Source organism: Marinobacter shunpengi (assembly GCF_045449695.1).
Lineage (GTDB): Bacteria > Pseudomonadota > Gammaproteobacteria > Pseudomonadales > Oleiphilaceae > Marinobacter.
This window is the reverse complement of the sequence record NZ_JBJJKZ010000017.1, coordinates 225,040-281,043: the sequence shown is the minus strand read 5'-3', so window position 1 is coordinate 281,043 and position 56,004 is coordinate 225,040. Positions and strand designations below refer to the sequence as shown.

The window sequence follows — 56,004 nt, the reverse complement described above, 5'->3', positions numbered from 1 at the left end:
CCACACGGCAGACTAATGAATCATACGGGCAATTCCACCCTCCGGCCCAGTGTCCCGCCCATTTTGCCTTGATAAAACAGGACTTCGGTCAACTTGGCCGTCATTTTCCGGTAGGCAGAGGCGAGTTGCACCCGTTAGTATGGGCCCTGGGAGTCTGCGCGGTAGAAATCGCGCAGACTCCCAGCAACACCACTATCCGGAGACTTATGCATGCCCGTAGAGCACCCGGAAATGATCCGCCAGATCCTGACCGATGTTCGCACCATTGCCCTGGTGGGTGCCAGCGAGAAACTCCACCGGCCCAGCCATGAAGTGATGGCCTACCTGCAGGGCCGGGGGTATCGGGTGATTCCGGTCAATCCCAGGCTGGCAGGCCGGACCCTTCTGGGCGAGACCGTCTATCCCGATCTGGCCGCCATTCCAGAGCCAGTGGACATGGCCGACCTGTTTCTGGCCCCGGAGCGGACCGACCAGGTGATCGATGCGGCCATCAGCTGCCGCATCCCGGTTGTCTGGATGCAGATCGGCGTGATCAACCATACCGGCGCCGGGCGGGCGGAAGCCGCCGGCCTCAAGGTGGTTATGGACCGGTGCCCGAAACAGGAAATACCGCGCCTGGGTATTCCCCCGGTCGCTGCCTGACCGTATAGTCTGGGGGCACAACCTGACGCACCTGGCGAAACAGTGACAGGGTGCCGCACATTTTTATTAAAAATGTGACATATTATTCAGGCGGCGTGTCATTTTGGACGCCAGTGCCCCGTCAGGGTTCTGGCAGCCGCTATAAGAAGAACAACAACGACGTGACCTTAACGCCCTGCTTCCGGAGACCCGTGTGCGTCTGAAACGCCCGCTATCAGTCGTCCTCGTTCGTCATTTAATGAGACCGATGTTTCCGGTCATCATCCTGTTGACCTTCCTGGGAATCGCAACCGCTCTCAAGCTGGGGCTGGATTCCGAGGAAGACGCCCAGATCCGCCAGACCCTGGCGTCCGAAACAGAGTCCCTGGCCCGCCGGCTGGAACATGACTTCCTCAATCACGTCATTGCCCTGCGCCGGATGGCCAGCCGCCTGGAACAACAACCCGATATGTCCAGGAAGTCCTGGAGCCAGGATGCCCGCAACTACCTCGAGGACTTCCAGACCTTCCAGGCCATCGAATGGATCGACCGCAATTTCGTGATCCGATGGATAGAGCCATTGGAGGGAAACACCGAAGCGCAGGGCTTCAACGTTGCCTTTTCCGAAGAACGGCTTGAGGAACTGACCCGGGCACGGCAGCAGGGCAGCCTGGATATTTCCGGCGTCATCAGCCTGACCCAGGGTGGCACGGGGCTGGTGGTCTATGCCCCGGTGGGCGCCGGGGCGGACAACAACGGCTTTATCGCCGGTGTTTTTCGCATGGAACGACTTGCCGATACTCTGATCATTCCCCATATCCGTGGCAACTTCAGTCTGGAGTTGCTGGAGGAAGGCGAAGTGACCTTCAGCCTTCCCGCCCAGACCGCCACCCAGAATCGTTTCTCCCATACCACCGCAACCAACCTGCCATCGGTGCAATGGGCCGTGCGGATCAGCCCCACCCAGGGGTGGGTGGAACGCTATCGTAGCAAATGGCCCTGGGCCACCTTCCTGAGCATGCTGGCACTGGGGCTGCTGGTTTCGCTCACCACCCTGCTGGTCCAGCTGGTACTGAAGCGCAACCAGGACCTGCTGCGAACCCGACGGGACCTGGAGGAAGAGATTGACCAGCGTATTGCCATCCAGCACGACCTGGAACGTCTGGCATCCACCGATACCCTCACGGGCCTGGCCAACCGCCGGTTCTTTATGGAGGACCTGGAGCACACCCTGTTGCAGGCCGACCGGCATATGCGACAGGTGGGGCTGATCATGATGGACCTGGACCGTTTCCAGATGCTGAACGACTCCCTGGGGCACCATTTCGGCGACGAGCTGCTGGCGATGGTCTCCAGGCGGCTCGACCAGCTCAGCGATGAACGAATCATGGTGGGATACTCCGGAGGCGACGAATTCATGGTCTGCCAGCAGCATGTGGATGACATCGACGACGTGATCCACCTGCTCGGCCAGATCAAGGGGTGTTTCGCCGAGCCGTTCGAGATCCACAATGAGAAGCACCACGTCACCGCCACCATGGGGGTTGCCGTCTATCCCCAGAGCGGCGTGGATGCAGACATCCTGCTACGCAACGCCGATATTGCCCTCTACCGCGCCAAGGAACAGGGGCGCAATACCTACCAGTTCTACACCGAGGGCATGCAGGAGCGGGAAGTGCGCCGCCTTGAGCTGGACAACGACCTGAGCGAGGCCCTGGCCCGGAACCAGTTCGAGCTCTATTTCCAGCCACAACTGGACCTGGCCACCTCCCAGTCGTCCAGCGTGGAAGCACTGATTCGCTGGAATCACCCGGAACGGGGTCTGGTCCCCCCCGTGGAATTCATACCGCTGGCCGAGGAAAGCGGTCGCATCACGGAAATCGGGCGCTGGGTGATCCGCGCGGCCTGCCAACAGATCCGCCAATGGCAGGGCACGGCCCTGGAGAACCTTCGTGTTGCAGTCAATATCTCCGGTCGCGAACTGGGTGAAGCCGACCTGCCGGAGTACCTGGCCCAGTGCTTTGATGAATACCAGGTCAGGCCCCAACAGTTGGAAATCGAACTGACCGAGGAATCGTTCATCGAGAACGTGAAACACAACCACGAGCAGATGAGGCGGATCAGCCAGCTCGGTGTTCACCTGGCGATTGACGATTTCGGGGTAGGCTATTCCTCCCTGGGTTACCTGCGGGACTTTACCGTGGACCTGCTCAAGATCGACCGCTCGTTCATCACCGATGTCACCCGGCGGCACGACGATGCGATCATCACCCGTGCCGTGATCAACCTGGCCCACAACCTGGGCATCCGGGTAGTGGCCGAGGGCGTGGAGACGGAGGAGCAGTTGGACTTCCTGAAGCAGCATCGCTGCGATATGGCCCAGGGTTACCTCATGAGCCGCCCGGTGCCGGCTGGCGACCTGCCGGACGTGATCGCCGGGGGCCTGTTGGCCGTATCCCAGCAGCAGGATCATTAAGAACCCCGCAAAGCACGTGGTAAAATAGCGTCAGTGCAACCAACTTCGAGCCAACCCGACGGGATATCCATGGCCAGCTACCTGACCCCGGAACAAGACCAGCGCCTGCGCCGCTGGGAGACTGTCAACAAGTCCTACTTTATTTTCGCGTTCCTGGCCATGATCTGTCTGCTGGTCTTCAGCAGCCAGTTGGGCCTGTCCAGCGGCGATAGCTGGGGGCCTCTTGGTGTTTTGCTGGCCCTGCTGATCATTCCCATCATCGTCCTCCAACTCCGCCTGAAGTGCCCTGCCTGTGAGCACCCTATCGGCTGGCAGGCCAAACTGATGGCGCCGGATCAGTGTCGGCATTGCGGGGTGTTTCTTCGAGCCCGCCGTTAGCCTGTCCTATCCTTTTGTAAGCCTGATAGGTAGGTGCCTGGGCTCTGGGGTGTTTCGTAGCAGCGCCATGGATGGCGCGGAGCAAGGCCGGTCCAGGGATGGACCGTGAATTGCGGCGAAGAAACACCCCAGAGCCCTACCAACCCCCGGGCCCGCCCCAAAGCCCAGCCCCATTCATCCCATCAACACCCAACCCTTGACCTAGGAGCAACTCACAGGTTTTAGTCTGCGGTTATTGATCAACCAAGTTGAGATAGCCCATGAAAGTCAGCGAACTGGCAAAAGCGGCCGAGGTAAACCCGGACACCGTCCGGTTCTACACCCGGGAAGGCCTGCTCAACCCCACCCGTAACCCGGACAACAACTACCAGCAGTACGACGCCGAAGACCTGCGCCGGCTCCGGTTTGCCCGCAAGGCCCGGCAACTGGGATTCTCGCTGCCGGAAATCCGCGCCATCCTGGAACAGGCGGACGAGCACCACTCCCCCTGCCCCATGGTCCGTGACGTATTCGAAGACCGGCTGGCCAGCGTGGAACGGGAAATCGCCGAACTCCAGCAACTGCGCGAACGCATGAGGAGCGCCCTCACCGCCTGGCAGGCCATGCCCGACGGCACCCCGGACGGCCATACCATCTGCCGGCTGATCGAACACTGGGACGATGAGCAACCCCACTATAACGGAGACTGCCACCATGGCTGATGTCGAAACCGTAACGCCCGCACTCTCCATATCCGGGGCCAGTTGCCAGGGTTGCATCGACAAGATCAGGGCCGCGCTGGCTCCCCTGGTGGATAGCACAGACGATATTGAGGTCGACCTGGAACGACAGACCGTGGCGCTCCCCGACAATGTGAACCTGGACGACGCCGCCGCAAGGGTTACCGACGCCGGCTATCCGGCCCAGGCCCTGACAGAAGAACCGGCCTCGTGCTGTCGGGGAGGCGGTGCTTCCGAAGAGCAGCCGGAAGCGCCAGCGCAAACGACAGAGACCACCAGCGGGGAAGACCAGATACAACTCGCCGTTACCGGTGCCACCTGCTCCTCCTGCGTCGCCACCATTGAGAAGGCCCTGACCTCCGTATCGGGAATTACCGGTGCGTACATGAACCTGGCCGACAACACCGCCACCGCATACGGTAACGCCAGCGCCGAGACCCTGGTGCAGGCCGTGAAAAGTGCCGGCTATGATGCCTCGGTGATTGAGGACGCAGAGGCCGCGGATCGCGAGAAGCAGGCACAGGACCGCAGGGACTACCGGGACATGCTGATCAAGATGGCCGTCAGCCTGGGGCTGGGGATCGGCCTGATGGTCTACGGCATGGGCTTCGGCTCCATGATGGTCGGCGACACCAACCAGCTCACCTGGATCAACCTGGGCATCCTGACCCTTGCGGTCATGGTGGCGACCGGGCGTCATTTCTTTATCGGGGCCGCCAAGGCTTTCCGCCATCACAATGCCAATATGGATACCCTGATTGCCCTGGGCACCGGCACCGCCTGGGTCTATTCGATGGTGGTGTCCATCTTCCCGGGTGTGTTTCCCGAGATGGCCCGCCATGTGTACTTTGAAGCCTCTGCCATGATCATCGGCCTGATCAACCTGGGGCATGCCCTGGAACTCCGGGCCAAGGGCAAGACCTCCGAAGCGGTCCGCCGACTGCTCGACCTGCGTGCAAAAACCGCCCGGGTGATCCGCGATGGCCAGGAGCAGGATCTGCCGGTGGAACAGGTTCGCAAGGGCGATCATATCCGCGTACGCCCCGGCGAGAAGCTACCCGTGGACGGCGTGGTGGTCGACGGCGACACCCGCATTGACGAGAGCATGCTCACCGGTGAGCCCATGCCGGTCACCAAAACCGCGGGCGATGAGGTCTCCGCCGGCACTCTCAATACCCAGGGTGCCATTGTCTATGAAGCCACCCGCGTGGGCAGCGAAACCGCCCTGGCCCAGATCATCAGGCTGGTGAAGAAGGCCCAGGGCTCTAAACCCGCCATTGGCCGGCTGGCCGATAAAATCTCCGCCGTGTTTGTGCCCAGTGTGATGCTGGTTGCCGTGGTCACGGCCCTGGTCTGGTTCAACCTGGGGCCGGACCCCCGGGTGGTCCACATGATGGTGGCGGCCACCACGGTACTGATCATCGCCTGCCCCTGTGCCCTGGGTCTGGCCACCCCCATGTCGGTTATTGTCGGCGTGGGCAAGGCCGCCGAATACGGCGTGCTGATCCGCCAGGGCGAAGCCCTGCAGACCGCCGGTAAGCTGGACCTGGTGATCCTCGACAAGACCGGCACCATCACCGAAGGACGCCCCAGAGTCACCCATGTCCATTCGGCAGATAACGACAGCGAAAGGCTTCTATCACTGGCCGCCGCCCTGGAACGGCACTCCGAACACCCGCTGGCAGAGGCCATCGTGAATCATGCGGAAGAACAGGCAGTGACACAGGCCACCGTGACCGGCTTCGAGGCCCTCAACGGCAAGGGGGTACAGGCAAACCTGGATGGCCAGACCCTGCGCCTGGGCAACCGCCGCTGGCTGGAAGAAGAGGGTATCGACCTTTCCTCCCTGGTAGACGCCGCCCGGTCGATCACCGACGACGCCGGTACGCCCCTGTTCCTGACCAGGGGAACCGAGGCCCTGGGGGTGATTGGCGTGGCCGACGCCATCAAGGAAGACTCCGGCGCCGCCATCCGCCGCCTTCACGATGCCGGCATCCGGGTGATGATGGTGACAGGCGACGTGCAGGCCACCGCAGACGCCATTGCACGCAAGGCCGATATCGACGATGTCCGCGCCGAGGTGTTGCCTGAAGACAAGGCCAGTATCGTGGAAGAGATGCGTGGCAAGGGCTACACCGTGGCCATGGTGGGCGACGGTATCAACGATGCCCCGGCCCTGGCCGCCGCCGACGTGGGATTCGCCATCGGCACCGGCACCGACGTGGCCATCGAAAGCGCGTCTGTCACCCTGATGCGTGGTTCCCTGCACGGGGTGGCGGATGCCATTGAGGTGTCCCGGGCTACGGTACGCAACATCCACCAGAACCTGTTCGGGGCCTTTGTCTACAACACCCTGGGCATTCCCATCGCCGCCGGGGTGCTCTACCCGGTCTGGGGTGTGTTAATGAGCCCGATCCTGGCGGGTGCGGCCATGTCCCTGTCGTCGGTCACGGTGGTCAGCAACGCCAACCGTCTACGGCTTTTCAGGCCCCGTCACACAACCGCTTCACAGGAGAGGAACCCATGACAACGTTACTGGTCAACCTGGCAGGACTGGTACTGATGGGCGCCATTGTCTGGTGGTTCTGGCTGTCCGGCACCGACGCTCCCGATACACAACACGATCATCACTGAGGAATACACCATGAAACAACGGATTCTGGCCGCTGGCCTTATCGCAGCACTGGCCACCAGCTACAGCGCCCTCGCCGAGGAAAGCGCCCTCTCCATAGAGGTCTACAAGTCGCCGTCCTGCGGCTGCTGCGGTGACTGGGTGGATCACCTGGAAGAGAATGGCTTTCAGGTGGATGTTACCGACACCGCCAACCTGAACCAGGTCAAGATGGACGCGGGACTGCCCCCCCAGCTATCCAGTTGCCATACCGCCTTTATCGGCGATTACGTGATTGAGGGCCATGTGCCTGCAGCGGACATCAAACGTCTGGTGGACTCGGCCCCGCAGGCCCATGGTCTGACCGTGCCGGGCATGCCCGTTGGTTCCCCCGGTATGGAAATGGATGACCGCAAAGACCCCTACCAGGTGCTGCTGTTCAACGAAGCCGGCCAGACACGGGTGTTTGCGGAATACCACTGATACGATCACAAGGGGCCACACTGGCTACGCATTGACCAGCAAGTGGTTTATGATTAGGGCCATTGTCCCGGCCCGTGAATTCACTGACTCATGACAAGGCGCCCAGACCTTCGTCAGGGAGAGAGGACCCGCCCGGACACGGTATCCAATCCGTAAGGAAAACGCCTTGAGCCTCAAGACACGCATTCTGGGCCTGGCCACGGCCCTAATCCTGGTGGCCTCGTTCGCCACCTGGGTGGCCTACCGCGCGCTGTCCGAGGACATCATCGAGCGCTGGGGCCAGCAGGTGGCGGAGATTCAGGTACGTTACGACAGCGCCCGACTGCTGCAATCCCTGGAACGGGAAATCGGCCTGGCCTGCCAGATGGCTGACTCCTCCACCCTGATCCAATGGGCCGAGTCTCCGGATGATCCGGCCCTGGAGGTCGCCGCCATCCGCCAGATGGAGAGCTTCCGCGCCAATTTCCACGACAACAGCTATTTCGTGGCCCTGCGGGCCAACGGCCATTACTACTTCAACAACGCCGACAACGACTTCGCCGGCGATCAGTTCCGCTACGTACTGGACCGCCAGGACCCGGATGACGCCTGGTTCTTCCAGTTGATCGAGGAAGGCCGCGACTTCCACCTCAACGTTAATCCGGACACCGAACTCGGCGTCACCAAGCTTTGGATCGACGTGCTGATGCGGGGCTCTGACGGCGGGATCCTGGGCATGGTGGGTACCGGTCTGGAGCTGGATTCCTTCCTGCAGGACATTGTCGATATCGGCCAGGATGGCATCACCACCCTGTTCGTGGACTACAACGGCGCCATCCAGCTCTACCGCGACCGTAACTACATCGACTTCGCCAGCATCATCAAGCCCGAAGGCCAGAAGAACACCGTTGACCTGCTGTTCGATGACCCGGACGACCAGAAAAAGGTGCTGGGCATGCTGCAGATGCTCAAGAACAGCGGCGGCGAACAGGGCAAGGTGACCAGCAGCTTTGTCACCGTGGATGGCCGCAAGCACCTGGCCGGCGTGGCCTACCTGCCGGCCATTGGCTGGTTCGAGATTACCCTGCTGGACCTGGAAACCCTGCTGCCGGTGAGTTATCTGTGGCCGCTGGTGGCGGTGTTCCTGGCCACCCTGCTGGTGACCCTGTTGCTGTTCCACCTGCTGATCAGCCGGCGGGTACTGAACCCGGTGATGGCGCTGGAAGAGGCCGTCAAACAGGTCCGGCAGGGCAATTTCAGACTGCCATCTCTGCCCAAACCCGACAATGAGATCGGTCGGTTAAGCAGTCACTTCGAGCAGATGACCGCCTCCCTCAAGGACTCCACCGAAGACCTCCAGGGCCAGGTGGACGAACGCACCCGTGACCTGCACCGGCTGGCGCGCCGGGATCCTCTGACGGAACTGGGCAACCGCCGCGCCCTGGACGAACTGTTCGCCGGCGAAATCGAACGGGCCCACCGGGAAGGTAACGGCTTTGGCGTGCTGTGGCTGGACATCGACCACTTCAAGACCATCAACGACGAGCAGGGGCACCAGAGTGGCGACGCCATCCTCTGCGATGTGGCCCACTGGCTGCGGGCCAGCCTGCGACCCTACGACCAGGCCGGGCGCTGGGGTGGCGACGAGTTCGTGGTCGTCCTCTCCCCCTGCGACAGCCATACCCTGTCCCACATCGGCCAGCGTGTCCGTAGCCATGTGGAAACCCAGAGCCAGGCCATGGGTATGCCGGTCACCATCAGCGTCGGCGGCCACCTGGCCAGACCCGGGGAAACCCTCGACGAGATTCTCAGACAGGCCGATCAGGCCCTTTACCGGGCCAAACAGGCCGGACGCAACCGCCTGGTGACCAGTGACCAGGAAGTGCCGGACACCGAGACCAGCGAATAACGGCTAACCCGGCAGCAGTTCGATCGGATAACGGATGGTGGAGCGACCAGCGCCGTCCTTCTCACCGAAGTTCACCAGTTGCAGGCGGGCGCAGATCTTCGCTTCCAGGGTCGGCTGATCCAGGGATGACTCCACCACCTTGCAACTTGAAACGGCGCCACTCTCCTCAATCACCAGTTCCGGCGTCACCGTGCCCCGCAGGGAGGGATTACGCCGCAACGCGCGGTTGTAGATACTGAACACCGCCGCCTTGTTGGCGTCCATGGTGCGGCGCAGTTCCTCACGACTGCGGCTGACCTGCCGGGTCGGCGCGGGGGTGGGCTCGGCCTGTGGCGTGGGCTCCGGTGAGGCGGTTTCCCGGGGCGCCTGCACCTGGGTTTCCTGGCGCTGTTGCAGGGCCACCTGCCGGGCCTGTTCCTCTGGCTGATGGTCGGATACACCCCGGGAACGTTCGCTGGTGGCCTGCTCGGCCAGGCGGTCGGTATCCGCTGCCGCCGTTGAATCGCTGCGGGCCCTGGGGCCCTGGAGCGAGGTGTCGCCGGAACGCTCCCGCAGGGCGGACAGTTCACTGCTCATGGCCATGATGCCGGTATTCCGGGCGGTTTCCCGGGCCTGCTCCTCTTCCGAGGGTTGCGGGCTGGGGGACTCGGGTTCCGGGGCGGCGGCGGTCTGTTCCGCCGGTGCCGGCCGGGGCTCCGGTTCGGGTTCAGGCGCCGGTTCGGGCTCGGGTTGGGGTTCCGGCTGAGATACCGGCTCCGGCGTGGGCTCGGGTGCCGATTCCGGCTCAGGTTCTGGCTCGGGTTCCGGTTCGGGCTCAGGCTCGGGTTCCTCCTCCAGAATCAGCTCCGCCAGTTGGGGCGGCTCTTCGGTCTCTTTTGGCGGTGGCTCCGGGATCGGCATGAACTCCAGCACCACAATGGCAGCCAGGAATACCGGCGCCAGCACCCAACTGATGATCCGCAGGCGACGGCGATCGCTGTCACTCTCTTCCCAGGGCAACCCATAGCGGCGCTCAGCCATGTTACGCGCCCTCCGGATTCTTCTGGGTAACCGCCAGGGAAATGGCCGAATAACCCGCCTCGGTGCAGGAGGCCATCAGCTTGCGCAGTACCGCGTAGGGCAACTCCTGGTCCGCCAGGATATTGACCGGTCGACCTGCCATGGCCGCTACGTCGCCGGCTGCATCGGTTTCCTCAACCCGCTCGGGCGCCTCCAGAGCCGACAGGGCCTGGGTCAGGGGCGGGGCGACCGCCGCTTCACCGGCTTCCAGATCCGCCCGGGTCATGATCAACTGACCATTGAGCAGGATATTGTCAGCGGTGACGATCAGGGTCGGGGCGTCCTCCGGCGACTGCTGGGACGTGGACTCCGGCAGTACGATTTCCGGGTTGTCGCTGATCAACTGGTTGTCTGCCGAGGAATTCACCATCAGGAAGAACACCAGGATGGTGAAGATATCCATCAGCGACACCAGGTTCAGCTTGCCCTGGTTTTTGGTGCGGCGATGGTGGCGCCGCAACCGGCGTGCCCGTGGGGACTCCTTCACGGCGACACCTCCCCAACACGACTCTGCGGGGCGTCACCCACGGAGATATTGGGGAACAGCTTCACCTCCACCAGGCTGGTCACCTCCACGGTGTGGAACGAGCGCACCGTGTCCATCACCCGGATCAGGGTCTGGTAGTGGGTGTCCGGGCTGGATTTGACGGTGATGTCCTCCTGCTCCGGCCATTGCTTCTTGAGCTGTTTCATCACCAGCAACAACTGGTCGTAGTCCGGCGTTGCCGTGTCGCCTTCTTCACTGTCGCTCACCTGCAATGGTGGAATCTCGCGGAGTACATGGCCTTCGCTGTCGGTGACCGCAAGCTGCTGCCCGGTGATGATCACCACGGGCCTTATCGGCTGCTCCTCGGCGGCGGCGCCGGAACTGCGTGGAAAATTCAGCTCAATGATGGTGGTGCGGGCAAAGACCACACTCATCAGTAGCACCGGCACCAGCACGATCATCAGGTTGAGGAACGGGGTGACGTCCAGGTCCGCTTCACTTGTCAGCCGGCGATGTCTGCGCCTCATGGCGTTCTCCTGACCAGTAGCATCCGCGTGGGTACCTTAGTTCGAGGAGGCGCCCGCCCCTTTGGGCGGTGGAGACTGGGGAGCAGCCCGGGACGCCGCTGCCGGGGCGGGAGGGTTGGCATCACTGATCAGGTTGAGCACCTTGATGCCGGCCATCTCGAAGCTGTCGACAATCTCGTTGGTGCGGGTCTGCAACAGGGCGTGGATCAGCAGCAGTGGAATGGCGGCGATCAGGCCGAAGGCGGTGGTGCTCATGGCCAGGGAGATACTGCTGGAGAGCATGGCCTGGCGGTTGCCGGCAGCTTCGTCGGCCCCCAGGGCGGTAAAGGCATCGATCAGGCCAAAGATAGTACCGAGCAGCCCCAGCAGGGTCGCCACGTTGGCCAGGGTGGCCAGGTACTGGGTGCGCTTCTCCAGTCTCGGCATCACTTCCAGCAACCCCTCCTCCATGGCGTACTCGATATCCTCCCGTGGCTGCTTGCGGGCCAGGCGCAGCAGGCCGGCACCAATCATGGTGGCCATGGCGCTGCCGGAGTCCCGGGCGTAGTTCAGGGCGCCCTTGAGGTCCTTGCGGTACAACATGTCGTGGAGCTTGCGGAAGTCCCGGCGGTTGATGTGCTTCTGGGTGGTCAGGTACAGCCAGCGCTCCACGGCGACAATGAGCCCGATCAGCAGGACAATGGCGATAACGACCATGAAGGGGCCGCCGTCCTGGAAGAAGCCAGCAAAGGATTCGATCATGGTGGGTTACTCCTGGGTGTCCTGTGATCGTGAATCAAGTCGGGTCTGGTGGTAATCGAGGCGCCGGCGGAAGTTTTCCCGCTCCAGCGGTGCCGGGGTCTCCCCCGTCATCAGGCGGCGTTCCATGGGTTCCGGCCCTTCGCTGGCAACCGGTTGCCAGGGCACCAGGTACAACACGGTGGGCATTTCCTGCTCTCCCTGGATGCGGGTACCCTCGATGGTCACCACCTGGCCGCCCTTCTGCTGACTCTGGGCAGGGCCAGCGGCCAGTAGCATCAGTACTGTCAAGGTTAACGACATCCGCCCGTGGCGACTGTGCCGGGTTTCCCGCTTTTGTGTTCTGGCGTTGCTCATGTCACTCACCACAGGCATCAAAGTCGGTTTTTGAGATCGGCTACCCATTGCGCCACCATCGGATCCGGTTCCGGCAGCAGTGCCTGGTATTGCTGGTACAGGTCCAGGGCCTCCTGGTGCCGGCCCTGGTACAGGTCCAGCAGGATGCCCAGGTTGCGGATGCTGGGCCGGTGCTCCGGATCGGCGGTCAACGCCTGCCGGTAGTAATCCTCCGCCTGACCGAACTCACCGTCCTGTCGGGCCAGCACGCCCAGGTGATTGAGGGCATCCGGCTGTTCGGGATCACGGGCCAGCACCTTTTCAAAACAGGTTCTGGCGGCGGCGGTTTCCCCGGCCCTGAAATCCAGGACGCAGAGATTCACCAGCGGCCCGGTCAGCTCCGGCCGCTCCCGGTGTAGGGTTGTCAGGGCGCGGCGAGCCTGGTCCGGATCATCCTCCATCAGGGCCACCGCCTGCTGGAAGCGTCCAAGAAACTCCGATGGAATGGCGGACCCGCTGGCGGTGTCATCGCGCCCGGTATCCAGTGTTGAGGCACAACCTGTCATCAGCACCATCAGAAATAACAGGCCAGTCCGACAGGGTTTATTCCAGTTCATGCACGGCACCTCCGGTCTGTTCCGGCTTGTTGTATCGCGCGGGCAGCAGTTTACCCAGGGCCTCGAAGCTGCGGCGGACCCAGGTGTCGTAGTGACCGTCACGGGTCTGCTCGATGTTCTGCTCATGGATGGCGATGGCATCGTCCTCGAAGGGATAGGCCTGCTCCTCCAGCAACAACTCATACTGCATCTGCTCCATGTCACTCAGGCCCGGCGGGCGCTCCGACGCCATCAGGTCCCGGGCCAGGATGCGGTAGAGCTCGGCCAGCCGGTAACCCGCCTGGCTGTGGTAGTCCTCGTGGCCATAGGTGGCGGCTTTCTCATAACCGTCGGCGGCTTCTTCCAGGGCCCCAATCTTGGCCCGCAGATTGTCCTGCAGGGGCAGGTTCAACCGGATCGCCTCAAAATCCGCCCGGGCCTGGTCGGCCAGGGTAATAGCGGCCTCCGAGGCCAGCATGGCGGTACGGTTGTCGGCGCTGTCGCCGAGGCGGTCCGCAGTGGCAATCTGCTGCTCCAGCCAGTACCGGCGCTGTCCCTCATCGCCCTGTTCGCCGTTGAGCTCCGCCAGCCGGTTGGCCGCCTCCATGTAGGGTGAAACCGGTTCCGGATACTGCTCGGCGTACTGGCGATAGGCGCTGATGGCCTCAGCCTGGTTGCCGCCCCGGTCATAGAGTTCCGCCGCCAGCCAGCGGTTTTCCCGCTGTTGTTCCGGGTCGCTGCTGCGATCCGCGAGGACCGTCAGCTCCTCCGCCGCCAGTTGCCACTGGCCGGTCTCCCGGTAGGCCAGGGCCATGCGGGAGGGCAGTTGCCCGGTCAGTTCATGGTTGGGTTGGGCCGCCCTCAGGTCGTTCATCACCACCAGGGCGTCGTCATGGTCGCCCATCTCCAGCAGCAGGCCGGCGGCGTCATAGCGGGCGCGGGCACTGATCTCGGTGCCTGGGGCGGATTGGGCCACCCGTAGCCATTCGGTCACAGCGCCCTGCTTCTCGCCAGCGGCCAGCAACTGTTCACCCTGCTGGTAGACCGACGCCGCCAGACTGTCCTGCAACTGGCTGCGGCGGGGGTCCTCCGCCGGCATGTCCGCCAGTGCCTCGGTGTAGGCCAGCTCGGCGCTGCGATAGTCGCCGGTTTCATAGTAGCTCCGGGCCTGTAGTAACCGGGTTTCCAGGGCCAGGGCCGGATCCTGCAACGGCTGCCAGGACAGCAGACGATCACTCAGTTCCTGTACGCCCCGGTGATTGCCGGCGGCGGCCTCGTACTGCACGGCGGTGTAGAGGATGGATTCAGCCCGGGGATCCTCCGGGAATCGGGTGGTGAAGCGAATTCGGCTTTGCTGCTCCAGGTCCGGCCATGGGCTGTCCGCATCGTCGGTCAGGCCCGATTGCTGGTAGGCCAGGATGGCGGCGTACCCCGCCTCGGCGTCCCGGTCATGCTGGCCATGGTCGTAGGCCACCCGCTCGAAGATCTCGATGGCATTGTCCCACTGTTCCTGGGCCAGCCGGGTTTCCGCCAGCAGGAACAGCATCTCCGGGGTCTTCGGATGGTCTGGGAAGGTGTCGGCGAAATCCAGGTAGTAAGTGGCGGCCAGGTCGTACTCCTGGTTCCGGGTGGCAGGATCGGTCGATTCCTGGGCCCTCAGGTAGTGTCGGTTGGCCAGTTCCGGAAGCAGGATGATGAGCTGGTCGCGGATCGCGCCCCGCACCGTGTCCGGGGCCTGCTGCCAGTAGGCACTGCGCACGCCGTACTGCTCCACGAACCGGGCCTGGGCCGCCGGGATCGCCTCCGGGAAGCCACCGGCCCGGTAGATATTCATGATGCGAACGGCGTAATGCGGCGCCTGCTCACTGAAGGGGTGGGCATCGATGTACTGCTGATAGACGGCGATGGCGTCGGTGTACTGCTCCCGGTCCTGGAGGTGTTGCGCGTAGCGCTCGTAGACCAGGGGCTCCCAGGGTTTAGGGCCGACGCGCTCGAACAGGTCGGCCACCGCTGGCGCGCCACCCTGATAGGTGAAGGTCAGGCCCAGCACCCGGAACAGGTCCTCCACCAGGGTGCGATGCTGACGGTCCAGATCCCCGGGGGTGGCGTTGTCCGGCAGTAATCGGTCCAGCGCATGGCTATAGCTGATGATCGCCGTGTCGTAGTCGCCCTGGCGGAACTCGGACCAGCCTTTCATGTAGAACGAATGGGTGGCGAAAGTCTGCTGGCGTTCATCCGGTGAACCGTCGCTGGCGCGGATCACGGCGGCATAGCCGGTTTCCGCGGCCGGATAGTCGCCCTCGATAAACAGCAGCTCGGCGCGGCGGAACTGGGCTTCCACCCACAACGGCGAGTCCGGGTGCTGATCAATCAGGGCCTCCAGTTCCCGGCGCTGGGCGGCACGATCCCCCTTGAGGTCATGGATGCGGGCCAGCTGGTAGCGGAGCCGGTGGTTCTCGCTGTGTGCCGGGTTCTCCTGCAGCAGCTTTTCGTAGCCGGCAATCACCGGGTCGAAGGTGTCCTCGGCGGTATCCGCATAGCGACGCTCGGCCTCGATGAACATCAGGTCGTAGAGGCGGTATTCAGCGGCATGGACCGCCTCGGGCTTATCCAGCAACACCAGCAGTTCCCGGTACCGGGTAATAAGCTCGTCCAGGTTGGCCGCCAGGGCCTCTGGCGGCATCTCCAGGCTATCCCGGTCCCGACGGAACTGCTGGTCCAGCAGCCGGGTTTCCGCCAGCCTGGAGGCCAGCAGGTAACGGTGCGCCTGTTGCTGGTCCCGGCGGTAGTAGTCCCGCAACTGGGCCAGCAACCGATCGCGGGCGTCCATACGGGCGTCAGCGATGGCTCCGGTGAGCCCCTGCAGGCGACGCTGGCTGTCCTCCACCCGCTGCGACAGGCTGCTCACGTCACCGGGACTGGCCATTTCCTGCTCCAGCCGGACCTTGCGATCGGTGAGTTCGTCCAGGGCGGCGTCCAGCCGGTTCAGTTCACGGCGCACCCGCCAGCGGTTGGGGCCGTAGTCGTCCGCCAACTGCCAGGTCAGGGCCGCCGCCACCCGGTCCAGCTTGCGGCGCTGCTCCGCCGTGCGTTCGTCGTCGGGCAGTTGCGCCAGACGCTCCCGGGCCCGCTCCAGCCGGTCGCTGAGGGCCCTCTGTTCGCTTGTCATGAAGAAGGCCGCGTCTTCCCCGGCTTCGGCCTGCGCCACCTGTTGGTGGAAGGCCTGCTGGCGCTGGTACCACTGGTCGTCCTCGATGCCTGCCAGGGCCTCGCGGGTCTGCTCAATACGCGCGCTGCGCTGCTGGCGACGGGTTTCCAGCATCAGGTTGAAGGAGGCCAGCTTCTGGTCGCCATCGGCCAGCAGCCGCGCCATCTGGTTAAGTTCGTGGAAATCCTTGAGCGCCCGCTGGAAGCTTTCTCCCGCCACCAGTTCCGCCAGCCCAGCGGCGTCCTCGCCTACACCCGACGCGGGCATGACCTCCAGGCGGCCGTAGGGATCGGTGACAATGGCCTCGGGGAATTCCAGCAGGGTGGGCCCGGGCAGCCAGCGTTGCTCGCCGCGCTCTTCAGACGCGAACACCACTGCCGCCAGCAGGTCGGCCTCGTCCGGGGCCACCAGTCGACCGGCGGCGCCATCATATCGACCCTGCCAGTAGGATGCCGCATCCCGGTAGGCCACCAGGGCCTGATCCCGACGCCCGGCCCGCTCATGGAGCACGCCCCGCACCAGGGCCATCTGCTGGGGTGATGCCCCGCCGCTCTCGCCGGCCGCCCACTGGGCCAGCACCTGCTCGGCCTGTTCGCCCTCGGCGGAGAGGGTTTCCAGGCGTCGCGCCCGGGCGCCGAACAGGCTGTCGTCATCAATGCCCGCCAGGGTCTCCGGTACCTGGCCATGGTCACCGGACTGGTAGCGCAACGCCGCCAGGGTCAGGCGGATACGGTCCTGCAGGGCTTCGCGCTCTCCGGCGACGGCGTCCTGCCAGTCATCGTTTTCCGCCAGCTCCCCGGCCAGGGTGGCCAGGGCCGATTCCCGGCTGTCCTCGCTCCCGGTCAACACACGGTTGTAGCGCAGGTAGGCGGCAAACAGGCTGTCGTCGGGCAATGCGCCCAGTACCCGGTCGAGGTCCGGGGCGAGGTTAATGCCGTCATCCTGCAGGGCAATCTGCCCCTTCAGGTACAGGGCTTCCCGGTAGAGGGCCGGTTGCTGCTCCCGGAACACGCCCTGGTCGAGTTGCACCAGGGCGTCGCGGGCGCTGTCGTGATCCCCTTCCAGGTAGAACACCTTGGCCAGGTAGAACCAGGCCTGGTTTCGCTGACCCGGGTCCACGGACTCGTCCAGCAGCTGTTCAAAGCGGTCCCCGGCCTCGCGGAGCATGCCCCAGGACAGCATCAGGCCGCCTTCCACCAGGTCCGGGTGCTGGCCATGCCCCACAATGCCACCTTCATCGCGGGCGACAGCCAGTCGGGTCAAGGCATCCAGCGCGTTGCCCTGGTAGTACTCGTAGAGTACTTCGCCCCAGGCGGGGTCCTGGGCACGGGTTGGGGCCTCCCCCTCCGCCGCCATCACCGACAGGGAAACGCCAGCCACCAGGGCCACGCTGGCCTGGCGGATTCGCAGGGCCAGGCGATGACGGGTGAAGCCTGGTTTCACGGTTACTCCCACTCCACCAGTTCAACGGCTGGCTGGTAATCCGATGAGCGGTCGCGGATGCGAACCTCCAGGGTGGCGGTGCCGGTGCCCTTGTCGAGCTGGTAGGTGGCCGCCTTGCGGTAAGGGCGGTTCTCGGGGCCAATGCCGTCCACGAACACGGTGACCTCGTGCTCACCAGTCTTGAGGTTGCCCATGTGCAAACGCTGCATGCCGCCCCGGCGCAGGGCATCCACCTGGCGGGCGGTGTACAGGTGACTGGCCACCACGTCGTCGCCCACCTTGAGCTTGACCGCGTCCAGGGACAGGAACTCGCCGGTCTCGACACTGAGGAAGACGGCAAACTGGGTACTGGCCGGGAACAGCAGATCCTCTTCCAGCACGAACAGGTCGCGGTTGAGTTCGATCACCTGCTTGCGCAGCTCTTCCACACTCCTGACCACGGACTCCGCTTCGCCGTCGGCCTCCTGCGCCAAAAGCAGGGACGGGCATGCCAGCATCAGCAGGGTGGTCCAGAGGAGGAGCCGGCGGGTGGGGGTGCGATGGTCGGGTGTCATAACAGGCCTCGGAAATTCCGCTGGTCCGGCCCCGACGACGGGGCCGGAGATCATTCAGTACTCAAACAGGATGGACGCCCGGGTCACCCAGGCGTCAAAGCCGTACAGGGGTTCCTGTCCGGGCAGGTAGTCGCCGCTGGCGGTCACGTCCCGGAAGTTGTCGTAGTCGAAATCCAGGTAATCCACCAGCAGTCCCAGTTGCAGGCGGTCGATGCCGGGCACGGAAATCTGCTCCCACTGGTATTCAACGCCGGCGCTGAAGGTGAGCCCGGAGAAGGTGCTCATTTCCTTGTCCCGGGCCAGGTGGGTCTGGGAGTTGCCGTAGTCGTACAGGTCGCTGTAGAAATCCGCCTGGTCCTGGGCGTAGTAGCGCAGGCCACCCTCCAGGGTCCAGTTGGGTCCGAAGCCATGGACATAGCCCAGCTCCACGGTGTGGGCATCGATGCCCCAGTCATCGGTGAAATAGCGGTAGCTGCCTTTCACCGAAGCCCGCCAGGGCAGGTAATAACGGCCGTTGACCGCTGCCGACACACTGGTCCGGGTATCCGGGTAACGCTCGGGTTGATAGAGGTAATTGGTGGGATCCGACGGGTCGACGTAGCGGTTCTGGCGATAGGGGTTCTCCAGGTAACCCTCGTCGGTGATCACTTCCACGTCCAGCCCCATCACACTGTTGGGGGTCAGCACCTGGGTGATACCGAGCTGGTAGTTCTGTCGGTCCGCCTCTTCCTCGAAGCTGTCGTTGCCCACTTCCATGACCGTGTCCCAGCCCCGGGCATACCCGATCGTCAGGGTGGTCATGTTGCCGAAGAATTCCTGACTGATGCCCAGGTAGAGGGTGTTGGCCTCGTAGTCGTTCTCGCTACTGTTGGTGTAGCTGAGGCTGAGGATGGAGTTCCCCTCCAGGTAATCCGCCCCCAGAGTGTACTCGGTGCGTTCCTCGGTATAGGGGCTGGCGGTGGCCAGTACATCCACCGAGGCGGCGGACACGGAATCCACGTAGTACTGGCCGCTGAAGGAGACCTGGTTGCCGGCCCCCTTGCGGACCAGCACCGAGGGCCCATCGATGGTCATGCCTCCACCTTCATAGCGATGGTAGAAGGCATCCACCTTGTCCTCGGGCAGGGTCGCGCCGTGGGCGCCGGTGGCCAGCAGCAGGAGCATCCACAGCAGTGCAACGGCAGCGGGGCGACGGTCAGTTACAGCCACAACCACCTCCTGAGCCGCCCTCTGCCCCCCGGGCGGACTCCCGCGCGCCATAGACGTGCTGGATATACGTGCCGGCCTCGCCCCGACGACTGTCCAGCATCACCGGATCCGCCAGGTTGGCCCGCTGGTAGGGCTTGACCCAGGGTTCCGGCGCGGAGCATCCGGCCAGTAGCAGCACCGGCAGGACACAGGACAGGAAACGACGCATGCTGGCGGCCCTCATGATCGGATCACTCCCGGATCAGTTCGCGGATCTGGGTGCGGTAGTCGTCCTCGTACCCCGGCTGGTAGCCATGGTGCACATGGCGGGCCTGGCCGTTACGGTCGATCATCACCGTGGTGGGCATGGCCTGGACGTCATAGAGCTCACTGACAGTGCTGTCGTGGTCCCAGAGGATGGCGAAATCCACCGGCACCGCTTCCAGGAAACGCTTGGCGTCGTCCCGGTGCTGGTCCACGTTGACCGCCAGCACCCGGAAGCCATAGTCCCGGAACTCTTCCTCGATGGCGTCCATGTGGGGCATTTCCTGACGGCAGGGCCCGCACCAGGACGCCCAGAAGTTGAGCATGATGACCTCGCCCCGCAGATCATCCAGGCGGATGTTCTCGCCACTGCGACTCTTGAGGGTGAAATCCGGGGCGGTGGTGCCGGACACATCGGCCGTCACCAGGCCGGAGAACAGCACGCCTGTTGCCAGGATAATCGCCATTGCCCAATTGGAAGCTTTCACCTTTACAACTCCTTACTTATAAATAACCGTGTCACGTTTTGTTGTGACCTGATTAAAAGAAAACGGAAACGGATGTACTGACTTCGGTATTCACAAAGGTCTTGTCGTCGCCAAGAATATCGCTGTCAAAAAGATACTGACGGACATTCAGATGCACCGACACACTGTCCGTGAATAACACCTGATAACCGGCGCCGTAATTAACGGTAAACCGGTTATCACCGGCAAAATCCGTGGCCCCGGCACCGGCGGTTACATACAGGTTGGTATTGAACACATAATCACCCGGGAAGAAGGCTTCACCGGGTAATATCCGGTATCCCAGATTGAGGTTGTACCAGCGGTAGTCCCGGTCATCGTCGGACAGCAGTTCCACATCCCCCGCCAGGCGCTCGAAACTGGTTTCCCCCGCTTCGGCAAAACCAATCCCTCCCTCCACAAAGAAGGATTCGCTGATGTTGTAGCTGAGGCGGGCGCCGTACATGAAGGAGGATTCGAAGTCCTCGATGTTGAGCCAGCCGACCACGGCGGCCACCTCGAAGTTCTCGCTGTCCACCAGCGCCTGCTCCACCGGTTGTGGCTCCACATCCGGCTCGATCAGCGGGGGCTCGCGCTCCGCCTGGGCCCGGGCATCTTCCGGTGTGGCTGCCACGGTCACCACAATGGCGGCCGCAATGATCAGTTTTAAAAGAAAATACCGAGTCCGAGTTTCCATTCCGTCACTTCTTCGTTGGTTTGTCGTTCGGTGAAGACCTTGTAGTCGCGGACTTCCGCCCGGACGAAATAGCGGTCCGCCACGTAATAGCGCAGCCCCAGTCCGATGTGGGCCGTCGGATTCTCACGCCGCTCCGTCTGCGCCAGGGTCGCCTTGGGGCTGATCCAGGCGTAGCCGCCCCCCATGGTGAGGTAGGGGGTGATCCGCCAGTCCGGGAACGGCTGGTGCTGGATGCTGATATTGGCCAGCCGGATTTCCGAGCGGCTGCCCAGCACCTGGGTGGCCTGGAACTCCAGGCCGAGATTGCGGGTGAACTGCCAGCTCGCGGCGGCACTGATGGCTGCGGCCCCCTCGAAGTCCCCCATCATGGCGACCACCTCACCACTACGGTTGCGGAAGTCGTCCCGTTCCGGCCGTGGTTCGATGGCTACCTGACCGTCCTCGGTCAGGGTGCCGGTGGCCAGGTCATCCTGCAGTACCCAGCCCTCGCGACCACGGCTGTCACTGACCTTGATCCAGCGGGTTTTCTGCATCAGCAGGGTCAGCCGCTCCCCTTTCTCACTGGCATGGAACACCGGGTAGCCAATGGCCGGCCCGGTGCGCCATTCCACGTAGGGCGCCGTCACCACCACGACCCCCGGTTCATCGCCGCCGGACCATAACCAGTCCAGCATTCCGGCGTGCAACGGCAGGCTCCAGAGCAGACAACACATCACCAGCAACCCCTTGCGGGCCATAGCACCTGGACCCATCAGTTCTCCGGCGTGTCAAAGGGGTTGTTGTAATACTGGGCCCCCAGGTCCAGCCATTCGCTGACCAGGCGCAGTTCGGCGTCGGTGAGGAAGTCCTCATGGGCTCCTCCCGTATCAAAGACTTCCATGAATCCGGCACTGGCCAACGCACCGGCGGTGCTCATGATCGGGTCCAGCGGTACCCGCTCAAGGATGGGGATCGGATTGTCGTCCTCATCCAGGATCAGTTCGCCGTCCTCGTCCCGCAGGTATTCGCCGGTATCCACCTGGCGGTCCACCAGCACACCGTCCACCACTTCCTGCTCGAACCGGGTGGTCAGCAACTGTCGGTAGGCTTCCAGATGGCGGGGTTCATCCGATGAGGCGCCGTCGATCAGGTCGAGGTGGGCGGCAGGCACCTGGACGGCACCGTCGGCATCCGTGCCGGCATGGCAGCCGGTGCAGGTGTAGTTGTCCTGTTCCATGCCGTCGCTATCCAGGATCACCCGTTCCTTGCCCCACAGCGGGTGAATATGGGTCTCATAATGGATGACCGACCGGCAGTAGGCACTCCAGTCGGTCAGGCAGGACGCGGACACCGGCACCGGGGTGTCCAGGTCGTCATAACGCAGGGCATAGGACGGTGCCGGTGTGGTCAGGGCGGGATCGACCCACTGGTCCTCGAATTCCACGTCCGGGGAAAGCCGGCGCACGTCGTTGAGGCGACTCCAGGTCTGGGCCATGGTCTCCCCCATTTCCGCCCACAGGGTGCTGGTGGTGCCGGGGAACTCCACGCCGGTGGTGGTGGCGCCGGTGTTGGCCGCCGCCGGGTCGGCGCTGTAGTGGCCATGGGGTACGTCACTGTTGGCGGTGTGGCAGCCATTGCAGGTCAGCGTCTCCCCCGGGCGAAGCTGTAGCCAGTTCTGGTGCTGGGGGGAGATGCGACGACCATCGGCATCCACCACGCTGATGGCAAAGGCCACGTTGGCGGGCACCGCTGCCCGCACCGATCCGTCCGGCTCCACCGGCACATAGCCCAGGATCTCGCGCATGCCCTGGGCACGGCTGATGCCGAAATCGGCATTGTCGATCTCGCGCACCTCGTCGTCGGGGATCGAGACCGGCTTCTCGAAACGCACAAACCGCGCCGGACGGTCTTCCGCCGGGGTCGACATCGGGTTGGCCATAGTGGCTATGCCACTGCTGGTGGTGTCGACACCTTCAATGTCATAGACACTGCGGATGTGGACAATGCCCAGCCCTTCGTTGACCAGTTCCCGGGCGTCCTCCGCCAGGGCGCCAGTGTCCACCTCCGGTGGCCGATAGGTGGGCAGCGGCCGGGCGCTCATCAGCACCGCCTCGGAAATCTGCTGACCTTCCTCCGCCGGCTTGATGGGCAACTGGGTACCGTTGCTGGCATTGCGCTGCCACAGGCCGAACAGGGGCGGGGCCACCTCGTAGTCATCGGAGCTGATGCGTTCCTCGGTACAGGGCAGGTTGGGCTGATCGGCGCTGCTGCCGTCCACCACTTCCCTCACCCGGCAGGGGCTCCAGCTCACCAGGTAGCGGTCGGAGCCATCGAACAGGGGCATCACCGCATCGAAACTGCCGGCCATGCTGGCGGAGCCATCCCGGGACAGCCCCGGCACCAGGGGCACCAGGGCATCGCCGGTAACGCCATCGACGGTGCGGTCGTGCTCCACGAAGCGGGTGATATCCACCAGGCTGGGGAAGGCGGTCAGGTCGTTGTTGCCCAACCCCCGGGCCTGCACGAGGATATCCCCCTGTTCGGTCTGGATGGGGCGGAAGTAATGCAGGTTGCTGCCATCCACCTCATGGGAGTGACGACCGAACACATAGGCCAGGCCAGTGCCGTCGGGGTTGATCTGGTAGAGGTTGAAGCCGTTGCCCCCGGTCTGGCCGGCGTTGTCCCAGCGGCTGAACAGGATGCGGCCATCGTCCAGCACCACCGGATCCAGGTCGTGGCTCTGGTTGAAGGTGATTTGACGGATGTCGTCGCCGTCGGCGGTCATGATGTGCAGCACGAAGGCCGGTGAACGCAGATCCTCGTCCTGGGCGGCGAACATGCCCTTGCCCTCGTCCAGCAGGATGGCCCGGGACGCCCGCTGACGGGAGGAGGAAAACACAATGCTGCCGTCGGGCAGGTAGGCGGGTGCGATGTCGTGGGCGGAATCCGCCTCGGTATCCGAGGCAATGAGCCGGCGCAGGGAACCCGAGGTCAGGTCGTATTCCCAGATATTCCAGGTGGGCTCCATCACCTCGTCGCCGGTCACCGGGGCATGCATGGCAAACAGCAGGCGCTCGCCATCATGGGAAACCGCCAGGTCGCGGACGTCGTAGCGCACGCGACCGTCGTCATCCAGGAATTCGTCCCCCTGGAAGGCGCGGGAGCTGACATCCCGGGACGTCGCGGACGGTGCGGCACTTTCCTTGATGAACAGGCGGGCACCGGGCATGAAGGCATCCGGCTCACGGCGATCACGGGCCACGGGCATGGCGGTGCCGTTATTTAATACCAGTGGTCGCTCTATATAGGCAACGGCCTGTTCATTCACGACCGGATCGGGATCCTGGCTTCCACCACTTCCACCTTTACACCCGGTTAATGCCAGAACACCAATAATGACTGCAAAGAAACAATGCGTCTTTTTAAGCACCAAATAAGTTTTGATTTCCGCGACGCAGTTCACAACGGGTAGTCCTTTAATATACCGGTTTCCTGTCTTTTAAAGTATCTCCGGTTATTGCTCACACTCCAATAACTTTATATGTCACATTTCATTTATCGTGCAGCAGTACACAAAATAGTTAGAACCCCTACCGTAAAATCGAAGCCCTGTTAAACATGTCACACCTTTTTCGGCATGACGGAAAACTGGAGTGACCAATAATCAATGGAAACCTGCAAAGGACATGCGTCATGGACGCCAGAAGTCGGTCTTTCCTGATGAGAACATTCCTGGGGCATTCCCTCCCGACCCGCATTCCCGGCAACAGGTCTGGCTTGCCAGGAAAAGCCCGGACCGACGCACCAGGGCGACAGGCTCCGTTTCTCCTTGCCATTCTGGTGGCACTCACACCAGCTACCCTGCACGCCGGTGAACGCGAGCAGGCCGCGCGGATGCACAGCCGACTGACCGGGGTACCGCCCTCCGAGGCGGTATTGCAGCAGATGGCCACGGAGATCGACAGCGGTGACCCGGTTGCCGCCGCCTATATCGCCATGGATGATCCCGCCTTCTACAACGTCACGGTGAAGAACCTGGCCGCCCCCTGGACCAACGAGGCCATGACACCCTTCGTACCGCTGAACGACTACACCGCCACGGTGATCGGGCTGGTCCGGGACGAGGCCGACTTCCGCACCGTGCTCTACGACAATGTGCTCTACGTTGGCGATACCGGTAGCCTGCCCTCCTACGACACCAACAACAACGCCCACTACGAGGCACTGGAAGCATCCGGCGCGGACCTGGGGGATGCCCTGCAACGGGTCACGCAGTCCACCTACACCGGCCTGCCCTCCCAGGCCACCGCCGGGGTCATGACCACCCGCGCCGCCGCGCAGGCCTTCTTCATCGATGGCACCAACCGGGCCATGTTCCGTTTCACACTGATGAACCACCTGTGTAACGACCTGGAGCAGGTGGCGGATGTCACCCTGCCGGTGGACCGCATCCGCCAGGATGTGTCCCGCAGCCCCGGTGGCGACAGCCGGGTGTTCCTCAACAACTGCGCCGGCTGCCACACGGGCATGGACCCCATGGCCCAGGCCTTTGCCTACTACGACTACGAGTACGACGACAACCCCGAGCTGGGGGAGCTAGTCTACAACACCATCGGTATGACCGACCCGGAAACAGGCACCCGCGTACAGGCCAAGTACCTGATCAACGCCACCAACTTCGAACACGGCTATATCACCCGGGACGACCAGTGGGACAACTACTGGCGCATGGGTGACAACCGCCGCCTGGGTTGGGACGGCTCGCTGCCTGGCAGTGGTGAGGGCGCCAGGTCCCTGGGCCGGGAACTGGCCCACTCGGACGCTTTTGCCCAGTGCAAGGTGCGCCAGGTATTTGAGCAGGTGTGCCTGCGCGAGCCCGGTGACGCCGCTGATCGCTCCGAGCTGGACAGCATTGTCAGCAGCTTCAGGAGCAGCGGGTTCGAGTTGAAACGCGCCTACGCCGAATCAGCCGCCTACTGCATGGGTGAGTAGAGGGATGAGTAAAGGGATGAGTATGCCCGGGATAAAGGAATACGAGGTCATCATGAAAATCACCAAACGGCTTCATCAGCCCCTGCTTTTCACCACCCTGCTGGCCCTGATCGCCCTGACCGGCTGCAAGAGCGGGGAGTCCACCGAGAGTCTGCCCAACACCCAGAATCCGGGCACCAGCCAGTACAACGGCCCGGCCCCGGCCACCGCCGATGTGCAGTCGTTCAAGCTCAACGTCTGGGACAACCTGGCCCAGGGCAACCGCTGTGGCGAATGCCACAACAGCAGCGGCCAGTCACCCCGGTTCGCCCACGAGGGCGATGTCAACATCGCCTACGCCCAGGCCAACCCGGTGGTGGACCTGGACGACCCGGGCAGCTCCGCCCTGGTCACCAAGGTGGCCGGTGGTCACAACTGCTGGCTGGGCAGCAACCAGGCCTGCGCCGATGCCATCACCAGAATGATCAGCAACTGGGCCGGCGGCAGCTCCGGCAGCGTTAACCGCGTTGAGCTGGAGGCCCCGGCCCTGCGGGATCCCGGCGGAACCCTGCCATTCCCGGAGAGTAGCGGCACCTTCTCCACCACCGTGTACCCGCTGCTGACCACCTATTGCAGTGATTGCCATGCCGATGGCGACACCCGGCCCTACCTGGCCAGTGGCAATGTGGACACCGCCTACGACGCCGCCAGGAGCCGCATGAGCCTGACCGCACCGTTCAGTTCGCGACTGGTGGAGCGCCTGCGGGACGATCGCCACAACTGTTGGAACAACAGTTGTGAGGATTCCGCCAATGAGATGGAAGAGGAAATCCAGGCACTCGCGGACTCCGTGACACCCAGCGACGTGGACCCGGATCTGGTGACCAGCAAGGCCCTGACCCTGGGCGGTGATGGCCTGCTGGCCAACTCCGGTGGCCGTTTCGAGGATCACGTCATCGCCCTGTACGAGTTCAAGACCGGCGAGGGCACCACCGCCTTCGACACCTCCGGCATCGAGCCGTCCATGCACCTGACCCTGTCCGGCAACGTGGACTGGGTCGGCGGCTACGGCCTGAGCTTTGGCCCCGCCTATACCGACAACGGTAACAGTGTGCGCAGTGGCAAGGCCCAGGCCACCACCGGCAACAGCCGCAAGCTCCATAACCTGCTCACTGCCTCCGGCGAGTACAGCCTGGAGGCCTGGATCGTGCCCGCCAACGTGACCCAGGAGGAGGCCCGCATCATCACCTACTCCGGCTCCGCTATGGCCCGCAACCTGACCCTGGGCCAGACGCTGCAGAACTACGAGGTACTCCAGCGCAGTTCCACCACCGACCAGAATGCCGTGTTCAGCACCGAGGACGGCGCCAACCGCCTGCAGGCCAGCCTGCAGCATGTGGTGGTCAACTTCACCCCGGACCAGGGTCGCGAGATCTACATCAATGGCGAGCACACCGGCGACGTGGACCCGGCCCCCGGCGGCCTGCTGAGTGAGTGGGACAACAACTTCGCCCTGGTACTGGGCAACGAGACCGACGGCAACTCACCTTGGGAAGGCAGCCTGCGACTGGTGGCCTTCCACAACCGGGCGTTGACACCGGGGCATATCCGCACCAACTTCGACGCCGGCGTCGGCCAGAAGTACTACCTGCTGTTCGGGGTGTCCCACCTGATCGATGTGCCCCAGGCGTTCATCGTGTTCGAGGTGAGCCAGTTCGACAACTACAGCTACCTGTTTACCCAGCCGTTCTTTATCAGCCTGGATGACGACGCCAGCCCCAGCGGCATCCCCCTGGAAGGCATGAAGCTGGGCATCAACGGTCGCGAGACGCTGACCGGGCAGGCCTGGTCGCTGCTGGATATCGACCTGAACAGCGGAGACTACGTGGCCGGCCGTGGGCAGGTGCTGTCCCGCCAGGGCACCATCATCCCGGTGGAGGGCGGTCCGGCGGCGGATGAGTTCTTCCTGAGCTTCGAGCGACTGGGTGACTATCAGAATGTGGTGGTGGAGGGTTCGCTGCCCCCGGCACCGGCCCTGCCGGACCTGCCGGAAGCACCCGAAGTTGGCCTGAAGAACTTCGACGCCATCAACGCCACCATGTCCAGGCTGACGGGCGTGCCGATGACCAATAACGAGGTCAGTGAGACCTTCGACACGGTTCGCCAGCAACTGCCCTCAGTGTCCGGTATCGAGGGCTTCCTGGCCTCCCAGCAGATGGCGATCACCCAGATGGCCATTGGCTACTGCAATGAGATGGTGGAAGACACCACCCTGCGTTCGGCCTTTTTCGACACCGGGTTCGACTTCAACCTTCCGGCCGGATCGGCCTTTGACGGCGGCAACCTGGATCTGCTGACCGGACCACTCATCGACAAGATGGTGGGCGACAGCCTGGCGTTCCAGCCCCTGGCCGCCGATCTGGAAACCGAACTGGGGGAACTGACCGATACCCTGTCCGCGTGCAGCAGCTGCAACACCACCGAACGCACCGAAACCGTGGTCAAGGCCAGCTGTGCCGCCGTACTCGGCAGCGCCACCACCCTGATTCACTGACAACGGCCGTCACGAGAGGATTCGAACATGTTTATCAGACGATCAAGGACACGGCCACTGGCCAACCACGAGCCGCTGTTCCACGGTGATCACGCCCGCCCGCGCACCCGTCGGGAGTTCATCGCCCAGGGCTTCCGGGCCGGTTCGGCGGCGGTCTTCGGTGCCTCCGCGCTCAGCCTTTTTGCCAACCCGCGACTGGCCTACGCGGATCTTGCCGACGAGATCGCGGACTGCGGCATCGCCGTGAAGGGCGCCGGCAAGATTCCCTTTATCTGCTTTGACCTGGCCGGCGGCGCCAGCATGGCCGGCTCCAACGTGCTGGTGGGCAAGTCCGGCGGTCAGCTCGATTTCCTCACCACCCAGGGCTACAACCGCCAGGGGCTGCCCGGGGACATGCTGCCCAACAACCCATCGTTCATTAACACAGAGCTGGGTCTGGCCTTTCACTCCGACAGCGGTTTCCTGCGGGGCATCCAGCAGAGCACCAGTGCCGGCACCCGCGCCGCCATCAACGGCTCGGTGATCGCGGCCCGGTCCGAGAACGATACCGGCAACAACCCCCACAATCCCATGTACGGCATCCACCGCGCCGGGGCAGACGGCGAGTTGCTGACCCTGGTGGGCTCCCAGCCATCGGATTCCGGTGGCAACTCCATTGCCCCCATGGACCTGATGAACGCCGAGGTCCGCCCCACCAAGGTGGATCGCCCCAGCGATGTCACCGGCCTGGTGGACACCGGCAACCTGGTGGGTCTGCTGGATCAGTCCGACGCGGTGGCGGTGATGGAATCCATCTACCGCATCAGCAACCAGAAGCTGGGACGGCTGAGTACCGGCGTGAGCCGCGATGAGGTGATCAAGGACCTGGTACGCTGCGGCTACGTCAAGACGGCGGACCTGGCGGACCGGTTTGGCGATCCCGCCGCCCTCAACCCGGACCTGGACCCGGAGATCGTCGGCCCGTCCGGCGTCTTTTCCCGCAACGAGTTCGACAGCGAACGGGAATTCCAGAAGACCGCCTCGGTGATGAAAATGGTGGTGGACGGCTACGCCGGCGCCGGCACCATCACCATGGGCGGTTACGACTACCATACCGGGGAGCGGGCCACCGGCGAACGCCGCGACCTGCTGGCGGGCCGTTGCATGGGCGCGTGCCTGGAGTACGCCGCCCGGATGGGCGTGCCGCTGATGCTGTATGTGTTCAGCGACGGCTCGGTCTCCAGCAACGGTCGTATCGATGATTCCATGGACGGTCGCGGCAAGGGCGAGTGGACCTCGGACAACCAGCAGACCGCCGCCTCCTTCTACCTGGTCTACGACCCCAATGGCCGCCCCACCACCATCCGTAACCAGATCGGCTGGATGCGGGAAGATGGCAACGTGGAGACCTCCTCCAGCCCCGCGGCCAACAACGTCAATCAGTTAGTGCAGACGGTGCTGCTGAACTACATGGCACTGCATGGCGAGCAGGGGCAGTTTGGCAGTCAGTTCGCCGGTCACGGCCTGGGCAACACCGCGTCCCAGGACCGGCTGGTTGGCCTGGCGCCCATCGTCAACGGCACCATCAGCTGACCACCCGCTATCCGCCCCGCCCGATCCGGTGTTCCACCTGGCCGGGCGGGGACTATTCTCCGGACATCAGCCCCTGTGAATAATGCATGCGGCGATCCTCGTCGATGATCACTGCGTCAATGCCTTCCAGGTCGTTGACCAGTGCCAGCCCGTTCCTCGCCCCCAGCACGAACACGGCGGTGGACAGGGCGTCGGTGGTCATGGCCTCATCGCCGATAATGGTGACACTCTGGACCTCCCCGACCGGACGACCGGTGGACGGTGACAGGATGTGGTGGATGCGCTCGCCGTCATCGTCGATAAAGAACCGCTCATAATCCCCGGAGGTGGAGATGGCGGTGTCGCTCAGGGGCATCACCACCGCCTGCTTATCCTTATGACGCGGGTCCCGCACGCCCACCATCCAGGGCCGCCCCCGATGGTCCCCCAGCAGGCGCATGTCACCGCCGGCGCTGAGCCGGGCATGCTGTACTCCCGCCCCGGTCAGCACCCGCATCCCCTGGTCCACGGCGTAGCCCTTGGCAATGCCCCCCAGGTCCAGCCTCAGGCCCGGCTTTCGGAACGCCACGGTGTGTGCCTCGTCGTCCAGCAGGATGTCCCGGAAATTGATCCGCTCCAGCCCCGCGTTCACCGCCTCGTCATCCGGCTGGCGGCCTTCCCGGAAGTCATACAGGTAGCCCACGGAGGCAAAACTGATATCAAAGGCACCGTCGCTGAGCTCCGAGATATCCCGGGCCTTCCGCAACACCGCAAACAGTGGCTCGCTGACCGGCACCGGTTCCCTCGCGGCGTCGCGGTTGACCCGGGACAGCTCCGAATCCTCCCGGTAGCGGCTCATCACCTCGTCCACCCGGGTAAACTGTGCAAACACCTGCCGCCACAGTGCTTCCGCCTGGGCCCGGTCATCAGCCCAGAGTTCAAGGTTGACCGGCGTGGTCATGGCACTGTCGCTGAACCGGAACCACTCAGCCCTGGCGGTGGTGGTCACCACCAGTGCCATGAGCACAAAACCCAGGATTTTCGACAAGATACGGATTGGCGTCACTGTCCACCTCGGAGAACCGGATTAAACTGCCGACATTTTGCCACCGTATAACGTCGATTGCCGGACCTTAATCTCACCCACAGACCATCTGACGCGGACGGTCATAACCGGTATACTCCGGCCAACAGTCACTTTCCATCAGCCAGGTTTCGTTCATGCTCAATGCCGACGCGCTCAACCAGTTGCGCCAGCTCAAAACCGATATCAAGGATAACAAGGTGGTCTACTCCGGCACCGTCAAGGCCACCAACGGTCGTTTCGGGTTTGTGGCACTGGACGAGGGCCGCGACGTGTTCCTGCCTCCCGAGGAGATGCAGAAAGTACTGCCCGGTGACCGGGTGACCGTGTCCGAAGTACCCGGCGAGAAGGGCCGCACCCAGGGCCTGGTAGAGACGCTGGAAACCACCAGCCTGACCACCTTTGTCGGCCGCTACCTGGTCAGAGGCAAGGGCCACTTCGTGGCGCCGGAAACCCCCGGCATCGGGCGCTGGATCTTCATTCCGCCCAAGGAGCGCCAGGACGCGAAACCGGATGACTTCATCTACTGCCGCATCCTCCGCCACCCCATCAAGGACGGCAAGGGGCAGGCCCAGATCCTGCGGGTGATCGGCAAGGCCGGCGATCCCGGCATCGAGCGCAACTTTACCCTGGCCAGCTTCGACATGGACGACGAGTTCCCCGAGGCGGTGCGGAGCCAGGCGGATGCCTTGTCCGAGGAATCCATCACACCTCTCGTCGAGGGGCGTGAAGACCGCACCGGACAACCCTACATCACCATCGACAGCCCCGGTACCCAGGACATGGACGACGCCCTGCTGGTGGAACCCAATGCCACCGGCTGGCTCCTGTCCGTCGCCATTGCCGACCCCACCGCTCTGGTGCCCCAGGATTCGCCGGCGGACGTGGAAGCCCGTCAGCGGGCCACGGCCATCTACTTTCCCGGCGAGCCCCGGCCCATGCTGCCGGACGCCATCAGCACCCGGCTGTGTTCATTGATGCCGGAGGTGGACCGGCTGGCCCTGGTGTGCGACCTGCAGGTGAACAACGACGGCAGCCTGGGGGAGTTCAGCTTCCACCAGGCGGTGATCCGCTCCCGGGGCAAGCTCAGCTATGAACTGGTGAACCAGTTGCTGGACGACCAGCACAACGAGGACACCGACGCCCTGGCGCCGGAGGTCACCAACAACCTGGACCAGCTCCACCAGGCCGCCACGGCACTGCGCAAATGGCGCTCCGACCACGCCCTGCTGAACACCGATCGCCCGGAATTCCGTCTGCGGCTGGATGAAAACCGCCGCATCCGCACCATCGAACCGGCGGTGCAGAACGAGGCCCACCGGCTGGTGGAGGAATGCATGGTGGCGGCAAACCGCTGCGCCGCGCAGTTCCTGTCGGAGCGGGACCACGGCCTGTTCATCACCCACCCGGGCGTTCGCGATGACCGTATCGACAACATCCGCGCCCTGCTGGAGCGCTACGCTCCGGAACTGGCGTCCATCGACCCGTCCTCGCCGGAAGGCTTCCGGGACCTGATGGTACGTACCGCCGACCTGGACGCGGAGGTGCCGGTCAAGACCATCATCGCCCGCCAGCTTGCCCGGGCCGAGATGGCCTTCGAGCCGGCACCGCACCAGGGCATGGGGCTGCCGGCCTATACCACCTTTACCTCACCGTTGCGGCGTTATGTGGATTTCTACGTGCATCGGCTGATCAAAGCGGCCCTGTGGCAGGAACAGCACCAGACCATGGCCCGGGAGGGGCTGGAACAGTTGCAGTCGGCACAGATCCAGGCCCGCCAGGCGTCCAACAGCCTGGAGAACTGGCTCAAGAGCGACTATGCACGCCAGCTTGAGGAGGGGGCGACCTTTACCGGGGTGATCACCCGGACCCTGCCCGCCGGTTTCTTTGTCCGGCTGGACGACAATGGCCTGGAAGGCTTCGTCAGCTGCAAGACCCTCTCAGGCAAGTACAGCTTTGATCCGGTGACCCTGCGACTGGAAGCCACCAAGGGGGCCCGCATCTTCCAGCTTGACCAGGCGGTCACGGTGACATTCGGTGGTGTCGACGACGAGCGGCGGCAGATCCACTTCGAGCTGGTGGCTGACTCGGCGGAAACGCCGGCAGAGTGACTGATATAGCCGGCGGGGCTGACTCAGTCGCCGCCGGCCTCCGTCAGCATTCGCTCCAGGCGCTCGTCCTTCTCGCGCCACAGGTCCGCCAGCCAGTCCTTGATCCGCCGGCGGTACTCCGCATCGTTGGCGTAATCCCGCCCCTTGAGGTCGTCCGGAATCGGACGGGTATGGACCTCCATACGGACCTCACTGACCCGGCCACAGAGGAAATCCCAGAAGCTGGGCGCCCCACCGGGATAGGCGATGGTCACATCCACCAGGGTTTCCATGGCATCGCCCATGGCATCCAGCACGAAACCCACGCCGCCGGCCTTGGGGGTCAGCAGGTGCCGGTAGACTGATGACTTCTGCTGCCTGAGTTTTTCCGGCGTGGCCCGCGTGCCCTCGACAAAGTTCATCACACTGACCGGGGTGAAGCGGAACTTCTCACAGGCCCGGCGGGTGGTCGCCAGGTCCTGGCCCCGTTTCTCCGGGTGCTTGAGCAGGTACTGGGGGGAATGCCGCTTCATGAACGGGAAGTCCAGTCCCCACCAGGCAATGCCAATCACCGGCACCCAGATCAGTTCCTTTTTCAGGAAAAACTTGAGGAACGGCGCGCGGCGATTGAACACCCACTGCATGGCCAGGATGTCCACCCAGCTCTGGTGATTGCTCAACACCAGGTACCAGCTTTCCCGCTCCAACTCCCCAGCGCCGGTCACGGTCCAGCGGGTGCGCTGGGTCAGGCGCATCCAGGCCTTGTTGCCGGCCACCCAGTTTTCCGCTACCCAGATGATCAGCCGGGTGCAGCCAACGCGGAATCCCTTGTGGGGAACCAGCAGCTTGAGAAGTGCGGGAATATAAAGGAACAGGGCCCAGAACAGGGTGTTCAGGATCAACAGCGTGGTCGCAATAACGCCGATTAACGGCTTCGGCAGGAATCCCAACATCAAACGTATTCCATCGGTCATTGTGGTAAGCGGTGCATCATACCAAGCCTGGGTAGGGTCGGCGAACACCTGTAAGCCGACCAATGCTACACTTGATCCATGAAAGCCATCGATCAATCAAACCTGGACACCCGCTCCCTGGACGTGTTCCTGGCGGTACTGCGGGAGAACAGCGTGTCCCGGGCCGCCGAACGCCTGGGCATGAGCCAGTCCGCGGTCAGCCATACCCTGGAAAGGCTGCGCCAGGCGCTGGGAGATCCCCTGTTCGTGAAGTCCGGTCGTGGCATCGCCCCCACCCGGTACGCCATCAAGACCGGCCCCCACATCCGGCAGATCCTGGACGAACTGCGGGCACTGCCCGAGGGGCCACCCTTCGACCCCGCCACGGCGGAATTCACCTTCACCATAGCCGCCAACGACTACCAGCGCGACCTGCTGCTGCCGCCGCTGATGGCCAGGCTGTGGGAACGGGCACCGGGCATCAGGCTACAGGTGATGCCCTCGGGTATACCCACCGCCGACATGCTGCGGGACGATGTGTGTGACCTGATCATCACACCCCATGCACCGGACGCCGGGGACATCATCCAGAAGGGCCTGCTCCGGGACCGGATGGTGATTTTCTATGATGCCTCACAACGCCAGCCCCCCGGGGACCTGGCGGAATACCTGAAGGCAAGGCATGTGGATGTGCTGTTCCGGACCGGTGAACATACCGGCCTGGAGAACTCCCTGCAGGCCCGGGGGCTGAGCCGCCACATCGTGGTGACGGTGTCCAACTTCTCCGGCCTGCCGGAATTCCTGCGGGGCACCAGTCTGCTGGCAACGGCCCCGTCCCGCATGCGTCACCAACTCCTGCGGGGCTTTGCCACCGCTCCCCTGCCCTTCGACTACCGGGAAGTGAACCTGCTGATGGTCTGGCACCAGCGCTACCATGCCGACGCCGGGCACCGCTGGCTTCGCAATGAACTGGCTGCCACCGCCCGCCTCCTGGACAACTGATCGATATTCTTAATAGGTCGTATCGATGTCCGGGCCGTTATCTTTGCCCTCCGGGAACGTAGACTGGTGTCCCGTTTGAAAACTGATCCGACCATGCTTGCGCTGACCAGTATCTGGACCACCATCCTGTTGGCCGCCGCCGTGGCCCTCGGGCCCCTGGCCACCGACATGTACTTGCCGGCCCTGCCGTCCATGGGGGATGCCCTGTCGGCCGGTCCCGACCAGGTGCAACTGACCCTCAGCCTGTACATGGCCGGGTTCGCCCTGGCCCAGCTTTTCTGCGGTCCCCTGGCGGACCGGTTCGGACGCAAGCCGATCATGATTGGCGGCTTCCTGCTGTTCTTTATCGCCAGTGTCGGCTGTGCCCTGGCCACCAATGTGGAAACCCTGATGCTGTGCCGCTTCCTGCAGGCCATTGGCGGCTCCGCGGGCCCGGTACTGGGGCGTGCCGCCATCCGTGATATCTATACCCCACGGGAGGCCTCGCGCATCATGGCGATCCTCGCCAGCATCATGGCCCTGGCGCCGGCGGTGGCGCCAACCCTGGGCGGGTTCCTGCTGGCCGGCTTCGGCTGGCCCTCCATCTTCATTGCCCTGGGCGGTTATGCGCTGGTCATGATGGTCGTGGTGGCATTCGGTATCCCAGAACCCATGGCCCCCGCCAATCGCCAGTCCCTGAAAATTCGGAACCTGGCCCGGAACTACCGGCACATCGGCACGGATCCCAGCTTTATCGGTTACACCCTGACCAATGCCTTTGCCTTTTCAGGGCTGTTTGCCTTCCTGTCCGGATCGTCCTTCGTGCTCATCGACTTCCTCGGCGTGGCGCCGGAACACTATGGCCTGTATTTCGCCTGTGTCGTGGCGGGGTATATTTCCGGCAACCTGGGGGCGGTCCGTCTGGGCCGGCGGCTGGTGCCCGACCAGATCCTGGTCAGGGGCCTGATGACCAGCGTCGCAGGAGGCGTGACCATGGCCGGCCTCGCCATGACGGAGGTCTACAACGTATGGGCGGTGATGATTCCACAGGCCGTGGTGATGATGGGAGTCGGCATGACGCTGCCCCAGACCATGGCTGGCGCCCTGGCCAATTTCCCCACCATGGCCGGTTCCGCCTCCGCCCTGTTCGGTTTCGGACAGATGGCCCTGGCCGCCGGTATCGGCGCCCTGGTGGGCCAGCTCTACACCGGCACTTCACTGGTGATGGCCAGCATCATCGCCGCCTGTGCGGTGGCGGCACTGGCCGCCTACCTGCTCCTGGTCCAGCGTTATCCGGCACCGGGTTTCGAGCCGCCCCAGGAATCTGTACGGCAGAAAGTCGCGTAAACTCCTGAGCGTTACTGAAATTTCTGGTCGACGAGCCGGAAAAAATACCGTTTACTGAGAGCTTTACCGGAACGCAGACCGGGCTTCAAAACCAACCAACAAGGAGAAACCAATGAGCAAAGTCACCCTGGGCGGCAATCCGCTGGAAGTCAGCGGCACCTTTCCCCAGCCGGGCGACACCGCACCGGATTTCACCCTGACCACCGGCGACCTGAACGATGTGGGCCTCGACCATTTCGCCGGCAAGCGCAAAATCCTCAACATCATCCCCAGTATCGATACCGGCGTCTGTGCCGCCTCCACCCGCAAGTTCAATGAAAAGGCCGGCGGCCTCGACAATACCGAGGTGCTGGTGGTCTCCGCGGATCTCCCCTTTGCCGCCGGTCGGTTCTGTGGCGCGGAAGGCATCGAGGGCGTGCAAACCCTGTCCACCTTCCGCAACTACAGCTTCCAGCAGGACTACGGGGTGGCACTGCAGACCGGTCCTCTGGCGGGCCTGTGCGCCCGGGCCGTAGTGGTGCTCGACGAGAATAACAAGATCCTGCACAGCCAGCTTGTGGACGAGATCAAGGAGGAACCAGACTACGACGCCGCCCTGGCGGTGCTGTAGCCAGGAGTCTGCACGGCAGAAAGTCCCGCCGCTGCAACCGCCCTGGCAGTATCAGGACACCCTGACTACCAGCTTGCCACGGTTGTTCCCCTGGAGCAGTCCCTGGAAGGCGTTCAGGGTGTTCTCAAACCCCTCCACCACGTCTTCCCGATACTTTACCTTGCCCTCTTTCAGCCACTGCCCCATCTCCCGTCGGAACTCCGGCAGCAGTTCGTTATGGTCGGACTGGATAAACCCCCGGAACATCAGACGCTTGATCAGGATCTGTCCCATGAAGGGGATAAGCCGGTCCGGACCTTCCGGCAGCCTGGTCTGGTTGTAGTGGGCGATCCGTCCACAGACCGGGATACGGGCAAAGTCGTTGACCAGGGTCATCACGGCTTCGAATACCTTGCCACCCACATTCTCGAAATAGACATCGATTCCGTCGGGGCAGGCCGCCTGGAGCTGTTCCTCGAAATCCTCGTCCTTGTAGTTCACACAGGCATCGAAGCCGTACTCGGACTTCACGTAGTCACACTTGTCCTCCGCGCCGGCAACGCCAACCACCCGGCAGCCCTTCATCTTCGCGATCTGCCCGACCACCTGACCCACGGCGCCGGAGGCGGCGGACACCACCACCGTTTCCCCCGGTTTTGGACGGCCAAACTCCCGCAGCCCCACATAGGCGGTGAAGCCGGGCATACCGATCACACCCAGCCAGGCACTTGGCGGGGCGATATCGGGATCAATGCGGTAGAGGCCATCCGGGGTCGCCATCGAGTGGGTCTGCCAGCCGGTACGGCCAATCACCAGGTCTCCGGGAGACAGGTCCGGGTGGTGACTTTCCAGGACCTCGCTGACCGCCTCTCCGGTCATCACCTCACCCAGAGCGACCGGCGTCGCGTAGGAGGCGGTATCGTTCATGCGACCGCGCATGTAGGGATCAAGGGACAGGTAACGGGTTTTCAGCAGGACCTCGCCTTCACCCGCTTCGGGCATGGCGGTTTCTTCCAGACGCAAATGGGTGTCATCGGGCATGCCGACGGGGCGCTGTACCAGCGTGAATTGTTGGTTTCCTGACATATCAAACCTCTCTGTACTCGGGGGCTTTTTGTTGTTGCACCAAACGCTCAGGTCCATGAGAATAGCTTACGAAACATGTTTCCGCGAAACGAAACCAGGAGATAATAATGACAAGTATTGCACTCGAAGAACTGCCGAATTTCAAAGGTCAGGTGGTGGGCCAGAGCCCCTGGAAACACATCAGCCAGGACATGATCCAGGCCTTCGCCGACGCTACCGGTGACCACCAGTGGATTCACGTGGACGTTGAACGGGCCAAAAAGGAGGCGCCCTGGGGAGCCCCGGTTGCCCACGGTTTCCTGACCCTGTCGCTGATTCCCCAGCTTAACCAGCAGGCCATGACAGTGACAGGCCCCGCCGCCACCATCAACTACGGTATGAATAAGGTCCGCCTGCCATCCGCCGTGAAATCAGGCTCTGATATCCGCTCCACCGTGGAACTGGTGAGCGTTGAGGAGGTAGATGAAAAGCGGGTGCTGGCCACCTACAAGACGGTGATCGAGATCAAGGGCGAGGAGAAGCCGGCGGTTGTCGCCGAGAATCTGGCCATGTACGTCAAACCGTAAGGATCCGTCGGGAACAGGTATCGCCCGGCTGTCATTGCCTGGCGAGCAGACACTAAAAAAGGGGGCCGAAGCCCCCTTTTTTCATGAGTGGTTGCTGATCGCAGCGATCAGAATTCCACTTCCACGATCTCGCCGTCCTTGACCACGGACATGGTCGGGACAACAACGAAACCGCCTTTCTCGTCGATTTCCTGGACGTCGTACGGGTTCTTGCTGGCGTCCATTGTCTGGATCACTTCGTCCATGGCGCCACGAATGGTCGTCGGGTCCGTGGAATCCGTTTCATCCATGGTTTCCACCAGGGCGTGCAGTGCCAGGTAGTTGTAAGCCGCCTCGGAGCCCGGAGTCTTGCCGTACTTCTCTTCGTAACGCTTGACGAAGTCCTGGGCAGCTTCCGACTGGTCCGCGGACAGCGGCGGCACACCCACGGTGTTGTTCAGCGGCTCAAGGCCACCGACCACGTTGGCGGCCTCGTCAATCTTCGCCTGGTCCATCATGATGAAGGCACCCTCGTAGCCAAGCTGACGGGCCTGCTGGATAACCAGACCGGTCGGCTCGGAAGCGCCACCCACAAACATGACATCCGGCTTGTCGGAAATCAGACGGCTTACGCCGGTGAAGAAGTCCGCGGACTTGTTGTAGTCCATCGGATTCTGGGCAACCACTTCGCCACCCTTGGCGGTCCAGGCTTTCTCGACCATGGTGGCCCAGATCTTGGCGTACTCGTGAGTCGCGCCACCCATGGCCAGCTTGGTGCCAAAGTTCTCCAGGGCATAGTCGGTGAACGCGTTCACGTAGCCGTCGAAGGTCGGCGGGATACGCAGGGTCAGCGGGTTACCCTGTTCGGTGACAGTCGGCACACTGGTGTAGGCCATCACGAGGAAGTCGTCCTCGACGTTGAAGTCCATCAGTGCAAAGATGCCGCCGGAATGCGGGATGAAGATAGCCGGAACGTTTGATTCCTGCTTCAGACGCTTGGCGTTGGTCGCCGCCTGTGCCGGAGAATACTGATCATCCAGGGCAACGATGTTGACGGTGTGGTTTTCACCGTCGATATCGAATCCGCCATTGGCGTTGATCTCTTCGGCCGCCATGCGCAGGCCGGAAAGTACGTTTTCACCGTACAGGGCGGCGCCGCCGGAGAGCGGGCCAGAGAAGCCAATGTTCACTTCCTCGGCCATAACGGCGGAGGACATACCCATTGTGGTTGCTACAGCAACTGCCAGTCCAAGTTTCTTCGCTGTTTTCATTGTTTTCTCCTGGTTTTGTTTCGCCTTTGTTTCACAGGCGTTTTGTCAGGGTTGTTGTACAAGCGAGTTTTGGGGCCTATCAGGCCCCGATGTATGCTTTGCGCACTTCCTCGTTACCCAGCATCGTTTCACGGTCGCCGTCCATAACGAGCTGGCCGTTTTCCATAACGTATGCATATGTGGCAATTTTAAGTGCCGCAAAGGCATTCTGTTCAGCCAGCAGCACCGTGGTGCCGAGGCTGTTGATCTGCTGGATGGTCTCGAACATCTGCTTGACCACCAGCGGCGCCAGACCCAGTGACGGTTCGTCCAGCATCAACAGGCGCGGGCGGCTCATCATGGCTCGGCCGATGGCCACCATCTGCTGCTGGCCACCGGACAGGGAACCGGCCGGCTCATGGGACTTTTCACTCAGGATCGGGAAGAGTTCCAGCACCTCGTTGAGGCGTTTACGGTTGCCTTCCTTGTCCCTGCGGTGGACATAGGCACCCAGCATCAGGTTGTCGTGGACACTCATCTGCGGGAACAGCTGGCGGCCTTCGGCACACTGCACCACCCCCGCATTCACCACCGCACTCGCCTTCATACCGTTGAGGATCTTGTCCTCGAACTCGATGTTGCCGGCTGACGGTTTGATCAGGCCACTGATGGCATTGAACAGTGTGGACTTACCGGCACCATTGGCGCCCAACAGCACCACCAGGCCGCCGGTATCGACGGTCATATTGATGTTGTTCAGGGCCTTGAAGCTACCGTAGTGGACGTCGACATTCTTAAGCTGCAGCATCAGCATCACTCCCCAGGTAGGCTTCGATAACCACCGGATTGTTCTTCACTTCGTCCGGTGTGCCTTCGGCAATCTTTTCACCGTGATCCAGCACCATGATCTTGTCGGCAATGCCCATGATCATATCCATCTTGTGCTCGATCAGGCACACGGTCAGCCCGTGTTTAACCATTTTCTGCATCAGTTGCGCCAGACCTTCGGTTTCCTCGGGGTTAACCCCCGCCGCCGGCTCATCCAGCAGGACAATCTTCGGGTCTGTCGCCAGGGCCAGGGCAAACGCCACACGCTTGCGTTCTTCCTGGGTACAGTCGGCGATATAGCGGTTTTCGGCATGGTTCAGGCCGACGAAGTCCAGCGCGTCCCGCGCCTTTTCCCGGGCGGCTTTCTCTTCCGCCTGCAGGCGCTTCGAATTGACCAGCACATCCCACAGACCGGACCGGGTCCGCAGCCGGTAACCTACGATCAGGTTATCCAGAACCGTTGCCGTTTCAAACAGGTTGGTGCTCTGGAAGGTACGCCCAACACCCAATCTGGCGACATTGTCACACCGCATCGTGGTGACATCGGTACCGTCCAGCAGGATTCTGCCGGATGTCGGCTGGTGTACCCCTGAAATCAGGTTAAAGAAGGTACTCTTGCCGGCCCCGTTGGGGCCGATGATCGCGTTGATCTGGTTGGCACCGAAGTCCACGGATACATCGTTAACCGCAGCCAGACCGCCAAACATCTTGGTGAGGTGTTCTACCTTAAGCATTGTTGTTTACCTCCTGGCCGGTGGCTTTTACCTTGCTTTCCGTCTGCGTCTTCTTCGGCCCCAGGCCCAGGGCCTGGGCCTTGCGATGCATCCAGGTGAGGAAAGAACCGCAGATACCCAGCGGGAAGAAGATCACCAGGATCACCAGCAACGGACCAAAGATGAGCATCCGATAGGCCTCAAGGAACTGAAGTGACTCGGTAATCCAGGTAACACCCAGCGTACCGACCAGAGGCCCGAACAGCGTACCGATGCCGCCCACGAGCATATACATGATCATGTTGAAGGTCTGCAGGACGTTCGCTTCTTCCGGCCCTACAACACGGATCATACCTGCATACAGCCCGCCAGCCAGGCCGGCATAAGTGGTCGAAATCACAAAGGCCAGAATCTTGGTCTTCATCAGGTTGATACCCAGGGACTGGGCCAGGTCGTCACCATTGCGGATCGCGATAAAGGTGCGGCCCACCAGGGATTTCTGGATACGGGAGGTAAACCAGATGATGAAGGTCATGAAGAAAAGCACCAGGTAATACATCGCGTTGGTGTCGCGGAAATTCACGATCCCGAAACCATCGGGTTCAGAGATATTCCGGACGCCTATCACCCCATGGGTCAGCCAGTCCCACTTCTCGAGCAGCAGGTAGATGATAAAACCAACGCACAGGGTGAAGATGGCAAAGTAGTGCTCCTTCAGTCGCAGCGATACCGCCCCGACGAGCAAACCCAGCACGCCGGTGACGACCAGCGCAGCGGCCAGCGCTGGCCAGTAGTTCCAGCCGGCATCGACAGTAAGTAGCGCCACCGTGTAGGCACCAATGGCGTAAAAACCACCGTGGGCCAGGTTAAGCTGACCACAAAAACCGGTAATTACGTTAAAGCCATAGACAGCGATGATGATGATGAAGGCTTTCGCCATCACCTGAACCTGGTACTCATTTTCCGCACCGGCGAGCAGGGGGAAGATCAATGCCAGGGCCAGCAGCACGAACTTGCTGGCCGGGTGCATGATAAGGGCTCCGAGTTTAAACATCATGATCAGTGTGCCCCCTTAGCAAACAAACCTTGTGGACGAACAGACAGAATAATGACCAGCAAACTGAAGGCGATCACGTCCTTGTAGGAATCGGAGACGTAGAAACCGCCCAGCGCTTCCGCCATGCCGATAATCATACCCCCGACGATGGCGCCCGGAATGCTGCCCATGCCGCCGAGGATAATGATCACGAAGGCTTTCATGATGACGATGTGGCCCATCATCGGGCTTACCAGGGTCATCGGGGCAAAGAGCGTTGCGGCAACTGCGGCGAGAATCCCGGAGATGGCAAATGTCATCATGGCCACCCGGTTGGCATCGATACCGACGAGGAATGCCCCTTCACGGTTCTGTGCCATCGCAATGATTGTGGCACCCACCATGGTCTTACGCAGGAAGATCGTCAGAGCGGTAACCAGCACGGCGGCTGCAATGATAATGACGATCGCCTGTTCGCGCATGAATACGCCGCCAATGTTGACCACGCCGGGGAAAGGCGTTTGCATCCGGACTGGCTGGGAACCCCAGATCGCATGTACAGCGGCTTCAAGGAAGAGCAGGATACCGATGGCGGCGATCTTGTCATGGATCGGTGGGGCATGCCTCAGGGGATGGAAGACCAGGCGTTCACACAGGATTGCTATAACAGCAACGACCACAGCGGCGCCGCCCATAGCGACCCAGTAATTAAAGCCCAGATCCTGCATCACATAGAAGGATATGAATGCCCCTACCATGTAGAGCGCACCATGTGCGAAGTTCGGGATGTGGAGAATCCCGTAAACAAGGGTCAGACCGAGCGCTACGAGGCCGTAGACACTACCTAGGGTCAACCCGTTAAAAACCTGTTGGAGAAATATAGTCAAACCGGCCCCTCCCGTGGCGACGTTGTTTTTGTAGAGTTGCCGTTACCGCAACTGTCATTGATGTTATTGGGTTTTGTTTTCCGCTTTATTGATTTTCTTTTTTAGACGTATTGGCAGAATGCCTCACGCCGATGCACAAGAGTACACTGCACGCATATACTGTCAATAGACAGAATGCGATTTCGCTATGCGAACCTAATTGGTATTTTCAATGATGAAAATGAAATTCTGGCAGGTTCTCGAATCGCTCCATGATAGGCGCAGATCCGATATCGGGTCAGGCACCCCACCAGCCATGCTGGCCGGTGGGGTGGTCACCGATGTGTCGTCTGGCTGACGTGTTGACCAGACGAGGCACTCACATCAGCCCTGCTTCTTCCACTCCTCATCCTGCAGGGCTCGCCACATAAGCTTGCCGGTGGGGGATTTCGGCAGCTCATCAACAAACTCCACAACGGAGGGGACCTTGTAGGCGGCCATTTGTTCCCGACACCAGGCGATAATGTCTTCCTCGCTGGTGCTGCCGTCCCCGTCCGGCGCCAGCACCACCACCGCCTTGACGGTTTCGCCGCGCTTCTCGTGAGGCGTGGAGATAATGCAGACCTCGTGGATGGCGGGATGCTGGTACATCATGCTTTCCACTTCCGACGGCCAGACCTTGAAGCCGGAGGCGTTGATCATCCGCTTGACCCGGTCAACCATGTAGAAGTACCCGTCCTCATCGTAGTAGGCCAGGTCTCCGGTGCGGAAGAACGGCTTGCCATCGATCTCGACAAAGGCGGCTTCGGTTTCCGCCGGCCGGTTCCAGTAGCCCACGGTCACCTGGGGTCCGTTGGAGACGATCTCGCCCACTTCGCCCGGTCCCTTCTCTTCCAGGGTTTCCACATCAATGATGCGGGAGTCCACATCAAACACCGGGATACCCAGGCACTGGGCCCTGGGGTTGTTGGGCGGATTGATGTGGGTCGCAGCCATGGTTTCGGACAGGCCGTAGCCCTCGACATAGTCCAGGCCGGTCAGCTTCTTCAGCTTGCCTGCGACGGCCTCCGGCATGGCCGCGCCGCCACCGCCGATGGTCACCAGCGAGCTGATATCGTACTTCTCCAGCTCCGGGTTGGAGAGGAAATCCACCGCCATGGTGACGATGTTGGTCCAGCCGGTGACCCTGTAACGCTCGATCAGCCTGCCGGCCACTTCGCGGTCCCAACGGGTCATGATCACCATGGTGGAACCGGAGTAGATCGGGCTGTTCATGGAACCGGTCATACCGGTCACATGGAAGAACGGCAGGGTGCACAGTTGTACCGAGTCGGTATTGCTGATGTTCCAGAACGCCCGGTGGACAGCGGTGGCCATGGGCCCCCGATGGACGTGCATGCACCCCTTGGGCTGACCGGTGGTGCCGGAACTGTAGGGGATAACGGCCAGGTCATCCGGCCCGGCGGTATGCCGGCCAGGCTCGTGTCCGGCATTCAGGGCATCTTCCCAGGACAGCAGCCCGGGGCCATCCAGGGGTTTGGGGTCGGCCGCCACCTCGGCGGGCAGTGCCAGGTCGGTGGGTTCGCGCACGTAGGTGCCATAAGCAGCCACCACCACCCGCTCCAGGTAGGTCTTGCCCACCAGCGGCGCGATAAAGCCCGCCAGTTCCATACCCGCCAGGCACACCGTGGCCTTGGTATCGGAGATGTAGTGTTCCAGTTCCGAAGCCCGGTTCATGGGGTTGACCGGAATCACCACGGCATCGGCACGCAGGATAGCGTAGTAGCCAATGACATACTGGGGAGAGTTCTGCATGTACAGGAGCACCCGGTCACCCTTGCTGACCCCGTTCTCCTGTAGCCAGCCGGCCAGGGACTCCACCTCGTCCAGCAGTTCCTGGTAGGTGATCTTGGTATCGTAATAGATGATGGCGGTATGGTCCGGATACCGCAGCGCCGAAATCTCCAGGTTGGTAAACAGACTGGTTTGCGGCAGGGTCATGGTCTTGGGCAGCTCTCTGGGCCAGACCTTGTGGTGTCTTGTAAACATTCGGTACTCTCCCGTTAAATCACTTGCAGACTGCAACCGCCCGGCGGGCCGGTTACCGGCCAACCCAGAGGGCGGTTCTGTCATGTTTTCCGCAGGGGAACGGTGGCCTGGTTACCGGGCAGCCGATGCTCCCCCCGCAATGGCGATGCCGACACGCCCCGACGCCTCAGTACCGCTACGTCGGCATCATCCGGCACCTGGTGATCGGTATGCCGGTCAAAACCCAGCCACCAGTATGACAGGCCACGGCTGTCCTGCCCCGGCAGCAGTCGCGGCCGGGCAATGGACCCGGCCGACTGCGCGGCATACTCCATGGCTCCCACCTGATCCACGGAACAGGCGGGGAAATTCACGTTCCAGCAGCACTTGCTCTCGGTCGCAGTGGGCCACAGGGCACGAATGGCCGCCTCACCCAACTCGGTAACCGGTGACCAGTCGATCTCGTCACGGTTCAGGAAGGCCTGACTCAGGGCAATGGCAGGAATACCCAGGTGCTCGGCGCTCAACACGGCACCGACGGTGCCGGAATACTGTACCGAGTCGCCAATATTGCCCCCGGCATTGATGCCCGACAACACCAGGTCCGGCGGTGTCTCGCCGAACCATTCCGCCAGGGCATAGAGCACGCAGTCGGCGGGGGTACCGGACACGGCGTAATGCCGCTCGCCATGGTGGTATACCCGCAACGGATCGTGCAGGGAAATACTCTGGCCCGCGCCGCTGCGATCATGCTCCGGCGCGACGATCCAGACTTCCTCCGCCAGACGGCGGGCAATGTCCACCAGGATCTTCAGCCCCGGGGCGGCCACGCCGTCATCGTTGGTAATCAGGATGCGGCGGACCATGGGGTCCGCTGCGGTCGGCTGGCTCATACACTGATTCCCTTACTGCCCTTCTGGGCCACGGACCAGCCGGCTTCCGCCAGGATGCTGGCACGCTTGCCCACTTCCAGGGCATCGGCGTTGCTGGCGTTGCCCGCCAGCGCCCGGGCATAGACCCCCTGCACGATCGCCGCCAGGCGGAACAGGGAGAAGGACACGAACACGTGCCAGTCGTCGATGCTGTCGCGGCCGGACGCCTTGCAGTAGCGCTCGATGGTTTCCTGCTCGGTGGGGATGCCGATCTCGCCGAGATCTTCACCCACAACGCCGCGCATGCCTTCGAACCCGGAACTCAGGTGGTAGGGCAGGCAGTAATAGGCCAGGTCCGCCAGCGGGTGGCCCAGCGTAGACAGTTCCCAGTCCAGGATGGCAATCACTTCCGGTTTGTCCGGGGCCAGCATCAGGTTGCCCAGGCGATAGTCACCATGGGCGATGGCGCACTCGTCATTCCTGGGCAGGTTTTCCGGCAGCCACTTCATCAGGTTGTCCATGGCCGGCATATCGTCGGTCTTGGAGGCCTCATACTGTTTGGACCAGCGGGCCACCTGACGGGCAACATAGCCTTCCGGGCGACCGAAATCCCCCAGGCCGACCTTGTTCACGTCCACCGCATGCATCTTCGCCATGGTGTCGATGGCCGCCTCATGGACCGGGCGACGTTCCGCCTTGTCCAGGTCCGGCAGGGCCGGGTGGCTCAGCACACGGCCTTCCATAAAGTCCATGACGTAGAACGGCGTACCGATCAGGTCGCTGTCCTCGCACAGTACCCGGGCCTTGGGCACGGGCACGTCGGTGTTGTCGGACAGGGCGCGGATCACCTTGTACTCCCGCTCCACCATATGGGCGGAGGGCAGGGTCTTTCCGGGCGGCTTCTTGCGCAGCACGTAGCGGTTGCCACCAGAGGTCAGCATGAAGGTGGGGTTGGACTGCCCACCCTGGAACTGCTTGACCTGCAGGTCGTCACCAAAATCGGGAATTTCCTTCTGCAGCCACGTCAGCAGGGCTGCCTCATCAAACCGGTGCGCGTCGAGGACGTCTACCAGGTTAGGTCCAGTACTCATAGTAACCTCAGCTAATGGTTTCGCCGCCGTCCGCCACAATCACCTGACCGGTGATGTAGGCGCTGGCCTTGGTGGACAGGAACACCGCCAGACCGGCGATGTCCACCGGGTCGCCGATGCGACGCAGCGGAGTCTTCTCTTCGGCACGCTTGATCCGCACCGGGTCTTCCCACAGGGCCTTGGCGAAGTCGGTCTTCACGATGCCCGGGGCGATACTGTTGATGCGGATGCCCTTCGGCCCCCACTCCACCGCCAGGTTGCGGGCCAGGGCCGCTTCCGCCGCCTTGGACACGCCATAGGTGCCGATGGTGGTATTGCCGCGGATGCCGGCAATGGAGGACAGCAGTACCACGGCCCCCTCGCCACGCTCGGCCATACCCGGCAGCACCATGTTGGCGAGCCAGAAGGTACCCTTGACGTTGGTTTCCATGATCTTGTCCCAGGCCTCGTCGGTCATCTCGGCCGTGGTGCCATACACCGGGTTAGTGGCGGCATTGCACACCAGTACGTCGATCTTGCCCCAGGCTTCGATGGTCTTGTCCACCAGGTTCTGGAGCTGGTCCTTCTTGCCCACGTGGCAGGGGATGGCAATGGCTTCAAAGCCTTCCGCCTTCAGCTCACCGGCCACCTGCTCACAGACGTCGGCCTTGCGGCTGGAAATCACCACCCTGGCGCCCTGGCGGGCCATTTCCTCGGCGATGGACCGGCCGATGCCCTTGGTGGACCCGGTGATCAGGGCCACCTTGCCGGTCATATCAAACAATGAATCGCTCATGTTTCGGCTCCTGGCTCAGTGGGTACGCGGGTAGTTCTTCAGTTCCAGCTTGGCGATGGAATCCAGGTGAACCTCGTCCGGACCATCGGCCAGGCGCAGGGTACGCACGCTGGCGTATGCTGCGGCCAGGAAGGTGTCCTGGCTGACGCCGGCACCACCGTGAACCTGGATGGCACGATCCAGTACCTTCAGGGCCATGCTCGGGGCAATCACCTTGATCATGGCGATTTCCTGACGGGCCACCTTGTTCCCCACGGTGTCCATCATATGCGCGGCCTTCAGGGTCATCAGGCGGGCCTGCTCAATCTCGAGACGGGAGCGGGCGATATCCTTGCGGATGGAGTCAAATTCCACCAGCGGGCGACCGAAGGCTTCACGGGCATTGGCACGTTCGCACATGGCCTCAAGGGCACGCTCGGCGACCCCGATGGTGCGCATGCAGTGGTGGATACGGCCCGGCCCAAGGCGACCCTGGGCAATCTCGAAACCACGGCCTTCACCCAGCAGGATGTTCGACGCCGGCACCCTCACATTGTTGTAGTGCACCTCGGCGTGGCCGTGGGGGGCGTGGTCGTAACCGAATACGGTCAGCGGGCGCACCATTTCCACACCCGGGGCGTCCAGCGGCACCAGGATCATGGACTGCTGCTTGTGCTTCTCGGCGGTGGGATCGGTCTTGCCCATGACGATGGCAATCTTGGTGGTGGTGGTCATGGCACCGGAGGACCACCACTTCTTGCCGTTGATCACGTACTCATCGCCCTCGCGGCGAATCTCGGTACCGATGTTGGTGGCGTCCGATGAAGCCACGTCCGGCTCCGTCATGGAGAAGCAGGAACGGATCTCACCTTCCAGCAGCGGCTTGAGCCACTTCTCTTTATGTTCCTCGGAACCGTAACGCTCAATGGTTTCCATGTTGCCGGTATCCGGCGCGGAGCAGTTGAACACTTCCGGCGCCATGTGGGAACGGCCCATGATCTCGCACAGGTGGGCGTATTCCAGGTTGGTCAGGCCGGCGCCACGCTCGCTTTCCGGCAGGAACAGGTTCCACAGGCCGGCGCTCTTGGCCTTGGCCTTGAGCTCTTCCATGATCGGGGTCGGCGCCCAGCGGTTCTCGGCGTTGTCGATCTGCTCGTGGTGCTTGTGCTCGTTCGGATAGATGTACTGATCCATGAACTCCAGGAGTTCTTTCTGCAGCTTTTTCGCTCGCTCAGACGGTTCGTACAACATCGTTGTGCCTCTCTTTTATTGGTTGCAGGGACGCCTTCAGATGGGAACGCCCTCGGGGTTCTCGCTGCCGGATCGAATCCTGAACGTACCTTCGGCAATGGCAAGCAGGTTGCCCTTGTCATCGTGGATCTCGCCGGTGCTGTTGAAGATTCTGGTACCGCCGGCACGCTTGATGCCAGTGGCGGTAATGGTGCCACCAGAACACTGGCCGGTAAACGTGGTAGTCAGGGTCAGGGTGATGGCCTTGCGCATGCGACCAGGGTACGGGCAGTAGGTGCCGGCCTCAGCCAGCACGATATCGAGCAGGGACGAGAGTACGCCCCCATGGATCACCCCGCCCAGGTTCAGGTGTCTGGGCTCCAGGTCCAGCGCAATAACAGCCTTGTCCTCTTCCCAGGACACCTGTCGATACCCCAGCAGGTTGTGAAAGCCGGGCAGATCCTTGCCACCGCTGATGTGGAGGTTCTGTTGTGCTTCACTCATTACACTTTCATTCCAGGCATGTTCAGTGAGGCGGTATTACCGCCATCCACGGGCAGGGCCTGCCCGGTGATGTAGCTGGCGTCGTCGGACGCCAGGAAACAGATGGCCGCCGCCAGTTCTTCCGGCTTGCCGTAGCGGCGCAGTTCACAGCGGGTACCCAGCTTGTGCTCTTTTTCATTGGCACGGGCGTAATCGAACACGGCCTTGGTCATGCCGGTTTCCACCAGTCCCGGGCAGACGGCGTTCACGCGGACATTGAAGCCACCCAGATCACAGGCCGCGGTCTGGGTCAGGTTGATCACGCCGGCCTTGGACGCGCTGTAGGGGTTGCCGCCAGCGCCGGAACGGATGCCGGCCACGGAAGCGGTATTGACGATGGCACCCTGCTGGCGCGCCTGCATATGGGGCGCCACGTGCTTGATCATCAGCATGGCGCCGATCAGGTTAACACCCAGGATCTTCTCCCAGTCCGCTTTCTCGTTCTCGGTGACGGGCGGGTAGTTACCACCGGAGATACCGGCGTTGTTCACCAGGATATCGACCTGGCCGAACTGTGCCACCACCTCGGACACCAGCGTCTTGACAGCATCCTCGTCGGACACATCCAGCTTGCGTTCGATGTGGGTTGCTTCGGGGGGCATTTGCGCGGCGGTTTCCAGCAGGCCTTCCTCGGACCAGTCCGCCAGGACGACCGTGGCGCCCTCGCCGGCGAGCCTCAGGGCGGTGGCGCGACCGATACCACTGCCGGCGCCGGTGACAATGGCAACCTGCTCAGTGAAACGCATCATAGACTATGCTCCTTTAACCTTGCACGGGAGCCTGCGCGGTAACACGTTTCAGACTCTCAGGCTTTTGTCGTTGTAGGTTTTGGTGCTTATCAGCTTGATTCGGAATGCATTGTTCCGAAGGAACTGCGTGGGACAAAGCCCCGAAATTCGTTAGGGTGCTTTTCAAATGGCCAAACAGGGCGTTTAATTTGTCACGGCTTCCAGTTTTGAGTCAATATATTCGAAAATAAATTTCACTAGTCAAAACACAACAACGATTGAGGCCCCCAAAATGAGACAAACCGTTGCGGCGATGCCGAATTACGCTCCAGCGATCGACCAGGAAACCATGGACCCCATCGGCCATCACATCCAGGGATTCGCCCGTTCCCAGGGTGAAAAGCCCGCCATCACCGATGAAAATGGGACGCTTACCTGGTCCGAAATGCTGAGCCGTGCCAACCGCATCGCCAACCGCCTCCGGAAGGACGGCCTGCAGACCGGCGACACCGTGGCCGGCCTGTCCGAGAACAGCAACAACTATATGTGCCTCTACCTGGGCACCCTGATTGCCGGCGGCTGCATGGTGCCCCTGTCCGGCATGGCCAGCGGCGAGGCCCTGGCCCTGATGGTGAAGGACTGCGACAGCCGCTTCCTGTTTGTCTCCGAGAAGAACCTGCCCCTGTTCAACGAGATCCGTGACGATCTTGACCGGGTGCAGCCGGCCCAACGGATTGGCCTCGACACCAGCGCAGTGGACAGCGGGCTGGGCCTGGACGCCTGGCTTGGCGACATCGCCGATACCGCGAACCCGGCCGAGGTGACGCCGGACGACCCGTTCAACATCATCTACAGCTCCGGCACCACCGGGACTCCCAAAGGTATACTTCACGACTACCGCTTCCGCCAGCGGCAGTTCGACCGCCTGTCCCGGTTCGGGCTGGACGGCGACGCCATCAACCTGGTGTCCACGCCACTATACTCCAACACCACGCTGGTATCCGCCCTGCCCACCCTGTTCCACGGCGGCACCCTGGTGCTGATGGGCAAGTTCAACGCCCACCGCTTCCTGGAACTGGCGGAGGAACACCAGGTGACCCACGCCATGCTGGTGCCGGTACAGTACAGCCGTATCATGGCCGAGCCGGATTTCGACCGCTTCGACCTGTCCAGCTTCAAGCTCAAACTGTGCACCAGTGCGCCCCTGCGCTCCGACGTGATTGCCGAAGCCATGGAACGCTGGCCCGGTAACATCCGCGAAGTCTATGGCCTCACCGAGGGGGGCATCTCCACCAGCCTGGATTGCGGCGCCAACCCCACCAAGTGGGATTCCGTGGGGGTACCGACCGAGGGTTCGGAAGTCCGCATCATCGACGACCACGGCAACGAACTGCCCCAGGGTGAAATCGGTGAGATCGTCGGTCGGGCCATCTCCATGATGCGCGGCTACTATCACCGGGAACAGCAGACCAACGAGATGCTGTGGACCAGCCCCGAGGGCCTGGTGTTCTATCGCAGTGGCGATATGGGGCGTCTGGACGAGGACGGCTTCCTTTATATCCTCGACCGCCGCAAGGACATGATCATCTCCGGCGGTTTCAACATCTACGCCGTGGACCTGGAGAAGGTACTGCTGGAACACCCGGCGGTGGCGGATGTGGCCGTCATCGGCATTCCCAGCGAGCACTGGGGGGAAACCCCGCTGGGACTGGTGGTGCGCCGGGCCGGCGAAACCGCCTCCGAGGACGATATCCTGGCCTTCGCCAACGAGAAGCTGGGCAAGACCCAACGGCTGGCGGCGGTGGAATTCCGGGACGAGCTGCCCCGCTCCACCATCGGCAAGGTGCTCAAGCGGGAACTGCGGGAGCCCTACTGGGCCGACCAGAAGAAGTAGCCTTTCGCCGCCATGTCCCCGTTGAAGAGGCGACCCACCAGTGGTCGCCTCTTCCGCTATGGGCGATTGCGGACATCCACGCCCCACCAGGGCTGCTAGAATCCATCCTTTCCGACTCCAACAGCCAACGACGTAACGGAAGCCCGTGACCGACCCAGATCTGTCCAACAGCAGCCTGCCCCGCCAGCTATTCTCCATGACCTGGCCGATGCTGTTCGGGGTCCTGTCCCTGATGTCTTTCCAGTTGGCTGACAGTATCTTTATCGGCCAACTGGGCCGGGACCCCCTCGCCGCCCTGGGTTTCACCGTCCCCATGCAGCAGCTCATTACCGGCCTGCAGGTGGGCCTGGGCATTGCCACCACCGCCATTATTTCCCGTACGCTGGGGGCCGGGGACGAACAGCGGGCCGTGCGCCTGGCCGGACTGGTGGTCACCACCGGTGCCACGCTGGTGTGCCTGCTGGCGCTGGGCCTGTGGCTGCTGCGCGACACCATCATGACCCTGCTGGGGGCCGAAACGTCACTGCTGCCGATGATCCGCCTGTACTGGATGCCCTGGCTGGTGGCCGCCTGGACCGGCGCCGTGCTGTATTTCGGCTACAGCATCTGCCGCTCCCACGGTGATACCAAGCTGCCCGGGCTGATGATGATGGCCGCCAGCCTGCTGAACATCGCCCTGGATCCGCTCTATATCTTTGTCTTCGGCTGGGGGTTGCCCGGCGCGCCGCTGGCCACCATTACCTCCTTTGGCGTCGGCTGCCTGGTGATCTACCCGGCCCTGTTCCGGCGGGGCTGGATCGCCTTTGACCTGGCCCGGCTGGAACTGGGCCAGTCCATTCGCCAGCTCGGCAGCATCATGGCCCCCGCCATGGTCAGCCAGTTGATGCCGCCGGTCTCCGCCATGCTGGCCACTGCCCTGGTAGCGGGCTTCGGCTCGGCAGCGGTCGCGGCCTGGGGGCTGGGTACCCGGCTGGAGTTCTTCTCCATCGTGGTGGTGCTGGCCCTCACCATGTCCATGCCGCCCATGGTGGGACGACTGCTGGGCCAGGGCGATATTGGCACCATCCGCAAGCTGGTGCGGCTGGCGGTGCGCTTTATCGTGATCTGGCAACTGGCCATTGCCCTGCTGTGGCTGACCACCTCGGGGCTGGTGTCCGAGCTATTCACTGCCGACCGTCAGGTCAGTGATGTGCTGGGGGACTACCTGCTGCGGGTGCCGCTCAGTTACAGTGGCCTGGGGGTGTGCATGCTGATGGTGTCGGTCAACAACGCTCTGGGGCTGCCCATGCGGGCTCTGCTGATCTCCACCCTTCGACTTTTCGCCTGCTACCTGCCCCTGCTCTGGCTGGGCGACCAGTTTGGTGGCCTGACCGGGCTGATGACCGGCGCCCTGGTGGGCAACCTGATGGCCGGCGTCATGGCGTACCTGCTTTACCGCCAGGGCATGGTGAAGCTGTCAGGGGCTCATGGAGCATAGGCACAGGGCCGAGGTCGGGGGGTAGGGGTGCTTTTGTGCAGGGAAACGTTGTCTGAGCGAAGCGAGTTTGACGTTTTCCGGAAGAAAAGCACCCCCACCCCTCGGCCTTCCCCCAAAACCTCAGGCGAAGCGTTCGCGGAAATAGTCCGGCAGTTCCACCACCTTCTTGTGCTGGAAATCGAAGAACACGAAGCCATACTTGGCCAGGGCAACCGGCTGACCACTGGAGGCCTTGGTGACCCGGAACACATAATCACCGCCGTACTTGTTCAGGTCGGTCACCCCCACCTCGAAACAGAGGATTTCCGGGAAAAAGGACTCCGACTGATACATGGTGGCCAGGTCGGTGACAACGATGCCCACGCCCCGACCGATCTTTTCCTCCAGCCCCATCTTCACCATGAACTGCGCCCGGGCTTCCGACAGCATGGAAATCAGGGCATCGTTGCCCAGATGGTTGGCACCATTAATATCGGTGATACGCACCGGCATGGTGGTGGAGAACACAAACACTTCATCGGGAAACGACAGTTTAACACGGGCCATGACACAACAACCGTTCAGGTGACTCAGGTAGCTTTCGAAAAAAGGAGGCGAATCATACGCCGTTCGACACGTCAAATCATCTGGAGCCGTGGGCCAACTTCCGTTATGTTACGATCAAACCTCATAAGAAAAGCTACGCCGTAACCGATCAAGGTAACCTCCATGGACATCCGCCCCGCTGCCACCCTCGCCATCACCCGTGATTCCGACGAAGGCCTCCAGGTCCTGCTCATGCAACGCACCTGGGACGCCACCTTCATGCCGGGATTCTACGTGTTCCCCGGTGGCGCCGTGGACGAGGCGGACCAGCGCTGCACCCCCTACCTGACCGGCGGCGATGATGCCTCCGTCAGCCATGACATGGGCATCGACAGCGGCGGCAGCCATTATATGGTAGCCGCCATCCGGGAAAGCTTCGAGGAGGCCGGGGTCCTGCTGGCCCTGGATGACCAGGGGCAGACCCTGCCACCGGACCACCCCGCATTCCGGGAACGGGATGGCATGGTCGCCGGGGACCAGACCCTGGCGGCCCTGTGCCACCAGTACCAACTGGCCCTGCCCCTAGACCGCATGGCCTACCTGGCCCACTGGATCACCCCGCCCGGGCCACCCCGGCGTTTCGATACCCGTTTCTTCGCGGCTGCCATGCCCGAGGGACAGACCCCGGACCATGACCGGATGGAAACCATCGACCATGTCTGGCTGACGCCGCAACAGGCCATGGACGAGCACCGCCAGGGCACCCGACTGTTCGCCTCGCCGACCTTGCGGACCCTGCGCATCATCGCCGGGTTCGATTCCACCGACGCCCTGTTGCGACACGCCCGCTCCCAGCCGCCCGAGCCCGCACCGAACAAGCCCTGGCCAGCCACGCGACAGGACAAACCGGTCTCCATCGAGCCCGGCACCGGGCCCTTTGATGAAGTCCGCAAGCTGGACCCGGAAGGCCGGGGCCACGCCCTGGCGGAAATCGTACCGGGAGAAGCCGTGCCACTGGCCGACGGCGTGATCCGCCTAACCTGCCCCAACCCCGGTGCCATGACCGGCCCCGGCACCAACAGCTACCTGCTGGGACACCCCGGCAGGGACTGGACGGTGATCGACCCGGGCCCCGTCGATCAGGGGCACCTGGAACGAATCCTGGAAGTGACAGGCGGCCGGATCGAACAGGTGCTGACCACCCATACCCACCCGGATCACTCACCGGGGGCAAGCTGGCTCCGGGAGCGCACTGGCACGCCGCTGCGGGGCATGCCAGCCCCGGAACACGACCAGATCCAGGACCACGACTTCCGCCCGGACTCCGTCCCCGTGGACGGTGACCGCATCGAGACCGCCGCCGGCACCCTGAAGGTGCTGTTCACCCCCGGGCATGCCTCCAATCACCTGTGTTTCCTGCTGGAAGGGGAACAGATGCTGTTTGCCGGCGACCACATCATGCAGGGGTCCACGGTGGTGATTAACCCGCCGGACGGGGACATGAAGGATTACCTGGACTCCCTCAACCGCCTGCTGGAAGAGGACATCCGCTGGTTCGCACCAGCCCATGGCTTCCTTATCGGCAAGGTGGAATCGGTGGTGGACTGGCTGGTGACCCATCGCCTGACCCGGGAGAAAAAAATTGCCCAGACCCTGGCGG

Annotated in this window: 48 protein-coding genes (1 of these 48 only partly in view); 18 read left to right on the top strand and 30 right to left on the bottom strand. The window is 62.6% G+C overall.

Translation table 11 applies throughout. The features are described from left to right. The first annotated feature begins 210 nt into the window (after positions 1–210). The 7 genes from ACJO2E_RS16525 to ACJO2E_RS16495 all read left to right on the top strand — a co-directional run bounded on the left by ACJO2E_RS16525 (position 211) and on the right by ACJO2E_RS16495 (position 9,176). Entirely contained in the window at positions 211–642 is a 432-nt protein-coding gene (locus tag ACJO2E_RS16525; RefSeq protein WP_406965286.1) for a CoA-binding protein, read from the top strand. Between the two features lie 247 nt (positions 643–889). Further along, positions 890–3,097, top strand: a complete 2,208-nt coding sequence (locus tag ACJO2E_RS16520; protein WP_406965285.1) for a putative bifunctional diguanylate cyclase/phosphodiesterase — start codon at positions 890–892, stop codon at positions 3,095–3,097. 69 nt (positions 3,098–3,166) lie between these two features. Continuing rightward, positions 3,167–3,475, top strand: a complete 309-nt coding sequence (locus tag ACJO2E_RS16515) for a hypothetical protein (protein WP_406965284.1) — start codon at positions 3,167–3,169, stop codon at positions 3,473–3,475. A gap of 260 nt (positions 3,476–3,735) precedes the next feature. Then, on the top strand, positions 3,736–4,176 hold the full coding sequence (locus tag ACJO2E_RS16510) for a MerR family transcriptional regulator (protein ID WP_406965282.1): 441 nt from the start codon (positions 3,736–3,738) through the stop codon (positions 4,174–4,176). Beyond that, positions 4,169–6,721 carry a heavy metal translocating P-type ATPase gene (locus tag ACJO2E_RS16505; RefSeq protein ID WP_406965280.1) on the top strand — a complete coding sequence of 851 codons (2,553 nt, stop codon included), beginning with the start codon at positions 4,169–4,171 and terminating at the stop codon, positions 6,719–6,721. The genes ACJO2E_RS16510 and ACJO2E_RS16505 overlap by 8 nt, the downstream gene beginning before the upstream one ends. Positions 6,722–6,838: 117 nt before the next feature. Then, entirely contained in the window at positions 6,839–7,288 is a 450-nt protein-coding gene (locus ACJO2E_RS16500; protein ID WP_406965279.1) for a DUF411 domain-containing protein, read from the top strand. Positions 7,289–7,454: 166 nt separating this feature from the next. Continuing rightward, positions 7,455–9,176, top strand: a complete 1,722-nt coding sequence (locus ACJO2E_RS16495; RefSeq protein ID WP_406965278.1) for a sensor domain-containing diguanylate cyclase — start codon at positions 7,455–7,457, stop codon at positions 9,174–9,176. Positions 9,177–9,179: 3 nt separating this feature from the next. Here ACJO2E_RS16495 and ACJO2E_RS16490 read toward each other — a convergent pair whose 3' ends face one another. From ACJO2E_RS16490 to ACJO2E_RS16425, 14 genes are all read right to left on the bottom strand, one after another. Further along, a complete protein-coding gene (locus ACJO2E_RS16490; RefSeq protein WP_406965276.1) occupies positions 9,180–10,196 on the bottom strand; it encodes an AgmX/PglI C-terminal domain-containing protein in 1,017 nt (338 codons plus the stop codon). 1 nt (position 10,197) lies between these two features. Next, positions 10,198–10,722: an ExbD/TolR family protein gene (locus ACJO2E_RS16485; protein WP_406965275.1), complete on the bottom strand. Its 525-nt coding sequence runs from the start codon at positions 10,720–10,722 to the stop codon at positions 10,198–10,200. Further along, positions 10,719–11,249: an ExbD/TolR family protein gene (locus ACJO2E_RS16480; protein ID WP_406965273.1), complete on the bottom strand. Its 531-nt coding sequence runs from the start codon at positions 11,247–11,249 to the stop codon at positions 10,719–10,721. Before ACJO2E_RS16480 ends, ACJO2E_RS16485 begins: the two co-directional genes overlap by 4 nt. A gap of 36 nt (positions 11,250–11,285) precedes the next feature. Beyond that, complete coding sequence (locus ACJO2E_RS16475; RefSeq protein WP_406965272.1) at positions 11,286–11,990, bottom strand: MotA/TolQ/ExbB proton channel family protein; 705 nt, start codon at positions 11,988–11,990, stop codon at positions 11,286–11,288. Between the two features lie 6 nt (positions 11,991–11,996). Beyond that, positions 11,997–12,278, bottom strand: a complete 282-nt coding sequence (locus ACJO2E_RS16470) for a hypothetical protein (RefSeq protein WP_406965271.1) — start codon at positions 12,276–12,278, stop codon at positions 11,997–11,999. An 83-nt stretch (positions 12,279–12,361) separates the two neighbouring features. Continuing rightward, entirely contained in the window at positions 12,362–12,940 is a 579-nt protein-coding gene (locus ACJO2E_RS16465) for a tetratricopeptide repeat protein (RefSeq protein ID WP_406965270.1), read from the bottom strand. Further along, positions 12,927–17,570, bottom strand: a complete 4,644-nt coding sequence (locus tag ACJO2E_RS16460) for a tetratricopeptide repeat protein (RefSeq protein WP_406965268.1) — start codon at positions 17,568–17,570, stop codon at positions 12,927–12,929. Before ACJO2E_RS16460 ends, ACJO2E_RS16465 begins: the two co-directional genes overlap by 14 nt. Before the next feature lie 2 nt (positions 17,571–17,572). Continuing rightward, positions 17,573–18,124, bottom strand: coding sequence for an AraC family transcriptional regulator (locus ACJO2E_RS16455; RefSeq protein WP_406965267.1), 552 nt, complete (start codon positions 18,122–18,124; stop codon positions 17,573–17,575). Positions 18,125–18,178: 54 nt separating this feature from the next. Then, a complete protein-coding gene (locus ACJO2E_RS16450; protein ID WP_406965266.1) occupies positions 18,179–19,333 on the bottom strand; it encodes a DUF3570 domain-containing protein in 1,155 nt (384 codons plus the stop codon). After that, a complete protein-coding gene (locus ACJO2E_RS16445; RefSeq protein WP_406965264.1) occupies positions 19,320–19,556 on the bottom strand; it encodes a DUF4266 domain-containing protein in 237 nt (78 codons plus the stop codon). Before ACJO2E_RS16445 ends, ACJO2E_RS16450 begins: the two co-directional genes overlap by 14 nt. A 7-nt stretch (positions 19,557–19,563) precedes the next feature. Continuing rightward, positions 19,564–20,064, bottom strand: coding sequence for a TlpA family protein disulfide reductase (locus ACJO2E_RS16440; RefSeq protein WP_406965262.1), 501 nt, complete (start codon positions 20,062–20,064; stop codon positions 19,564–19,566). 52 nt (positions 20,065–20,116) lie between these two features. Beyond that, positions 20,117–20,779, bottom strand: a complete 663-nt coding sequence (locus ACJO2E_RS16435; RefSeq protein WP_406965261.1) for an outer membrane beta-barrel domain-containing protein — start codon at positions 20,777–20,779, stop codon at positions 20,117–20,119. Next, complete coding sequence (locus ACJO2E_RS16430) at positions 20,749–21,531, bottom strand: hypothetical protein (protein ID WP_406965259.1); 783 nt, start codon at positions 21,529–21,531, stop codon at positions 20,749–20,751. The genes ACJO2E_RS16435 and ACJO2E_RS16430 overlap by 31 nt, the downstream gene beginning before the upstream one ends. Continuing rightward, complete coding sequence (locus ACJO2E_RS16425) at positions 21,531–24,086, bottom strand: HzsA-related protein (RefSeq protein ID WP_406965258.1); 2,556 nt, start codon at positions 24,084–24,086, stop codon at positions 21,531–21,533. The genes ACJO2E_RS16430 and ACJO2E_RS16425 overlap by 1 nt, the downstream gene beginning before the upstream one ends. A 365-nt stretch (positions 24,087–24,451) precedes the next feature. Between ACJO2E_RS16425 and ACJO2E_RS16420 the strand changes: the two genes are divergently transcribed. From ACJO2E_RS16420 to ACJO2E_RS16410, 3 genes are read left to right on the top strand one after another with little or no spacing between them, the layout of a single operon-like run. After that, positions 24,452–25,750: a hypothetical protein gene (locus ACJO2E_RS16420; RefSeq protein WP_406965256.1), complete on the top strand. Its 1,299-nt coding sequence runs from the start codon at positions 24,452–24,454 to the stop codon at positions 25,748–25,750. 52 nt (positions 25,751–25,802) lie between these two features. After that, entirely contained in the window at positions 25,803–28,283 is a 2,481-nt protein-coding gene (locus tag ACJO2E_RS16415) for a LamG domain-containing protein (protein ID WP_406965255.1), read from the top strand. Positions 28,284–28,310: 27 nt separating this feature from the next. After that, the gene (locus tag ACJO2E_RS16410) at positions 28,311–29,855 is read left to right on the top strand and encodes a hypothetical protein (RefSeq protein WP_406965254.1); all 1,545 of its coding nucleotides are present in this window, start codon (positions 28,311–28,313) and stop codon (positions 29,853–29,855) included. 52 nt (positions 29,856–29,907) lie between these two features. Here the strand turns inward: ACJO2E_RS16410 and ACJO2E_RS16405 are convergent, their stop codons facing one another. After that, positions 29,908–30,855, bottom strand: coding sequence for an FAD:protein FMN transferase (locus tag ACJO2E_RS16405; RefSeq protein WP_406965253.1), 948 nt, complete (start codon positions 30,853–30,855; stop codon positions 29,908–29,910). Between the two features lie 200 nt (positions 30,856–31,055). Here ACJO2E_RS16405 and ACJO2E_RS16400 point away from each other — a divergent pair, with 200 nt between their 5' ends. Beyond that, on the top strand, positions 31,056–33,029 hold the full coding sequence (locus ACJO2E_RS16400; RefSeq protein WP_406965252.1) for a ribonuclease R family protein: 1,974 nt from the start codon (positions 31,056–31,058) through the stop codon (positions 33,027–33,029). A gap of 23 nt (positions 33,030–33,052) precedes the next feature. Here the strand turns inward: ACJO2E_RS16400 and yihG are convergent, their stop codons facing one another. Further along, a complete protein-coding gene (gene yihG / locus ACJO2E_RS16395; protein WP_406965250.1) occupies positions 33,053–33,961 on the bottom strand; it encodes a 1-acylglycerol-3-phosphate O-acyltransferase, YihG family in 909 nt (302 codons plus the stop codon). 99 nt (positions 33,962–34,060) lie between these two features. On the opposite strand from yihG, the gene ACJO2E_RS16390 reads away from it, so the two are divergent. The 3 genes from ACJO2E_RS16390 (at position 34,061) to tpx (ending at position 36,899) form a co-directional block, all read left to right on the top strand. Then, positions 34,061–34,963: a LysR family transcriptional regulator gene (locus ACJO2E_RS16390; RefSeq protein ID WP_406965248.1), complete on the top strand. Its 903-nt coding sequence runs from the start codon at positions 34,061–34,063 to the stop codon at positions 34,961–34,963. A gap of 93 nt (positions 34,964–35,056) precedes the next feature. Beyond that, entirely contained in the window at positions 35,057–36,289 is a 1,233-nt protein-coding gene (locus tag ACJO2E_RS16385) for a multidrug effflux MFS transporter (protein ID WP_406965292.1), read from the top strand. 112 nt (positions 36,290–36,401) lie between these two features. Then, on the top strand, positions 36,402–36,899 hold the full coding sequence (gene tpx, locus ACJO2E_RS16380; RefSeq protein WP_406965247.1) for a thiol peroxidase: 498 nt from the start codon (positions 36,402–36,404) through the stop codon (positions 36,897–36,899). Between the two features lie 51 nt (positions 36,900–36,950). Here tpx and curA read toward each other — a convergent pair whose 3' ends face one another. Then, positions 36,951–37,964, bottom strand: coding sequence for an NADPH-dependent curcumin/dihydrocurcumin reductase (gene curA, locus ACJO2E_RS16375; RefSeq protein ID WP_406965246.1), 1,014 nt, complete (start codon positions 37,962–37,964; stop codon positions 36,951–36,953). Positions 37,965–38,071: 107 nt separating this feature from the next. Here curA and ACJO2E_RS16370 point away from each other — a divergent pair, with 107 nt between their 5' ends. Further along, a complete protein-coding gene (locus tag ACJO2E_RS16370) occupies positions 38,072–38,530 on the top strand; it encodes a MaoC family dehydratase (RefSeq protein ID WP_406965244.1) in 459 nt (152 codons plus the stop codon). Between the two features lie 107 nt (positions 38,531–38,637). Here the strand turns inward: ACJO2E_RS16370 and ACJO2E_RS16365 are convergent, their stop codons facing one another. The 12 genes from ACJO2E_RS16365 to ACJO2E_RS16310 all read right to left on the bottom strand — a co-directional run bounded on the left by ACJO2E_RS16365 (position 38,638) and on the right by ACJO2E_RS16310 (position 50,469). Then, on the bottom strand, positions 38,638–39,780 hold the full coding sequence (locus ACJO2E_RS16365) for an ABC transporter substrate-binding protein (protein WP_406965242.1): 1,143 nt from the start codon (positions 39,778–39,780) through the stop codon (positions 38,638–38,640). Positions 39,781–39,859: 79 nt separating this feature from the next. Further along, positions 39,860–40,567, bottom strand: coding sequence for an ABC transporter ATP-binding protein (locus ACJO2E_RS16360; protein ID WP_406965241.1), 708 nt, complete (start codon positions 40,565–40,567; stop codon positions 39,860–39,862). Then, positions 40,554–41,321 (bottom strand): ABC transporter ATP-binding protein, encoded by a 768-nt coding sequence (locus ACJO2E_RS16355; protein ID WP_406965239.1) that lies wholly within the window; start codon positions 41,319–41,321, stop codon positions 40,554–40,556. The genes ACJO2E_RS16360 and ACJO2E_RS16355 overlap by 14 nt, the downstream gene beginning before the upstream one ends. Beyond that, entirely contained in the window at positions 41,314–42,357 is a 1,044-nt protein-coding gene (locus tag ACJO2E_RS16350; protein ID WP_406965237.1) for a branched-chain amino acid ABC transporter permease, read from the bottom strand. Before ACJO2E_RS16350 ends, ACJO2E_RS16355 begins: the two co-directional genes overlap by 8 nt. Positions 42,358–42,359: 2 nt before the next feature. Further along, a complete protein-coding gene (locus ACJO2E_RS16345; RefSeq protein WP_406965235.1) occupies positions 42,360–43,223 on the bottom strand; it encodes a branched-chain amino acid ABC transporter permease in 864 nt (287 codons plus the stop codon). A gap of 363 nt (positions 43,224–43,586) precedes the next feature. Continuing rightward, a complete protein-coding gene (locus tag ACJO2E_RS16340) occupies positions 43,587–45,251 on the bottom strand; it encodes a long-chain fatty acid--CoA ligase (RefSeq protein WP_406965234.1) in 1,665 nt (554 codons plus the stop codon). Between the two features lie 80 nt (positions 45,252–45,331). Beyond that, the gene (gene surE / locus ACJO2E_RS16335) at positions 45,332–46,123 is read right to left on the bottom strand and encodes a 5'/3'-nucleotidase SurE (protein WP_406965232.1); all 792 of its coding nucleotides are present in this window, start codon (positions 46,121–46,123) and stop codon (positions 45,332–45,334) included. Then, positions 46,120–47,193: a phosphotransferase gene (locus tag ACJO2E_RS16330; RefSeq protein ID WP_406965231.1), complete on the bottom strand. Its 1,074-nt coding sequence runs from the start codon at positions 47,191–47,193 to the stop codon at positions 46,120–46,122. The genes surE and ACJO2E_RS16330 overlap by 4 nt, the downstream gene beginning before the upstream one ends. Before the next feature lie 7 nt (positions 47,194–47,200). Beyond that, positions 47,201–47,968, bottom strand: coding sequence for an SDR family NAD(P)-dependent oxidoreductase (locus ACJO2E_RS16325; RefSeq protein ID WP_406965230.1), 768 nt, complete (start codon positions 47,966–47,968; stop codon positions 47,201–47,203). A gap of 15 nt (positions 47,969–47,983) precedes the next feature. Further along, a complete protein-coding gene (locus ACJO2E_RS16320) occupies positions 47,984–49,198 on the bottom strand; it encodes an acyl-CoA dehydrogenase family protein (RefSeq protein WP_406965229.1) in 1,215 nt (404 codons plus the stop codon). Positions 49,199–49,234: 36 nt separating this feature from the next. After that, on the bottom strand, positions 49,235–49,681 hold the full coding sequence (locus ACJO2E_RS16315; protein WP_328187877.1) for a PaaI family thioesterase: 447 nt from the start codon (positions 49,679–49,681) through the stop codon (positions 49,235–49,237). Beyond that, entirely contained in the window at positions 49,681–50,469 is a 789-nt protein-coding gene (locus ACJO2E_RS16310; RefSeq protein WP_406965227.1) for an SDR family NAD(P)-dependent oxidoreductase, read from the bottom strand. Before ACJO2E_RS16310 ends, ACJO2E_RS16315 begins: the two co-directional genes overlap by 1 nt. 271 nt (positions 50,470–50,740) lie before the next feature. On the opposite strand from ACJO2E_RS16310, the gene ACJO2E_RS16305 reads away from it, so the two are divergent. Both ACJO2E_RS16305 and ACJO2E_RS16300 read left to right on the top strand, forming a co-directional pair. After that, positions 50,741–52,342: a class I adenylate-forming enzyme family protein gene (locus ACJO2E_RS16305; RefSeq protein WP_406965226.1), complete on the top strand. Its 1,602-nt coding sequence runs from the start codon at positions 50,741–50,743 to the stop codon at positions 52,340–52,342. Positions 52,343–52,538: 196 nt separating this feature from the next. Beyond that, positions 52,539–53,819, top strand: coding sequence for an MATE family efflux transporter (locus ACJO2E_RS16300; protein ID WP_406965291.1), 1,281 nt, complete (start codon positions 52,539–52,541; stop codon positions 53,817–53,819). Positions 53,820–53,939: 120 nt separating this feature from the next. On the opposite strand, the gene ACJO2E_RS16295 is transcribed toward ACJO2E_RS16300, so the two are convergent. Next, complete coding sequence (locus ACJO2E_RS16295) at positions 53,940–54,365, bottom strand: acyl-CoA thioesterase (protein ID WP_406965225.1); 426 nt, start codon at positions 54,363–54,365, stop codon at positions 53,940–53,942. A 162-nt stretch (positions 54,366–54,527) separates the two neighbouring features. On the opposite strand from ACJO2E_RS16295, the gene ACJO2E_RS16290 reads away from it, so the two are divergent. After that, positions 54,528–56,004: the 5' portion of an MBL fold metallo-hydrolase gene (locus ACJO2E_RS16290; protein ID WP_406965224.1), read on the top strand. It continues 170 nt past the right edge of the window; the window shows 1,477 of its 1,647 coding nt (coding positions 1–1,477); it begins with the start codon at positions 54,528–54,530; the stop codon falls past the right edge of the window.

Excerpts from the sequence above, each read along its gene's own strand:
- ACJO2E_RS16525 (WP_406965286.1), top strand. The coding sequence starts at position 211 with ATGCCCGTAGAGCACCCGGAAATGATCCGCCAGATCCTGACCGATGTT.
- ACJO2E_RS16520 (WP_406965285.1), top strand. The coding sequence starts at position 890 with ATGTTTCCGGTCATCATCCTGTTGACCTTCCTGGGAATCGCAACCGCT.
- ACJO2E_RS16515 (WP_406965284.1), top strand. The coding sequence starts at position 3,167 with ATGGCCAGCTACCTGACCCCGGAACAAGACCAGCGCCTGCGCCGCTGG.
- ACJO2E_RS16510 (WP_406965282.1), top strand. The coding sequence starts at position 3,736 with ATGAAAGTCAGCGAACTGGCAAAAGCGGCCGAGGTAAACCCGGACACC.
- ACJO2E_RS16505 (WP_406965280.1), top strand. The coding sequence starts at position 4,169 with ATGGCTGATGTCGAAACCGTAACGCCCGCACTCTCCATATCCGGGGCC.
- ACJO2E_RS16500 (WP_406965279.1), top strand. The coding sequence starts at position 6,839 with ATGAAACAACGGATTCTGGCCGCTGGCCTTATCGCAGCACTGGCCACC.
- ACJO2E_RS16490 (WP_406965276.1), bottom strand. The coding sequence starts at position 10,196 with ATGGCTGAGCGCCGCTATGGGTTGCCCTGGGAAGAGAGTGACAGCGAT.
- ACJO2E_RS16480 (WP_406965273.1), bottom strand. The coding sequence starts at position 11,249 with ATGAGGCGCAGACATCGCCGGCTGACAAGTGAAGCGGACCTGGACGTC.
- ACJO2E_RS16475 (WP_406965272.1), bottom strand. The coding sequence starts at position 11,990 with ATGATCGAATCCTTTGCTGGCTTCTTCCAGGACGGCGGCCCCTTCATG.
- ACJO2E_RS16465 (WP_406965270.1), bottom strand. The coding sequence starts at position 12,940 with ATGAACTGGAATAAACCCTGTCGGACTGGCCTGTTATTTCTGATGGTG.
- ACJO2E_RS16455 (WP_406965267.1), bottom strand. The coding sequence starts at position 18,124 with ATGACACCCGACCATCGCACCCCCACCCGCCGGCTCCTCCTCTGGACC.
- ACJO2E_RS16445 (WP_406965264.1), bottom strand. The coding sequence starts at position 19,556 with ATGAGGGCCGCCAGCATGCGTCGTTTCCTGTCCTGTGTCCTGCCGGTG.
- ACJO2E_RS16435 (WP_406965261.1), bottom strand. The coding sequence starts at position 20,779 with ATGGAAACTCGGACTCGGTATTTTCTTTTAAAACTGATCATTGCGGCC.
- ACJO2E_RS16430 (WP_406965259.1), bottom strand. The coding sequence starts at position 21,531 with ATGGGTCCAGGTGCTATGGCCCGCAAGGGGTTGCTGGTGATGTGTTGT.
- ACJO2E_RS16420 (WP_406965256.1), top strand. The coding sequence starts at position 24,452 with ATGGACGCCAGAAGTCGGTCTTTCCTGATGAGAACATTCCTGGGGCAT.
- ACJO2E_RS16415 (WP_406965255.1), top strand. The coding sequence starts at position 25,803 with ATGAAAATCACCAAACGGCTTCATCAGCCCCTGCTTTTCACCACCCTG.
- ACJO2E_RS16410 (WP_406965254.1), top strand. The coding sequence starts at position 28,311 with ATGTTTATCAGACGATCAAGGACACGGCCACTGGCCAACCACGAGCCG.
- ACJO2E_RS16405 (WP_406965253.1), bottom strand. The coding sequence starts at position 30,855 with ATGGCACTGGTGGTGACCACCACCGCCAGGGCTGAGTGGTTCCGGTTC.
- ACJO2E_RS16400 (WP_406965252.1), top strand. The coding sequence starts at position 31,056 with ATGCTCAATGCCGACGCGCTCAACCAGTTGCGCCAGCTCAAAACCGAT.
- yihG (WP_406965250.1), bottom strand. The coding sequence starts at position 33,961 with ATGTTGGGATTCCTGCCGAAGCCGTTAATCGGCGTTATTGCGACCACG.
- ACJO2E_RS16390 (WP_406965248.1), top strand. The coding sequence starts at position 34,061 with ATGAAAGCCATCGATCAATCAAACCTGGACACCCGCTCCCTGGACGTG.
- ACJO2E_RS16385 (WP_406965292.1), top strand. The coding sequence starts at position 35,057 with ATGCTTGCGCTGACCAGTATCTGGACCACCATCCTGTTGGCCGCCGCC.
- tpx (WP_406965247.1), top strand. The coding sequence starts at position 36,402 with ATGAGCAAAGTCACCCTGGGCGGCAATCCGCTGGAAGTCAGCGGCACC.
- curA (WP_406965246.1), bottom strand. The coding sequence starts at position 37,964 with ATGTCAGGAAACCAACAATTCACGCTGGTACAGCGCCCCGTCGGCATG.
- ACJO2E_RS16370 (WP_406965244.1), top strand. The coding sequence starts at position 38,072 with ATGACAAGTATTGCACTCGAAGAACTGCCGAATTTCAAAGGTCAGGTG.
- ACJO2E_RS16365 (WP_406965242.1), bottom strand. The coding sequence starts at position 39,780 with ATGAAAACAGCGAAGAAACTTGGACTGGCAGTTGCTGTAGCAACCACA.
- ACJO2E_RS16360 (WP_406965241.1), bottom strand. The coding sequence starts at position 40,567 with ATGCTGCAGCTTAAGAATGTCGACGTCCACTACGGTAGCTTCAAGGCC.
- ACJO2E_RS16355 (WP_406965239.1), bottom strand. The coding sequence starts at position 41,321 with ATGCTTAAGGTAGAACACCTCACCAAGATGTTTGGCGGTCTGGCTGCG.
- ACJO2E_RS16350 (WP_406965237.1), bottom strand. The coding sequence starts at position 42,357 with ATGATGTTTAAACTCGGAGCCCTTATCATGCACCCGGCCAGCAAGTTC.
- ACJO2E_RS16340 (WP_406965234.1), bottom strand. The coding sequence starts at position 45,251 with ATGTTTACAAGACACCACAAGGTCTGGCCCAGAGAGCTGCCCAAGACC.
- surE (WP_406965232.1), bottom strand. The coding sequence starts at position 46,123 with ATGAGCCAGCCGACCGCAGCGGACCCCATGGTCCGCCGCATCCTGATT.
- ACJO2E_RS16330 (WP_406965231.1), bottom strand. The coding sequence starts at position 47,193 with ATGAGTACTGGACCTAACCTGGTAGACGTCCTCGACGCGCACCGGTTT.
- ACJO2E_RS16325 (WP_406965230.1), bottom strand. The coding sequence starts at position 47,968 with ATGAGCGATTCATTGTTTGATATGACCGGCAAGGTGGCCCTGATCACC.
- ACJO2E_RS16320 (WP_406965229.1), bottom strand. The coding sequence starts at position 49,198 with ATGTTGTACGAACCGTCTGAGCGAGCGAAAAAGCTGCAGAAAGAACTC.
- ACJO2E_RS16315 (WP_328187877.1), bottom strand. The coding sequence starts at position 49,681 with ATGAGTGAAGCACAACAGAACCTCCACATCAGCGGTGGCAAGGATCTG.
- ACJO2E_RS16310 (WP_406965227.1), bottom strand. The coding sequence starts at position 50,469 with ATGATGCGTTTCACTGAGCAGGTTGCCATTGTCACCGGCGCCGGCAGT.
- ACJO2E_RS16305 (WP_406965226.1), top strand. The coding sequence starts at position 50,741 with ATGAGACAAACCGTTGCGGCGATGCCGAATTACGCTCCAGCGATCGAC.
- ACJO2E_RS16300 (WP_406965291.1), top strand. The coding sequence starts at position 52,539 with ATGACCTGGCCGATGCTGTTCGGGGTCCTGTCCCTGATGTCTTTCCAG.
- ACJO2E_RS16295 (WP_406965225.1), bottom strand. The coding sequence starts at position 54,365 with ATGGCCCGTGTTAAACTGTCGTTTCCCGATGAAGTGTTTGTGTTCTCC.